The following is a 57,066-nucleotide window of genomic DNA, read 5'->3' on the forward strand; positions in this document are numbered from 1 at the left end:
CTGCGCCGCATCGGTTCAAGAGGTCGGCTAATACATCGGAGCGCGATTATCGGCTTGATCAAGGGGTAGATGTCGAGCCGTTGCAGACAAGCACCCTTCCCGGAGGTCCATTGAGGTCGAGGAGCCGGCGTTGCCAGTGAGTCAACCCAATGGCTCCTCTCGGACCCATAGCAATCATCATGAGCACCCGAAAGCTGGTCGGAAAGCTGAAGTTCCGCAGACACGGGGCGGGTACGTCTAGCAGAGCGAACGTAGTTGCTTCGGCTGGCTTTTCTGGCGACGCAAAGAGCGTTGGAGCCACGCTGCTCAGCATCATAGCGTCAGCAGTGCAGTGGGCACGTATCGTCCATCGACCCAGTCATAGAGTTGAACTGTGCAGACGGCGTTAAGTCGATGCCCAAGTACAAAGGCGAAGACAGATGGCGCCTTGATGAAAAGATGCAACTTGGCAAGTCCCAACTCTGACCGGAAGCGCACTAGAGCAGCTTTGGCCTCGCTCACAGCCAGATTCAGGGTTCCTACTCCATCGACTACGCGCGTGCTGTCGAGCATCAAGGCCGGAAGCTCTGCAAAGCAACCAGACGAGACTGAAGACAGATCCGCTCCTACTAGCGTTGGGAAACCGATGCAGGCAACACCCTCTTTGACAGCAAGGTCACCCGGCGTTCTTGCTTCAGCGAAGAACGCGCCCTCGGCTCGGTCATGCACATCCGTGCGGTACTCCAACCCGTTGTGGTCGACCTGCAGGGTAAACCCACGCGTTGCGCTGAACGCGTAGCCAAGCAGGCAGGCAAGGGACATGCGATGCTTGCCGTCGATGGCGACGCATCGGCGGGCAGTGCACGACTTTACAAATTCGCCGATGCCCCCTGCAGCAGCAGAAAGCTCTGCCCAGTCCGCCTCAGTACGTTCGGCCCGGTCAGGCCCGTTGAATCTACCGACAGCCAACCCAAGTGACTGGTATGGAACTGCGCCGGTGAGGAGATGCAGTCGGGTGGGCGCACTTGTCCAACGGCTGGCATCCCCGGCAAGAATCTCGCAAATGTCCGCCTCGACGTCCTTGCGATACATCGGTCCAAACGAAGACCGAGCAATGTGGGCCTTGCATCGGTCCCGTAGACGTGTGACTTGTTTCCCACTGAAGTCAAGGAATGGCAGTTGATTCTCCAACTCCCCGGAAAAGGCAGAATCCGCGTGCTCCGATGCATAGATCATGAAGTCGACATGGTCCAACGCGAACTCAGCCAGGTCAGCGCGGTACTGGTTCTTGACCGCCCAATCGATAACCTCCCGGCGACCATCGTCCAAGAAGACAGAGTCGACCTGAAACGACGTCCCAACCCCACGCAACCGCTCCAGCTTTGCCAGCAACGGTGCAATAGTTGAGTTGTAGTTCCGGCATACCAAGGCGAACCGAACGTACTCCGAAGCGGATTTTTGGTAGGCGGCCTTGAACCGGTCGATTTCTTTCCAGAACTCGGTGGACGTAAGTGTGTGGTTCTTGGCCTCGTACATGACTCGGCACACACCCCCGCCTGGGGCAAAGCAGCAGACCTCGACATCCCCAATGGCTTCGCTGACCACATGGCTGAACGCACTCTGAGACATCCACAAAGGCAGGTGCTGCAGCACGAAGGCATCCTGGTACTCAAAGCCCTCTCGGGCAGTCGCACCGCCAGTCGACTCTTTCTCCAGCAGTCCTGTACTCATAGCAACGCCTCCAGGTCCAGCTCGGACACATGCATGCTGCCGTCTGGCAGGTAGGTGTGAGCGCTGCCCTCGAGCGCGCCGCCGGTGAGGCGAAAAATGAGCAGCACGGCGAAGTTCGCGCCAACTCGCTGGTCCATTGCAAGGTCCCGCATGGTGGCGTGATCACGGGCGCTAGGCTGAACGCTGAAGAGCGGGTGGGTGTGCCATTCGCCCAGGTAGTTAAACCTGCTGTAGTTGTTCCCCGTCGAGCTGCAGTAGGCCTTGATGGCCTTCAGTGCACCCGTCAGTCCGCGCACGAATGATGCGATTGCACCGGGGCGCTGCACGGTCAAGGCACGAACAGCAAAATGGTTCACGCCCAAGTGCTCGCCCATTAGCACGCCACCGCACTCACGACTGCCCGCTTTGGACAGTGCGTAGCGCAAGGTCTCTTGCACCTCAGCGGGAACCGTTATCCTCAGCACTGCTCCGCCTCCAAAGCCTTACCTAGCTCCGCCAAGTCTGCGACCTCATCAGCGGTCAGCTCTCCGGGCGACATTTCAGGCCGCATGGCGCCTGCGCAGTCAATCGGAATCGTGTCGAACGGGCCCCTGAATTCCCAGCACTTGCGGAAGCCCATCAGGTAGGCAGCGACAGGGTATGCAGACTCTTCGGCCGGGCACAAGATGTCCAGGGCAAACTGGGTCAATGATGCTGCCAGCGCGGTGACGTCTGCATCGCTGGCAACGTACACCTGCCCTTCGGCCTCTAGCTCGTAGCTCTTGGCCCTGCCATTTGGCACAGGCGCCATCGTGCCCATCACTCCCAGAATGTGGGCCCGAACGCTCAGGGGGGCAGCGTCCAAGCCAGGCCTGCTCCGCGCCATCATGGCGCCAGCACCACCGCCAAAGACCTCACCCCAAACCATCGGAATCTTGCCACGCTTGGCCAAAGCAGCCAACGCAACGAAGGCCTGCGCACTGGCCGTGGCGTCAATCAGCAAATCGCACCTGAGCAAGTCCGTGCTCAGGGTTGCAGCCAACTGGGGGTTCTCCTGACCGGCAATACGAAAGTTTTGCGTCCCCACCTCCAGCCCGGGTGCAATCCGCTTCAGTGTGCGCCCTACGGCGTCGACCTTCGAAAAGCCAACATCGAGCCAGTTCAGTTCGTTACGCACCAGGTTGTGCGGCGCGAGAACGTCGTCGTCCACCAGCACGAAGCGGCGAACACCAGCGCGGGCCAGCGACACTGCAATCTTGCTGCCCAGTGACCCTAGGCCAACGATGGCAACGGTGATATCGGAGAGCTTGCCGAACTCCGCCGGCAACCTCTGCTCGGTGTCGGTGCCGAAGTCCACGAGGCGATACTCGAAGAAGAGCGGGGCAGTTCCTCCTGCCAACGCCAGCATGCGCATGCCGCCATCGACATCGTGCAAGAGCAGAACGTGAAAGTGGTCGTCCAGTTCTTGTGCCCACGGCCATGAGGCCCCCAAAGCAGCCTTCAACGATACGGCATCCCCGGCCGAGCTCAGAGCCTGGACAGAGGGTACGGACACGGCCCACCCTGACAATTCAAAGCGCTCCTCGGCGAACGCCCGCGGCAAATCTGTCACGGGCACCGGCGGTGTACCTAATGCAGTGGGCACGGCGACTGCACTGCTCGCTGTGTAAGACACCACGGCCTTGAGTTCGACCGCCGCTGGCGCGGCACGGGCCAGCGCGCTGCGCAGTCCTGCCGTTGCGAGAAATCGTCGGCTTTCCCCGCGCAGGTCCTGGCCTATCGTCGAACGATGGCGGGACGGAACGGGGCCTAGCCCCGGTTCTACCGCGCTCAGGATTTCGCCCCAAAGAAGCAGGTTGGCACTGCGAACAAGATCAACGCCGGTGATGCCAGGATCCCAGTTGTCTGGGCCATATTGAAGGCACAGGACACCACTGCCACGGTACTGATGGTTGCTCCAGCTCTCGCCTGACTTCTGCGGGCGAATGTAGGCCGGCACGTCCGGGAAGAGGTTCGGATACACCAGTACGCCGTGGAAGCTGTCGACTGGCAGCTTCAATTGGAACTTCAGGCACAACTCACCTGCGCCCGTCTTCCCCCAACCGTGGGGGGTAAAGCCCGGCGTAGAGCGCGCGTGCTCCCGCATCAGGCGCCGCTCGAGCGCCATGCGCTTGGGCTGCTCCTGGAGCAGTCGCATCAAGCAAAGCCCCCGGGCTTGTTCGGGTAGACTGGGGCAGCGGGGAACATCAAGCCCACACCTGCGACCGGCCGCAGGAGGGAGTTGGTCGAGCTGTTCTCGGACTTCTTGGTGGCAGTTGACGCCGGGAAGCGCTGCCCCAGCACCTGACGCCACAACTTCAGCGCCTCCACGTCGTCAGTCTCGTTCTTGGCCTTACGGGCCAACTCGGCCTGGACCTTGATCTTGTTGTAGAAGGTCTTGAACTCCTCGGCCGTGACGTTCGAGAAGACGTTGCTGCCCGGGACGCCCGGGTCTTCGATATGCGGCACGGCGCCCAGCAGCACGTCCAGGCCGTAGGCGTCCCGGATGGCCTCCAGCAACTCGACGAACAGTATCTCGTAGTTCGCCTGGAAGTAGTTCATGTGCTTGGCAACTAAGCACTCCAGGATGAACCCCTTGGGCCGCTTCAGGTCGGACAGGTGCACGCGGCGCCACCACTTCGTCAGCTTGACCAGGGGCTTGAACCGTCCGCCGGCGGCCTTGTTGACGTCGATGGTCCACTGCGTGTGGGCAGGAGGGTTGGTGTTGAGCCACTTCTCCAGTTGGTTATCCGGGATGAGATAGGCATCACCATCCTCGATGACGGGCACCACATCCATGTCCACACCGGCGAGCGTCACGGCAATGGACCGGCGGTTGACCTTCAAATTCTTGTATCCCGAGTCAGCAAGCGCCTTGTTCAGTGCGTCCAGCACTGACTGAGGCTCGTCCTCCTCGGTATGATTCGTCACGGCGATGACGTCGACGTCCGGCCGCTGAAGCACCCCATCGATGAGTTGGGGGCGGATAGCCGTGTCTCGCCTGTAGGAGCCAGACAGGAAGGTCTCCACGTGCACTTCTGAGAACCCCTCGTGCTCGGCGAGCGCCGTGCGCAAGGTGTTGTGCGCGCTTGAACAGGTGTTCACTGTCGTGGTCGACGGCTCAATGTCCTTGAGCAAGTCCTCGAACTGCCGCTGCGTGGTCATTCGCTGTGCACCTTCGTGGTGTTGGTTGTGGCCTGCCCAGCGCAGTGGCACAATCTGTTGCCCCTTGGGGCAACGGTGTCAGCACGGAGCCTAGCTAGGGATGGAGTTCAAAACTACGTCAGCAGGCCTGAGTTGACCGTGTGAGCGTAGCCAGTTCGCCCAATTACGGCGCCAGGTTGGGCATCGGAGCACAGGCGTTGTTGCCCACATCCCGCCTCATCGACCAGGGTCGCTCGCAAGCAATCAGCGCCAGAAGCTCATCCCACGGTACCGCCCGCCCGATCTCATCGAGAAGCACACGCTTGCACGTGCGGTGGTTGCTCAGGTCCAGACTGAGGTCAGTCTGTTTCATGTGCCTATTGTCGCCGGACATCCTGCCCATGAGCGACCACCGGCACATGAGTTTTGAGCACCGCCCCTAGGTCAATGCCTCCCCCAATCAATCCCAGGACAATGCCCCACCGGTCTGATACTCGATCACACGGGTCTCGAAGAAGTTGCGTTCCTTCTTCAGGTCAATCATCTCGCTCATCCACGGGAACGGGTTTTCCTCGTTCGGGAACAGCTGCTCCAGGCCGATCTGCTGGCAGCGGCGGTTGCAGATGAAGCGCAGGTAGCCCTTGAACATCGGTGCGTTCAGGCCCAGCACGCCGCGCGGCATGGTGTCCTCGGCGTAGCGGTATTCGAGGTCCACGGCCTTCCTGAACAGCGCGGTGATCTCATCCTTGAACTCGGTGGTCCACAGGTGCGGGTTCTCGAGCTTGATCTGGTTGATCAGGTCGATACCGAAATTGCAGTGCAGGGATTCGTCGCGCAGGATGTACTGATACTGCTCGGCGGCGCCGGTCATCTTGTTCTGGCGGCCCATCGCCAGGATCTGCGTGAAGCCGACGTAGAAGAACAGGCCTTCCATGATGCAGGCGAACACGATCAGCGACTTCAGCAGCTTCTGGTCGTTCTCCGGCGTGCCGGTCTTGAAGGCCGGGTCGGTCAGCGTGTCGATGAACGGGATCAGGAACTCGTCCTTGTCGCGGATCGACTGCACTTCATGGTACGCGTTGAAGATCTCGGCTTCATTGAGGCCGAGCGACTCCACGATGTACTGGTAGGCGTGGGTGTGGATCGCCTCTTCGAATGCCTGGCGCAGCAGGTACTGGCGGCATTCCGGCGCGGTGATCTGGCGGTAGGTGCCCAGCACGATGTTGTTGGCGGCCAGCGAATCGGCGGTGACGAAGAAGCCGAGGTTGCGCTTGATGATGCGGCGCTCGTCTTCGGTCAGGCCGTTCGGGTCCTTCCACAGCGCGATGTCGCGCGACATGTTGATTTCCTGCGGCATCCAGTGGTTGGCGCAGCCGGCCAGGTATTTTTCCCAGGCCCACTTGTACTTGAACGGCACCAGCTGGTTGACGTCGGTCGAGCCGTTGATCACGCGCTTGTCGGCGGCGTTGACCCGGCGGTCGCTTTGCACGGCGGCGGCGTTCGGGTGATTGCCGAGGATGCCCGTGCCCGCCGGCTGCGTGGCCGCCGGGGGCAGCACGCCGTGCTGGTCGACGGCAAGTGCGGCGGTGGGATTCGGTGCGGGCTGCGGGGCAGCCTGCGGGGTGGCTTGAACGTCGTCGTCCCAGCTCAGCATGATGTGGTTCTCCGTGGAATGCTTTGGTTTGCCATGCCTCCCGCCGCGCGAACGGCGCGGCGGGAGGCATGGCAGGTAATGACTGACTGGGGGCGGCTTACTGGCAGGCCTCGCACTCTTCGAAGCCGGGGTCGCCCGGGCGCATCGTGCAGACCGCGCCTTCGGCTTCCGGCATGGCCGGTGCGGAGGCGGCAGCCTGGTCGATGCCGGCGGCGCCGATGCCACCTTCGCTACCCGACGACACGGCGTTGAGCGAGCCGCGCGACACGGTGGATTTCTCCACGTGGGTGGCTGCCATGGTGCGCAGGTAGTACGTGGTCTTCAGGCCGCGCAGCCAGGCCAGCTTGTAGGTATCGTCCAGCTTCTTGCCCGAGGCGCCGGCCATGTAGATGTTCAGCGACTGGGCCTGGTCGATCCATTTCTGGCGGCGGCTGGCGGCTTCCACCAGCCAGCTCGGCTCGACTTCGAACGCGGTGGCGTAGATGTCGCGCAGGTCTTGCGGAATGCGGTCGATGCGCGACAGCTTGCCGTCGAAATACTTCAGGTCGGCAACCATCACTTCGTCCCACAGGCCGCGTGCCTTCAGGTCGCGCACCAGGTAGTCGTTGACCACCGTGAATTCGCCCGACAGGTTGGACTTCACGTACAGGTTCTGGAAGGTCGGTTCGATGCAGGCCGACACGCCGATGATGTTCGAGATCGTGGCCGTCGGCGCGATCGCGATGCAGTTGGAGTTGCGCATGCCGTGCTGCTTGATGCGCGCACGCAGGCTGTCCCAGTCCATGGTCGAGGAGTGATCCACTTCCAGGTAGCCGCCGCGTTCTTCGGCCAGCAGCTTGAGCGAGTCCTGGGGCAGGATGCCGCGATCCCACAGCGAGCCTTCATAGGTGCTGTAGCGGCCGCGTTCCTCGGCCAGCTCGCTCGAGGCACGGTAGGCGTAGTAGCACACCGCTTCCATCGAGGTGTCGGCGAACTGCACCGCGGCGTCGCTGGCGTACGGCAGGCGCAGCACGTGCAGGCAGTCCTGGAAGCCCATGATGCCCATGCCGACCGGACGGTGGCGCAGGTTGGAGTTGCGCGCTTTCTCGACCGCGTAGTAGTTGATGTCGATCACGTTGTCGAGCATGCGCATCGCGGTGCGGATGGTCTTCTCGAGCTTGGCGTGGTCGAGCACCTGGGTGCCGTCGGCCTGTTGCTTCAGGTGGGCCACCAGGTTCACCGAACCCAGGTTGCACACGGCGATTTCGCTGTCGTTGGTGTTGAGCGTGATTTCCGTGCACAGGTTGGAGCTGTGCACCACGCCCACGTGCTGCTGCGGGCTGCGGATGTTGCACGGATCCTTGAAGGTGATCCACGGGTGGCCGGTCTCGAACAGCATGCCCAGCATCTTGCGCCACAGCTGCAGCGCGGGGACCTTCTTGAACAGCTTCAGCTCGCCGCTGGCGGCCTTGGCTTCATAGCCCAGGTAGGCGGCCTCGAACGCCTTGCCGACCTTGTCGTGCAGGTCCGGGCAGGTGGCCGGCGAGAACAGCGTCCATTCGCCGGCTTCCATCACGCGCTTCATGAACAGGTCGGGAATCCAGTTCGCCGTGTTCATGTCGTGGGTGCGGCGGCGGTCGTCGCCGGTGTTCTTGCGCAGTTCGAGGAATTCCTCGATGTCCAGGTGCCAGGTTTCCAGGTAGGCGCAGACCGCGCCCTTGCGCTTGCCGCCCTGGTTGACCGCCACGGCGGTGTCGTTCACCACCTTCAGGAACGGCACCACGCCTTGCGACTTGCCATTGGTGCCCTTGATGTGCGAGCCGAGCGCGCGCACATTGGTCCAGTCGTTGCCCAGGCCGCCGGCGAACTTGGACAGCAGCGCGTTTTCCTTGAGCGCTTCATAGATGCCCTCGAGGTCGTCCGAAACGGTGGTCAGGTAGCACGACGACAGCTGCGAGCGGCGGGTGCCCGAGTTGAACAGGGTCGGCGTGGACGACATGAAGTCGAACGACGACAGCAGCTGGTAGAACTCGATGGCACGTGCCTCGCGGTCCTTCTCGCCCAGCGCCAGGCCCATCGCCACCCGCATGAAGAAGGCCTGCGGCATTTCGATGCGGACTTCGTCGATGTGCAGGAAGTAGCGGTCGTACAGGGTCTGCAGGCCCAGGTAGTTGAACTGGAAGTCGCGCTGGGCGTCGAGTGCCGCGCCCAGGCGGGCCAGGTCATAGGTGGCCAGCTTTTCGTCCAGCAGCTCGGCCTCGATGCCGCGCGCGATGAACTTGGGGAAGTACTCGGCATAGCGCGAGACCATCTCGGTCTGGGTCACTTCGGCACCCAGGATTTCCTTGCGGATGGTGTGCAGCAGGATACGCGCGGTAACCTGGCTGTAGGCCGGGTCCTTCTCGATCAGGGTACGCGCGGCCAGGATGGCCGAGTCGTAGACCTGCGTCATGGGCACGCCGTCGTACAGGTTCTTCAGCGTTTCCTTGAGGATGGGCTCGGCGCTGACCGCGTCGCCCAGGCCGGAGCAAGCGTTGTCGATCAGGCCGTGCAGCGCGTTCAGGTCCAGCACGCGGGCCACGCCGCCATCGGTCACATTGAAGGTGACGCCGCCTTCCTGCACGCGGGCCACCGCCTGGGCGTTGGCCTGGGCGCGTTCCTGGGTGCGCTTCTCGCGGTACAGCACGTAGGAACGGGCCACTTCATGCTCGCCCGAACGCATCAGCGCCAGTTCCACGTGATCCTGCACGTCCTCGATATGGAAAGTGCCGCCGTTGGGACGGCTGCGCAGCAGGGCGCGGACCACATTCTGGGTCACTTGCTCGACCACTTCGCGCACACGCGCCGAAGCGGCGCCCTGCCCGCCGTTGACGGCCAGGAAGGCCTTGGTCACCGCCACCGAGATCTTGCTCGGCTCGAACGCCACCACGGCGCCGTTGCGGCGGATGATCTTGTAGTCCTGGTAGCCGCCAGCGGCGGCAGTAGCGGGGCTCGACTGCGGGTTCGCTGCCGCACCGGCGGCGGTGGCGCTGGCGGAAAATTCGTTCTGGGCTGTCTGCATGAGGAACTCCTGTTCTGACCCGTGTTTTATGAGTGACAAAGAGTCCCTGGCAAAACGCGCAAGAAATGACCAGGCACGCCGGCCGGCCCTGACCGGGGAGCGCGCTACCTTGCTGGATTCTGCTGGGACTCTTGTGATGCGCCGATCCTTGGGCGGACCACGGCGTAACGCCGCGGCGGAAACTGCACACCTAGGCCGGCTCCCCGAAAGCACCACTAGATATAGTGGTCGATGCGAAAAACTGGACTAAGTATAGTGAAACGAGGCGGTTTAACCAGTCTTGACAAGCATATTTTTGATGCGATTCCAGTGCCGGCCGAGGCATGCGGCGCTGCGCCATACCCGCCAGCCCAAGAGACGCAAGGGATCCCGCCCGACGGTGCGTTACCGCGCCATGACACGAAATTTTTTTGATTGACCGGGCCGCTTCGATAGGCGCGCACTTTATCAGGGTTTCCCCCAATTCGCGCTTTCCCCCTAGGCCGCGCAGTTGCCGCTTGCTTCAGGGCAGGTCTTTGCGGTAGGGCAACAGCGCCGGAGCCAGGCCGGCGGCGGCGGCAAAGCCCGTCCAGTCGAAATGCGGGCCGGGATCGGTCTTGCGTCCGGGCGCGATATCGCTGTGCCCCGCCACCGCCCGCACCGGGTAGGCGGCAAACAGCGCACGCACCAGCGCCGCGGTGGTGTGGTATTGCGCCAACGCGAACGGCAGGTCGTCGCAGCCTTCGATCTCGATGCCGATGGAAAAGTCGTTGCAACGAGGCCGCCCCAGGAACTCGGACTGGCCTGCGTGCCAGGCCCGGTCCAGGCAGGAAACGAACTGGACCAGTTCGCCTTCTCGCGTCACCAGGAAATGCGCCGAAACCCGCACCTGACAGATCGTAGCGAAGAAGGGATGGCGGGCCGGGTCGAGGCGGTTCTGGAAGAAAGCCTCGATATCGCCGCTGCCGAACTGGCCCGGCGGCAGGCTGATGTTGTGCAGCACCACGAGGTCGACCGGCATATGTGCCGGGCGCGCATCGAAATTGGGCGATGGCACGCGGCGCGCCGCAGGCACCCAGCCCGCCGGGTCCGGACTGAACCCGGGGCCGGGATCGGGAGCGAGGCGAAGCTCAGGCATCGCGGCCTCCCTCGGCGGCGGCAAATTGCCCGCCATCGGCGCTGTCGGCCGTGCCCTCGGCCGGGTCGTCCCGGCCCTCGCGAATCCCCAGTTGCTGGATGCGGTAGCGCAGCTGGCGAAAACTCAGGCCCAGCAGCGGCGCGGCAGCGGTACGGTTGAAGCCGGTCTGCTGGAGCGCCTGCAGGATCAGGTCGCGCTCCAGCGCTTCGAGGCGGCCGGGCAGGTCGATCGGGAAGCTCGCACGGCAAGGCTCTCCCGCCAACTCCCCCGGACGCGGCGCCACGGGCTGCGGGACGGGTTCCGGCGGCATGCCCGATCGGGCCGGCGTGGCCTCGGCTCGCGCGTCGCGCTGCGGATCGGGCCAGCCATGCTGCCCGGGATCGGACCAGGCAGCCGGTGCGGCAGGCGCAGGCGCCGACCAGCCGGCCGCCAGGGAGGACGGGCTGGGCGCTGCCGCTACCGGCGCCGCCCCGGCGGCCCGTTGCAACGCCTCGGCCGGCGGCAGGTACGGCGGCTGCCCGGCCGGGCGCGGCGTGGCGGAAAGCGCCATGCCCGCCTCCAGCGGGCCAAGGTCGGCCACCTCGATGATCAGGCCTTCCGCGAAGGCATAGGCGCGCTCGAGCAGGTTTTCCAGCTCCCGCACATTGCCGGGGAAGGGGTAGTCCGACAGCACCTGCAACGCGGCCGCGGACAGCCGCTTGGGATAGCGGTCGCCGTAGCGCACCGCCAGGTGCTCCAGGATGGCGCCCGCCAGCACCGGGATATCCTCGCGCCGTTCGCGCAGCGTCGGCATGCGCAGCGCCAGCACGTTGAGGCGGTAGAACAGGTCCTGGCGGAACTGGCCGGATGCGACCATGCCGGAGAGGTCCTTGTGGCTGGCGCACAGCACCCGCACATCCACGCTCTCCTCGCGGCTGGCGCCGATCTTGCGCACGCGCCGCTCCTGCAGCACGCGCAGCAGCTTGACCTGCATCGCCAGCGGCAGGTCGGCCACCTCGTCGAGCAGCAGCGTGCCGCCGTTGGCGGCCTGGAAGAAGCCGCCGCGCTCGGCGTCGGCACCCGTGAAGGCGCCCTTCGCATAGCCGAAGAACTCGGACTCCATCAGGGTTTCGGGAATGGCGCCGCAATTGACCGCGATAAAGGGATGCGCGGCGCGGGTGCTGACCGCGTGGATGGCGCGCGCCGCGCGCTCCTTGCCGCTGCCGGACTCGCCGCTGATGACGATCGGCGCCATGCTGCGCGCCAGCCGGGACAGCGCGCGCCGGACTTCGTGCATGGCGGGCGAATGGCCCGGCAGCAAGCTGGCCGCGCGGTCCGCGGTCTCAGGCGCCGCGCCGCCACCCTCCTCGGCGCTGTCGCGCCGCTGGCGCCCCAGCGCGTTCAGGATCAGGCTGCGCAGGTGGTCCAGCGAGACCGGCTTGGCGATGTAGTCGAAAGCGCCTGCCTTGAGCGCCTCCACGGCGTTGTCTGCGCTGCCGTAGGCGGTGATGACCGCCACCGGCACCCGCTCCGGCGCGCTCGATAGCTGGCGCACGATATCGATGCCGAGCCCGTCGCCGAGCCGCATATCGGTCAGCACCAGGCTGTAGCGGCGCGCCGCCAGGTGCTGGCGCGCCTCGGCCAGCGAGCCAGCCAGCACCACGTCGTGACCCATGCGGCGGATGGAGATCTCGAGCAGTTCTCGCAGGTCGGCCTCATCGTCGATGACAAGAATCGGATCGGGGCCTGGCGTCTTCAGGAGCATGGGTCTGCGTCTGGCGGGTTGGCGAAGTGGCGTCGGGCAGCCGGCGCGGGTCAGCCGCCGGCATTGTCCGGCGCGTCGATGCGCAAGGTCAGTACAAAAGCCTTGGCCGGCAGTGTATCGCGTGCGGCCGGCGCCAGCATGCCGGTCTGCGCCAGCAGCGCGTCGAGGGAAATCGTGCCGTAGCGCACCTGGGCGTCGTTGGCGCCGCATAGCTCGCGCGCCATGAACAGGCCCAATCCGGTGCCCTGGGCATTGCTGGTAAAGAAAGGCTCGAACAGGGTGCGCTGGTGCTCGCGCGACACTTCGGCGCCGTCGTTCCAGACGATCAGCTCGGCGTGATGCTGATCCAGCGCATGCGCCAGCAGGCGGATCGCCCCCGGCAGGCGGCTGCAATACCGCCACGCGTTGTCCAGCAGGTTGCCGAGCACCTGCTGCAGTTGCGAGGGGTCGAAGATGACCGGCCGCGCCACGTCGACCGTCAGCCGGATCGCATTGGCATTGATCTCGGCCGAGCGCGGCATGCGCCGCGCGCCGATCGGATCGTCGCTGGCCGAGCGCGAGCGCATTTCCAGCCGCCAGCGGCCAACGATCTCGGGCAGGGCCTGGTTCAGGTCGACGGCGGCCCGCTCGGTACGCGGCCGGCGCGACATCTGCAGCACATCCGACACCACCTGGTCGAGCCGCAGCACATTGTCGTGGATGATGCGCAACAGGCGCGCATCGACATCGCCCTCGGGCCGCCCCGCCTCGCCGGGACGGGTGCCGCGGCGGCTGGTTTCGGCCAGCAGCTCGCTGGCCTGGCTGATGGCCGCCAGCGGGTTGCGGATCTGGTGCGCCACGCTCGCTACCAGGCGCCCCATGGCGGCCAGCTTCTCCTGTTGCACCTGCTCGGCGATGCGCTCCCAGCTTTCGATATGGACCAGCACCGTATCGCGCATCTCGCTGCGCAGCAGCGCCTCGTCTTCCGGGCGCCAGGCCATGGCTTCGCTCTGGGCGATGGCCAGGCGCAGGCGTGCTGCCGCTTCGGGGGTGAGCTCGCTCCAGGCGGCGGTGTTCATGGCGTTCTGCGCGCCCAGCGAAACCGACAGCGAGGAGGCGAAGGTCGAGCGCAGGCTGGCCAGCCCCGGCAGCAGGAAGCGCAGCCGCAGCCGGGTATGCAGGATGGGACCCCGGCCCGAGGAGGGCCGCGACGGCAGCGGCAGCAATTGCAGAATGCGGGGCGCGTCGTCCTTGCTGCGCACCCAGTCGCGCAGCATCTCCATCAGCGGCTGCAGGCGGGGAATCTGGCGCAGGTCGAACAAGGCGTCGCGCCCGGTGGCGGGCGTGCCGGCCGGCTTGCCCCGCTCCGCCGGCTGCACGCCGAGCAGCACCACCGCCGCCGGGTTGGCCGCCACCACCGCGCCATTGGCGCGCAACAGCATGACGCCATCCTGCATATCGTTGACCATCAGCCGGTTGACCAGCTGCTGCAGGCGCAGCTCCTGCTCGCGCGCCATCGCCAGTTGCTCCTGCGCCAGCTGGCGGTTGGCCAGCAGGTACATCAGCGAAGCCGCGATCATGAAAACCAGGCCGTACAGCCCCGAGCCCAGCAGGCCCGCATCGGCCTGCGCCAGCAGCAGGGTCTGCGCAAAGGGCGTGCTCATCACCACCAGCGCCGAAGCTGCCGCGGCGAACAGCGCGAACAGCAGGCTGGTGAGCGCGCCGGCCTGCAGCGCCGGCAGCAGGAAGATCATGGCCAGGCCCTCGCCACGATGGCCCTGCGCGTGAAAGATCAGGCCCAGCAAGACAAGATCGGCCAGCACCTGGCATCGCACCCTCAGGTGAAATCCGCGCCGCCACCACAGGGTGGCCGCTACCATGGCCAACGCCATCGCGGCATAGGGCACGGCCAGCGGCCACGCAGCCGGGCCGCTACCCAGCGCCAGCAGGGTCTCGGCGCGCTGGGCGGGCAGCCACGCATAGCCCAGCAGCAGGACCGCCACCGCCATCCGGGTCCAGGCGAAATAGCGCAGCAGGCGCCAGTGGAATTCAGGGGGTTCTGGCCGCCGCCACATGGCGGCGACGACGTGCCAGGCGTTCAGGCGGGACCAGAACGAGACGCGCCGGCTCATGCGGCGGGGCTGTCCGCGTCGCTGTCGGCCGGCAGATGGGCGCGCCGGCAGTAATACAGGCCGCGATAGGCGATGGCTTCGCCCTGCGGCAGGTGCACGCCGCAATGCGCGCATTGCACCATGGCCTCCTGCGGCGGTGCGGCTTGCGGCTGCCGCGCGGCAGGACCTTGCGCCGCGCCCGGACGGGCAGCGCGCTCCTCGCGCCGGCGTGCCTCGGCGCGCTGCCGCAGCCACCAGAAAAAGCCCAGCACCACGGCCAGGACCAGGAAAATGCGTGCCATGGCGGGATCAGATCCGGTGCAGGATGACTTCGATGACGAAACGGCTGCCGACATAGGCCAGCAGCAGGATGCCGAAGGACGCGATCACCCAGCGCAGGGCGGTGCGGCCACGCCAGCCATAGAAAGTGCGCCCGGCCAGGATGCCGGCGAACATCACCCAGGACACCAGCGCGAACACGGTCTTGTGATCGAGCCGGAAGGCCCTCCCGAACAACTGCTCGGAGAACAGCAGGCCCGACAGGATCGTCAGCGTGAGCAGCACGAAGCCTGCGCCGATCAGGCGGAACAGCAGTTTCTCCAGCGTCAGCAGGGGCGGCAGCAGGTCGAGCCAGCGGCCGACCCATTGCGCCGGCTCGCTGGCCTTGCCAAGCTGGGGCGAGCGGTTGAAACCGTGCAGGCGGCGCTCGGCCAGCAGCATCAGGAAGGCATGGAAGGCCGCCAGCGTAAAGAGCCCATAAGCCACATTGGCAATAATGAAGTGCAGCTTGAACAGCGGCGCCGCCGCGTAGCCGAGGATCTGCGCCCCGGGAAAGGCCAGCGGCATCAGGCTGGCTAGCATCGCCACCGGGATCACGATCAGGCCCAGGCCAGCCAGCGAAAAGAAGAAGCTCTCGATCCAGTAGATGCCCACGCCCAGCCACAGCATGGCCGACAGCGCGAAGGCAAAGCCGAACATCATGCGGTCCGCCGGGAAGATGGTTTCGTGGAGCAGCAGGCCGTGGCTGGCCAGCGCGGCCAGCATCAGGGCGTGCCACCAGGCCGGGCGGCCCTCGCCGCGCCCGCCCCCGCCGCCCGGCAGCACCACGGTGGTCGCCGCGCCCCCCATGGCACCGGTGCCGGCGCCGGCAGCCGATAGCTGCGGGTTGCGCGTCGCCCAGCCGTGATAGGCCAGGCCGCAATAGAGAAGTGCCGTCAAGGCATACAGTACAATGGCCATTTGCACAGTTTACCTTAGCGCCCCGTCCCGGTGGCGCCCCGCTTGAGCCGGGCCCCGAGCCGGCCTCAAGCCTCGATAAAGCCCTATCCCCCGGACTTCTGCCATGCTGGACAATCTCACTCAACGCCTGGCGCGGGTCGTCAAGACCATGCGCGGCGAGGCTCGCCTGACCGAAGCCAATACCGCCGAAATGCTGCGCGAAGTGCGCCTGGCCATGCTCGAAGCCGACGTGGCCTTGCCGGTCGTGCGCGAATTCATCGCCCGCGTCAAGGAAAAGGCGCTGGGCGAGGATGTGGTGTCCAGCCTCACGCCCGGCCAGGCGCTGGTGGGCGTGGTGCAGCGCGAGCTGACCGCTGTCATCGGCGGCGAGGAAAGCCTCTCGGCCGACAACAAGGCGGGCGAGCTCAACCTGGCGGTGCAGCCGCCGGCCATCATCCTGATGGCCGGCCTGCAGGGCGCAGGCAAGACCACCACCGTCGGCAAGCTGGCCAAGTGGCTCAAGGAAAACAAGAAGAAGAAAGTGCTGACGGTATCGTGCGACGTCTACCGTCCCGCCGCCATCGCCCAGCTCAAGACCGTGTCCGAGCAGGTCGGCGCCGACTTCTTCCCCTCCCAGCCCGACCAGAACCCGGTCGACATCGCCCGCGCGGCGGTGGACTGGGCCAGGAAGCACTACCACGACGTGCTGATCGTCGATACCGCGGGCCGCCTGGGTATCGACGAGGCGATGATGAAGGAAATCGCCGCCCTGCACGCCGAGCTCAAGCCGGCCGAAACCCTGTTCGTGGTCGACGCCATGCTGGGCCAGGACGCGGTCAACACCGCGCGCGCCTTCAATGACGCGCTGCCGCTGACCGGCGTGGTGCTGACCAAGCTGGACGGCGATGCGCGCGGCGGCGCCGCGCTGTCGGTGCGCCACATCACCGGCCGCCCGATCAAGTTCGTCGGCGTTGGCGAAAAACTGGACGGCCTCGAGCCCTTCTACCCCGACCGCATGGCCCAGCGCATCCTGGGCATGGGCGACATCCTCGCACTGGTCGAGGAAGCCCAGCGCGGCGTGGACATGGAAGCCGCCGAGAAGCTGGCCAAGAAGATCAAGAAGACCGGCGGCTTCGACCTCGAGGACTTCAAGAGCCAGATCGGCCAGATGAAGAAGATGGGCGGCCTGGGCAGCCTGGTCGACAAGCTGCCGGCGCAGTTCGCCCAGCAAGCCCAGGGTGCCAATATGGACGTGGCGGAAAAGCAGGTGCGCCGCATGGAAGGCATCATCAACAGCATGACCGCCGAGGAGCGCGCCAAACCCGAGCTGATCAAGGCCAGCCGCAAGCGCCGCATCGCCACCGGCGCCGGCGTGCCGGTGCAGGAAGTCAACCGCCTGCTCAACCAGTTCGACCAGATGCAGAGCATGATGAAAAAGCTCAAGGGCGGCGGCATGATGAAGATGATGCGCTCGATGGGCGCGATGAAGGGCGGCATGAAGGGACTCTTCAACCGCTAAGCCATCCGGCGCGGCGATGCCCGCTTGCGGGCGCCGCGCCACTTGCAAAAGACAAAGACAGCGATAGAGACAGGATCCACATCATGATGACCGCCGAACAGGCCCGCGAACTCTGGGCCAACTCCGAGGAAATCGTCAGCGCCGAGGCCGTCCAGGCATCCCTGGACCGCATGGCGGGCGAAATCACGGAAAAAATGGGCGACACATTCCCGCTGGTGCTGTCGGTGATGGGCGGCGCGGTCGTCTTCACCGGCATGCTGCTGCCCAAGCTGGCGTTTCCGCTCGAATTCGACTACATCCACCTCTCGCGCTACAACAACAAGACGGTGGGTGGCGAGATGCAGTGGCGCGTGGCGCCGCGCGAGTCGGTCAAGGGCCGCACGGTGCTGGTGCTGGACGACATCCTCGACGAAGGCGAAACCATGGCCGCGATCCGCCAGCGCATCATGGACATGGGCGCCACCAACGTCTACGCCGCCGTGCTGTGCGAGAAAGTGCTGCAGAAGGCCAAGCCCATGCACCCGGACTTCTGCGGCTTCACCGTGCCCGAGCGCTATGTCTTCGGTTGCGGCATGGACGCGCACGGTTACTGGCGCAACCTGCCCGCCATCAGGGCCTTGCGCTGAGGATCGGCCACAGCGAGGCCAGCAGCAACAGCGCCATCGCCACGTTGAACAGGCGCAGCACGCGCGGCTGCGCCAGCCAGCGCCGCATGGCCGAGCCGAACACGGCCCACATCGCCACGCTGGGCAGGTTGATCACGGCGAACAGGCCGGACAGCAGCAACACATTGAGCCAGACATTGCCGTGCAGCACGTAGGTGCTGCATGCGCCCACCGCCATCACCCACGCCTTCGGGTTGACCCACTGGAACGCCGCGGCCGCCACGAATCCCATCGGCTTGCCGACCTCCTGCTCCTGCAGGCCGCCTGACGTCGCCAGCTTCCAGGCCAGCCAGGCGAGATAGACTGCCGCCACCACGCGCAGCACCTGCCAGGTCCACGGGAAAGCGTGGAACAGCGATCCCAGGCCCAGCCCCACCACCGCCACCATCAGGCCGAAGCCGATGCTGATGCCCAGCACATGCGGCACGGTGCGGGCAAAGCCGAAGTTCACGCCCGAGGCCAGCACCATGGTGTTGTTGGGTCCCGGGGTGATCGACGACACCAGGGCAAACGCGCAAAAGGCGGCGAACACGCCGGATCCGGCGACAAGCTGGGGCACTACCATGACTGACTCCATCGGAAGCGGACTTGAATGGAACTAGTCTAGCCAGATCGAACAGTACGGTACCGGTACAGTTCACCTGAAAACTAGCGGTACGCCTGCCAAGCGCGAGGCCAGCGGTATTATGGCTTTGCCCCCTGCAGTGCATTGACCGCCACCACCAGGGCGATCCCCCACAGCACCAGCCCCGTCACCCGCTCCACGCCGCGCACCGAGCGGGCGAAGCGCGCCCTCACCGGCGGCAGGCGCACGCCCCACGCCACCAGCATGTCCCAGCCAAAGACCATGGCGAACATCCAGAGGCCGTAGCCGGCCTGGGCCACGAATGGCGTGCGGCTGCCGGCCAGCACGGAGAACAGGCTGGCGTAGAACAGCAAATTCTTCGGATTGAGCACGGCCGACAGGAAACCGGTGGCGAGCTGCGCCGCGTAGCTGGCGCCTTTACCGCGCCCGCCGCGCGCCGGCTGGCTGCCCGCCTCCGGCAGCACGGTCTCGCCACTGGCCGACAGCAGGCGCCAGCCCAGCCAGGCCAGGTAGAGGCAGCCGCCCCACTGCAGCAGCGTGAATACGCCCTGGCTGGTGCGCGTGGCGGCCAGTCCCGCCATGGCCAGGCAGATAAACACGCCATTGCCCAGGGCAATGCCCAGGCAGACCGCGCTGGCGCGGCCCACACCGTGCACCAGCGCGCTGCGCACCACCAGGAAGAAATCGGGCCCCGGGCTGAGCAGCGCGAGAAAGTGCGCGCCCGCCACCATGGCGAATTGGCCGAAGCCGGAGTCGACGGGTAAATCCATGCCTGTCCCTTTTTCCTTTCGTGAAGAGCACGAAGTGTGGGCTGCCAGGCAGGGGCGCGTATTGGAGAAAATTGCGCGGCACGGGCACCGCGGCGCGCGCGGGGCCGGCTCAGCGGGGCCGGCGCTGGTAGTGGCGCGGCGTGAGCGCGACGCGCTGCTTGAATGCGCGCTGGAAATGGCTCTGGTCGGAGAAACCCAGCTCCTGGGCGATTTCCGCCGGCGCCGCGCCCGCGCGCAGCAGCCGGCGCGCCTGGTTGATGCGCAGGTCGAGCTGGTAGGCATGTGGTGTCATGCCCGTCTCGGCCCGGAAAGCCCGGATCAGCTGGTAGCGGCTCAAGCCGACGCTGCGCGCCATGTCGGCCAGCGGCAGCGCTTCGGCGTGGCGCTCGCGCAACAGCGCCACCAGGCGGGCCAGGCTGGCCTGGCCGCAGGCGGGCGGGCGCGGCAGGCGGACGGTCTGGCGCGGGTCGATGCCGCCCAACAGCACCCCGACGAAGCCGGCCAGCGCGGCCTCCTTGCGCGCCGCCGGTGCCGCGGAGAACAACATCTGGTTGAGCCGGCACAGGGCCGCGTAACTGTCCGCCGCGCTGGTGATGCGCACCCGTGCCAGTGCCTGCGGCAGCGCCGGCGCCGCGCCATTCGCCGCCAGCACCGCCTCGACCCATGCCGGGTCGAGATGCAGCATCTGGTAGCTCCAGCGCCCGTCCGGCACCGGGTTGCAGGCATGCACCTGGCCGGCCGGGATCACCACCACGTCGCCGCGCGACAGCCGCACCGGCCCGGCTTCCGTGCTGAACAGGCTGTGGCCGCTATCGATGGCGCCGATCGACAGCGTGGGATGGGTGTGAGGCAGGTAGGCGGCGCCGCTGTCGCAGGCGCAACGGCTTTCGACATAGGGCATGGCCGGGTCGAACCAGTAGCGGGCCGGCTGCGCCGCATCTGCGGCGCTTCGGCCACGACGATCGTCTGGCGCGCCCATCACTCGCTCCGGTAGGGACGCTCGCGCAGCCACTTGGTAGCGATCCACTTCTCGCCGGCCTCGACCGGCAGGCCGGCGTGCAGCGTGCGCTCGTCCAGCGTTCCGTCGGACTTGCGATAGCTGAAATAGACCGCATTGCCCTTGACCGGCGCCACCTCGAGGCCGAGCTTGGGGAAAGCGGTGGCGCCGCCGGCCGGCGGACTGTTCAGGTAGATCACCAGGGTGGCGATGCGCTGCCCCCCCACCTTGAGCTGGCGCGCTTCGCCAGGCCGCTGGGGATTGAAGTAGTCGTAATGCGCCTGGTACTCGCCGCCGGGCTTGTAGTTGAGGATCTGCAGGCCTTCGCCGCGTTCCGCGGGGATCCCCGTGACCGAGGCGATGCACGCCTCGAGACGCTCGATCAGCGGGTGTTCGCCGACCTGGAACATCGCACCCAGGCTGGTGCGCGCCTCGATCAGGTTTTCATCGCCGGTATCGGGATTGATCACCGGCGAACGCACCAGCCGGCCACGCGCCAGCGCGACAAGGGCATCGCACTCGGCATCGGTGAACAATTGCTGGAACAGCACGATGCGCGGCGCGGCGAGCCGGAACAGGATGGGAATATCGCGCCCCGCGTGACGCACCGCGTTGCGGCCGGCGGGGGCGATGGCATGGCCGTGGCCGCCCGGGCGATCGCCGGGGTTGCTGGACGAGGAGGACGAGGGGGACGAGGGCTTGCCGATGCCCCGGTCCGCAGCCAATTCGGCCTCCCGCTCCGCCGCCCCTTTCATCTCTTTCGCCGCCCCTTTTGTGCCATGACCCGCCGCGGCGGCCACCGCGGCGGCGACGGTGGCCTGCGCGAAGGCCCGATCGTAGCCCGACTGGCACATCGACTGCACCAGCGCCTCGCCGTCGAAGCCCTGCGCGAGGTGGCGCCGCAGCCAGTGCTCCAGGTCCGCCGAGGAACTGGTATAGCCAGCCTTGCCGGGGGTGCCGGGGATGCCGCTCATGACGGATTGGCCAGGCGCTGCGGCGAGAACGGGTTGCGCTCCGGCGCCTCGGGCGGCAGCGCGCGGCCGCGGGTGGTGGTGCCGGCTTCGGGGTCGCCGGCCACGGTGACGGCGGCTTCGGAGAATTGCCAGCGCTTCCAGGCCGCCAGCACCGCATTGGGATAATCGGGACGGCCCCGGCTGCCGTTGTAGCGGCCCAGCGCCAGGAACAGGTCGCCCTGCTCGCGGTCCAGGTAGTGGCGAAGGATGGTGCAGCCGTAACGCAGGTTGCTCTGCAGGTGAAACAGCTTGCGGGCGTCGCCGTCGCCGATGCTGCGCGCCCAGAACGGCATCACCTGCATCAGCCCGCGGGCGCCGGCCGAGCTGATGGCGTACTTGCGGAAATTGCTCTCGACCTGCACCAGCCCTAGCACCAGCGCCGGTTCCAGCCCGGCGCGCTTGGCTTCGTAGTAGGCGGTCTCGATCAGTTCGATGCGCACCTGCGGCTCGGGGATGCGCCCGGCAAGCCGGTGCGACATTTCCCCGAGCCACTTGATATAGGCCAGCTGGTCTCCCGTGGAAGCGAAGACCGGGCGCACCGGCCGGCTATCGGCAATTGCAGCGGCAAGCGCGCCGCGCACCGAGTCGGCCAGGTCTTCTTCCTTCTGGGCCCCGGCGTAGGCGGCAGAGCTCAGCACCAGCAGCAAGCCGGCGCCGGCCCGGGCCGCACGCAGACGGCGGCCCGGGCCAGGCTTCGGCAGGCGCGGGAGGCCCGGCAGGCGCATGGCGCTCAGGCCGACAGCAGCCCGCGCACGTGGCCGACCACGTCCGCGACCGCCAACTGGGTGGCCTCGGCGTCACGGCGGCCCTGGTACTCGACGCGGCCTTCCTTCAGGCCGCGATCGCCCACCACCACGCGGTGCGGCACGCCGATCAGTTCCCAGTCGGCGAACATGGCGCCGGGGCGCTCGCCGCGATCGTCCAGGATCACGTCGACGCCGGCCGCCAGGAGTTCGGCATGGATGCGGTCGGCCTCGGCCTTGACGGCCTCGGAACGGTCGTAGCCGACCGGGCAGACCACCACCGCGAACGGGGCGATCGATGCCGGCCAGATAATGCCGCGTTCGTCGAAGTTCTGCTCGATGGCAGCGCCCAGGATACGGGTCACGCCAATGCCGTAGCAGCCCATCTGCATGGGCTGGGTCTTGCCGTTCTCGTCCAGGAAGGTGGCGCCCATCGATTCCGAATAACGCGTGCCGAGCATGAACACGTGCCCGACCTCGATGCCGCGGCAGATCGCCAGCGCGCCCTTGCCATCCGGCGAAACATCGCCCTCCACCACATTGCGCAGGTCCGCCACTGCGGGCTCGGGCAGGTCGCGGCCCCAGTTGACGCCGGTCAGGTGGTAATCCCGCCGGTTGGCGCCGCAGACGAAGTCGCTCATATTGGCCACGGTGCGGTCGGCCACCACGTTGACGGGCTTCTTCGCGTTGATCGGGCCGAGGTAGCCGGGAGGCGTGCCGAAGGTCTCGACGATCTCGGTCTCGGTGGCAAAACGGAAGTCGGCCAGGCCGGCCACCTTGGACGCCTTGACCTCATTGAGTTCATGGTCGCCGCGCAGCAGCAGCAGCCAGATCTGCGTGCCGGACTCGCCATCGGTGGCCAGCACGATCGACTTGACCGTGCGCGCCAGCGGGATACCCAGCATTTCGGCCACTTGCTCGCACTTGGCCTTGCCCGGGGTGGGGGTATTGACCAGCTCCTCCGCAGGCGCGGCGCGCTGCGCCAGCAGCGGCAGGGCCTCGGCCGCCTCCATGTTGGCGGCGTAGTCCGAGTCCGGGCAATAGACGATGGCGTCCTCGCCGGTATCGGCGATCACGTGGAATTCGTGCGAACCGGAGCCGCCGATGGCGCCGTTGTCGGCCGCCACGGCACGGAACTCCAGGCCGAAGCGCTGGAAGATACGCGTGTAGGCGTTGAACATCTTGTCGTACGAAACCTTCAGCCCCGCCGCGTCGCGGTCGAAGGAGTAGGCATCCTTCATGGTGAATTCGCGCCCGCGCATGATGCCGAAACGCGGCCGGCGCTCGTCGCGGAACTTGATCTGGATCTGGTAGAAATTGACCGGCAGCTGCTTGTAGCTGCGGATTTCGCTGCGGGCGATGTCCGTCACCACTTCCTCGGAGGTGGGCTGCACGGCAAAGTCGCGCTCGTGGCGGTCCTTCAGGCGCAGCAGTTCGGGGCCCATCTTGTCCCAGCGGCCGGTTTCCTGCCACAGCTCGGCGGGCTGGATCACCGGCATCGACAGTTCGACCGCGCCGGCGCGGTTCATTTCCTCGCGCACGATGGCTTCCACCTTGCGGATCACCCGCAGGCCGATCGGCATGTAGTTATAGATGCCGGCGCCGAGCTTCTTGATCATGCCGGCACGCATCATCAGTTTGTGCGACACGATTTCCGCGTCGGAAGGGGCTTCCTTGAGGGTGGAAATGAAGAATTGCGAGGCTTTCATCCGTTGCTTTCTCGTGAGGCCATGCCGGCCCAGGGGGTTCCGGGGACGGAGTGGCGCGAATCCGTTGCGCGCGTGCGCCTGATGCGGCGCTTTTTGCTCGGGGAAAACCAGCAGCCCGTTGCATAAGCCGTGCTACGCGCTTCCTTTATAATCGACGTAATTCTAAAGGATTCGAGGTGCAGTCATGCTCGATCGTGAAGGCTTTCGCCCGAACGTCGGCATCATCCTCATCAACGCACGGAACGAGGTGTTCTGGGGCAAGCGCATCGGCGAACATTCGTGGCAGTTTCCTCAAGGCGGCATCAAATACGGCGAAACGCCGGAACAGGCGATGTACCGCGAGCTACATGAAGAAGTCGGTCTGCTGCCCGAGCACGTCAGGATCGTCGGTCGCACGCGCGACTGGCTGCGTTATGAGGTGCCGGACAAGTTCATCCGCCGCGAGATCCGCGGCCATTACAGGGGACAGAAGCAGATTTGGTTCCTGTTGCGCATGGCGGGCCGCGATTGCGACATCCGCCTGCGTGCTACCGACCATCCGGAGTTCGATGCCTGGCGCTGGAGCCACTATTGGGTGCCGCTGGAAGCGGTCATCGAGTTCAAGCGCGACGTCTATCAACTGGCGCTGACCGAGCTGTCCCGCTTCCTGCAGCGCAACACGCGCGCGCCGTTGAGTCCCTACGGCACGCACGGCAGCCATGGCCGGCACGGTTCGGCGCGCGCGGGCCATGCCCAGGCGCCGGACGAACTACATACCACGCACGATAATGCGCCCGACCTGGTCCACCACCAGGACCAGGCAGGTTATCCGGGCACAACCTTGCCGGCCGAGCCGGCGTCCACAGAACGGAGTACCGATGATTGATTTCGCCGGCCGCGGCTTGCGCCAGAGCCTGCCTGCCGCCTGCCTGCTGGCGGCCACCCTTTGCCTCGGGCTGGCCGGCTGCGGCACCACCGCCAAACCCGCCGCGGACGACGAGGAATACAAGCCGAAGAAGCCATTCAGCCTGGAAAGCCTCGACCCGTTCGCCCCGAAGGACTTCACTGAAGGCAAGACGACACTGCCGGCGCTGCCGCGCGACGCCGATCTGATCCCCTTCGATGCGGGCACCACCGGCAATTTCGATTTCGCGGTCGACGGCAAGTCCGTGCTGGTGGGCGAAGACGGCGCCGTGCGCTATACCGTGGTCATTACCAGCCCCAGCGGCATACGCACCGCCAGCTTCGAGGCCGTGCGCTGCGACTCCTTCGAGCGCAAGCTGTTCGCGACGCTGCCCAAGGGCGCGACCGAATGGGTGCCCAACGGCAGCGAAAACCGCGACAACTGGGCCCGCCTGTCCAGCGGCGGGCGCAATAACTACGCTGCCACGCTGGCCAAGGATTTCCTCTGCGAAGGGCGTTCCGCCTCCGGCAGGGCGGAAGACATCGTCAAGCAGTTGCGTGGCTTCGCGCCGACCAGGCCCGCCTATCGCTAAGGCAGCCGACATGGCCAAAGCGCCAGGGAGCACTCCGCCGGCAGTGCCGGCGGGCAAGTAAAAAGGGCTGCCTCGCGCAGCCCTTCTTGTTACTGGCGGCAGCCGGCCCGCGGCCCGGCAAGGCCGCTCAAACCAGCACCAGGTTGTCCCGGTGGATCAGCTCGTGCTCGTTCTGGTGGCCCAGCACCCGCTCGATCTCGGACGATGGCTTGCGCGCGATCATGCGGGCCTCCGAGCTGGCATAGTTGGTGATGCCGCGCGCCACTTCGCTGCCGGCGGCATCGACGCAGGCAATCACCTCGCCGCGCGCGAACTCGCCCTGCACATCCACCACGCCGATCGGCAGCAGCGACTTGCCGCCGCTGGTGAGCTTGTCGACCGCGCCGGCGTCGATCACCACCCGCCCACGCAGCTGCAGGTGATCGGCCATCCATTGCTTGCGCGCGGTCAGGCGCCCGGTGGGCGCCAGCAGCTGGGTGCCGATGCCTTCGCCGCCCGCCAGCCGCTCGAGCACATTGGCTTCGCGGCCGGAGGCGATCACGGTATGCGCGCCCGACTTGGCCGCGCGCTTGGCGGCCAGGATCTTGGTCAGCATGCCGCCGCGGCCGATCGACGTACCGGCGCCGCCGGCCATGGCCTCGAGCTCCGGCGCGCCTGCCAGCGCCTCGTCAACGAACTCGGCCTGCGGGTTGCTGCGCGGATCGGCGGTATAGAGGCCGCGCTGGTCGGTCAGGATCACCAGCGCATCGCCTTCGATCAGGTTGGTAACCAGCGCGCCCAGGGTGTCATTGTCGCCGAACTTGATCTCGTCGGTGACCACCGTGTCGTTCTCGTTGATGATGGGCACCACGCCCAGCGAGAGCAGTGTCAGCAGGGTCGAGCGTGCATTGAGGTAGCGCTCGCGGTCGGCCAGGTCGGCATGGGTCAGCAGCACCTGGGCGGTGCGGATGCCGTAGCGGCCGAACTGGCTCTCGTAGACCTGGGCCAGGCCCATCTGCCCCACTGCGGCCGCGGCCTGCAGCTCGTGGATTTCCTTGGGACGGCGCACCCAGCCCAGCCGCTGCATGCCTTCGGCGATGGCGCCGGAACTGACCAGCACGACTTCCTTGCCGGCCATGCGCAGTTTGGCGATCTGCGCCGCCCAGCGGGCGATGGCCTCGTGATCGAGACCCTTGCCGTCGTTGGTCACCAGGCTGGACCCAACCTTCACGACGATACGTTTTGCCTGGGCGATGACCGATTGCATGGCGGGAATCCTGTCTCCTGGGTACTGCCGTTATGTTGCTTGGCGGGAAAGTAGCGAGAGCGTATCAGTATGCCGCGCGTCGCGCGCGCGGCTCAGCTTTGCTCGCCGCCGGACTGGTCGATATTATGCAGCCGCTCGTCCAGGCGGATATCCGGTTCCGCCAGCGCGGCCACTTCCTCGGCCTTGATCGCGGCGAGGTGATCCTTGATCGCGTAGATCAGCTCGCGGCAACCCTCGCCGGTGAGTGCCGAGATGCGGAACACCGGGCCCTTCCACTTGTAGCGCTTGACGAAATCCTTGACCCGGGCCTCGCGCTCATCCTCGGGCACCACGTCCAGCTTGTTGAGCACCAGCCAGCGCGGCTTGTCGTGCAGCGATTCGTCGTACTTCTTCAGTTCGTTGACGATGGCGCGGGCCTCTGCAACCGGATCCACGGTTTCATCGAACGGCGCCAGGTCGACGATATGCAGCAGCAAGCCCGTGCGCTGCAGATGCCGCAGGAACTGGTGGCCCAGCCCGGCGCCCTCGGCCGCGCCCTCGATCAGGCCGGGAATATCGGCCACCACGAAGGACTGCTCGTGATCGACCCGTACCACGCCAAGGTTCGGATGCAGCGTGGTGAAGGGATAGTCGGCGATCTTCGGCCGCGCGTTGGAGATATGCGAGATAAAGGTCGACTTGCCGGCATTGGGCATGCCCAGCAGCCCGACGTCGGCCAGCACCTTCAGCTCCAGCTTGATCATGCGGCGCTCGCCGGGCTTGCCGTCCACCTGCTGGCGGGGCGCGCGGTTGGTACTGGACTTGAAGTGCAGGTTGCCCCAGCCGCCCAGGCCGCCCTGGGCCAGGCAGACGGTCTGGCCGTGCTCGGTCAGGTCGGCGATCAGTTCGCCGGAATCCATGTCCAGGATCTGCGTGCCGACCGGCATGCGCAGCGTCACGTCCTCGCCGCCCGCGCCGTAGCAATCGGCACCCCGGCCGTTTTCGCCGTTGCGCGCCACGTGCTTCTTGGCATAGCGGAAGTCGATCAGCGTATTGATATTGCGGTCGGCCTGCGCATACACGCTGCCGCCGTCGCCGCCGTCGCCGCCGTCCGGGCCACCGAAGGGCACAAATTTCTCGCGCCGCATCGATGCGCTGCCGTTGCCGCCATTGCCGGCAATGACTTCAATTCTGGCTTCGTCGATGAACTTCATGATGACCTTCCGTGGTGGAGCGGCCGCGATGCGCGCGCACAAGCCAGGATGGCAGGGACGCGGGCGCGGCGGATGGCGACATGGATATTGTCGCCAGAAAAGAAAAAGCCCCGCAAGTACTGCGGGGCCTTCATGCTGCAAAGGCTATGATCAGGCTGCCGGAACGACGCTGACCTGCTGCTTCTTGGCAGCGCCCTTGACGGCGAACTGCACGTGGCCGTCGACCAGGGCAAAGAGGGTGTGATCCTTGCCAATGCCAACGTTCTCGCCCGGGTGCACGCGGGTGCCGCGCTGACGCACGATGATGCCGCCGGCGTTGATGGCCTGACCACCAAACACCTTGACGCCCAGACGCTTCGATTCGGAATCGCGGCCGTTCCGTGTGGAACCGCCGCCCTTTTTCTGTGCCATGACTAACTCCTGTCGCTTTACTTTACCTAGTTACGCTTGATTTCGATTTCGATGATGACTGAGCTCGGGCTCAGGCAACGATCGCTTCGATGCGCAGCTCGGTGTAATTTTGACGATGGCCTTGACGCTTCTGATAGTGCTTGCGACGGCGCATCTTGAAGATCTTCACCTTATCGTGACGACCTTGGGAGATAACGGTAGCCTTGACGGAAGCCCCGCTAACCAGCGGCGTACCAAACTTGATTTGGTCGCCTGCGCCCACTGCGAGCACCTGGTCGAGCGTGATTTCTGCGCCAATGTCTGCCGGTATCTGTTCTACTTTAAGTTTTTCGCCAGCAGCAACCTTATATTGCTTGCCGCCGGTTTTTACGACCGCGTACATTGTCGAACCTCTCGATGTGAAATAAAACGCCGAAAGCCAACGCCGGCGCGCCCTTGCGACCGCCTCATCCCGCTCGGAAAGAGCTGGCAGGCGGACAAGCCGGACGGCCAAATTGGCCCGGTTATCCCCCACCGGCGCATCTGCAGACAACACAAAGCGGCCGGAGGAAACCCACGATTCTATACCAGAGTCGGGAAAAGCGCAAAGAAAACAGACACATAGCCGGCCCGGCGGCGCCCGATGCACTTCCCGCCACTCCGGGTCAGATCAGATCCGCCAGCAGGAAGCCGGCCAGTGCGGCGAAGGCTGCCCACAGCGCGGTGCGGCGCAGCTGCCGGCGAGAGGGGGAGCGTTGCTGTGTCATGGCCGCATTATAGATCGCCGGGGTGCGCACCCCACCTTTGCGCCAGACCTCTGCGCGGCATCGCGACACCCTCCCTTCAGGGGACATACATACACCCGCATCGCTTATAATCGGCGGGTTTTGCGTAACGGTGAACATCTTGTCCCAGTCTTCCGCCACTGCCTTGCTTGCCCCGGTCGCTGCCGACATGCGCGCCGTTGATACGGTTATCCGCCAGCGCCTCGCATCCGAGGTGCCGCTGATCGAGCAGATCGGCGAGTACATCATCAGCGCGGGCGGCAAGCGCCTGCGCCCGGTGATCCTGCTGTTGTCCGCACGGGCCTTCGGTTATGACGGCCACCGGCACCACGAACTCGCCTCGGTGGTGGAGTTCATCCACACCGCCACCCTGCTCCACGACGACGTGGTCGACGAGTCGGAACTGCGGCGCGGCCGCCAGACCGCCAACGCGGTCTTCGGCAACGCCGCCAGCGTGCTGGTGGGCGACTTCCTCTATTCGCGCGCCTTCCAGATGATGGTCGACGCCGGCAGCATGCGCATCATGGAGATTCTCTCCAACGCCACCAATGTGATCGCCGAAGGCGAAGTGCTGCAACTGCTGAACATGCACGACCCCGACGTCACGGTGGAGCGCTACCTGCAGGTGATCCGCTACAAGACCGCCAAGCTGTTCGAGGCGTCGGCCCAGCTTGGCGCGGTGCTGGCCGGCGCGGACGCCGCCACCGAGGAGGCCGCCGCCGAATACGGCCGGCGCATCGGCACCGCCTTCCAGCTGATCGACGACATGCTCGACTACACCGCCAGCGCGGAGCAGATGGGCAAGAACGCCGGCGACGACCTGCGCGAAGGCAAGCCCACCCTGCCGCTGCTGCACCTGCTGGAACACGGCACCGCCGAACAGCGCACGCTGGCCCGCGAAGCCATCGTGCAGGGCGGCACCGAGCACTTCGAGGCGGTGTTCGCGGCGATCCACGCCAGCGGCGCGCTGGAAGTCACCTTCCAGGCCGCCCAGCGCGAAGCCGAAGCGGCGGAAAAAGCCGCCCAGCAGTTCCCCGAGTCCCCGCTGAAGCAGACACTGATCGACCTGTGCGCGTTCTCGCTGCAGCGGCAATCCTGAGGCGAGCGCGCCCCGATGGGTGCGAGCCGGAAAAGAACGCAGCACACGGCGCACCCTCTTCCAATCTGCAAAAAAGCCTGCTACACTTTTGTTCTTTCTCGCAGCGACAATGTTTCAGGTGCCGCGAAAAATAAACGGGGTGTAGCTTAGCCTGGTAGAGCGCTACGTTCGGGACGTAGAGGCCGGAGGTTCGAATCCTCTCACCCCGACCAGTTTCACGGTCGACAAAACCGTACAAGAAAGGCCGCACAGCAATGTGCGGCCTTTTTTCATTGGCGCCGTTGGCGCGCCCCGTCCTCGCCCCCTCCCCCGCGCAAGTTGGGTTGCACCCTGTCGCGCAAACGCCAATGCCCCCTGCGGCTCGCCTTTACAAAAAGTGACCCCAGCTGCAAACTGCCCCGATTCGGGGTCTTTCGGCCGCTTGCCGGCCAACTAGCGTTTTGCCATGACACTTGGTCTAGCTCTTGCACAGAGCCGGCGCATTGCGCCGGCCCTGCTCGCCCAGCTTGAACAGTCGGCACGAGAAAAAAAGTCGCAGCTGATCGACGAGATCATCGCCAGCGGCACCATGACTGCGCACGATGTGGCGATCTTCGCGGCTGATAAATATCAGCTGCCCCTGGTCGACCTGACTCAATACAACCTGAACAAGGTGCCGCCGGCACTGGCCGGCAACCGCGATTTCCACGCGCACCGGCTGCTGCCGCTGGGCCGACGCGAGAACCGGCTGATATTGGCCATGTCGGACCCGGGCAACCAGGCCGGACTCGACGCCATCAAGCAGAAGTACAACCTGCCGGTGGACGCCGTCGTGGTCGAGCACGACAAGCTGATGACCCACGTGCGCTCGGCCAGCGACGACAGCGGCGGCACGTTCAAGTCGATCGCGCCGGTGCAGGCCGAGCGCAAGATGATCGACTACGATCCCGTCGCTTCGGCCGGCGCGCTGCGCAACAAGACCGCCGCCGACATCGACGATGCGCCCGTGGTGCGCTTCCTGCACAAGCTGCTGACCGAGGCCTTCCACCGCGGCGCTTCCGACCTTCACTTCGAACCCTTCGAGACCTTCTACCGCGTCCGTTTCCGGGTCGACGGCGTGCTGCAGGAGGTCGCGCGGCCGCCGCTGGATATCCGCGACAAGATCTCCACCCGCATCAAGGTGCTGTCGCGCCTGGACATCTCTGAAAAGCGGGTACCCCAGGATGGCCGCATGAAGCTGCTGATCGCGCTGCCCAAGGAGAAAGGCAGCGACGGCAAGGACAGCAAGGAGCCCAAGGAAACCGTGGAGAAGGCGATCGACTTCCGCGTCTCCACGCTGCCGACCCTGTTCGGCGAGAAGATCGTGATCCGGATCCTGGAGTCGTCCTCCGACAAGCTCGACATCGACCAGCTCGGCTACGAGCCGGCGCAAAAGGCGATGCTGCTGGAGGTCATCAAGCGCCCCTATGGCATGGTGCTGGTGACCGGCCCCACCGGCAGCGGCAAGACGGTGTCGCTCTACACCTTCCTGAACCGGCTGAACCAGGGCGACATCAATATCTCCACGGCGGAAGACCCGGCGGAAATCCAGCTGCCCGGCATCAACCAGGTCAACGTCAACGAAAAGGCGGGCCTGACCTTCGCCGCCGCGCTGCGCTCCTTCCTGCGGCAGGATCCCGACATCATCATGGTCGGGGAAATCCGCGACCTGGAAACCGCCGACATCTCGATCAAGGCCGCCCAGACCGGCCACCTGGTGTTCTCGACGCTGCATACCAACGATGCGCCGACCACGCTCACGCGCCTGATGAACATGGGCGTGGCGCCCTTCAATATCGCCTCGAGCGTGCTGATGATCACCGCGCAGCGGCTGGCGCGGCGGCTGTGCACCTGCAAGCGGCCCGGCGAACTGGCGCGCGAGGTGCTGATCGACGCCGGCTTCCAGGAGCGGGAACTGGACGGGAGCTGGCAGCCCTATCACCCGGTCGGGTGCGAGCGCTGCAACGGCAGCGGCTACAAGGGCCGCTGCGGCATCTACCAGGTGATGCCGATCACCGAAGCCATGCAGCAGATCATCCTGGCGCACGGCACGGCATTGCAGATCGCCGAACAGGCGCGTAAAGACGGCGTGCTATCGTTGCGCGAAGCCGGCCTGGCCAAGGTGAAGAGCGGTCTCACCTCGCTCGAGGAAGTGCTGGCGACAACAAATATGTAAAACAACAAAACGATGTCATTAGGGGTCAATCATGGCGACACGCGCACCAACCGCCGCCGCTCGCAAGCCGGCTGCGCCCAAGGCGAAATCCGGGCATAAGGCGCCCACGCAGTACATCTTCGAGTGGCAGGGCAAGGACCGCAAGGGCAAAGCCTTCTCGGGAGAACTGCGCGCCGAGAGCCAGGCCGAGGTCAACGCCACGCTGCGCAAGCAGGGGCTCACGGTCGTCAAGCTGAAAAAGCGGCGTGCCGCGCGCGGGCGCAAGATCACCGAAAAGGACATCGCGTATTTCACGCGCCAGTTGTCGACCATGCTGAAGGCGGGCATCCCGCTGCTGCAGTCGATCGACATCATCGCGCGCGGCCATGCCAACCCCAACTTCACCCAACTGCTGTCCGAGATCCGCTTCGACATCGAATCCGGCAGCAGCATGGCGCAGGCCTTCCGCCGCCATCCGCGCTACTTCGACACGCTGTACTGCAACCTGATCGATGCCGGCGAACAGGGCGGCATCCTGGATGCGCTGCTGGAGCGCCTGTCGCTCTATATGGAAAAAACCATCGCCCTGAAGAGCCAGATCAAGTCGGCGATGATCTATCCGATCGCGGTGCTGACGGTGGCCTTCGCCGTGACGGTGATCCTGATGATCTTCGTGATCCCGGCCTTCAAGGGCGTGTTCTCGAGCTTCGGCGCCAACCTGCCGGCGCCGACCCTCGCCGTGATCGCGATGTCGGATTTCTTCGTCGACAACTGGTACCTGGTCATCGGCGCGCCGGTCCTCGCCATCACGCTGTATCTGCGCGGCCTGAAGCGCTCGGAGAAGGTCCAGCGCGCCAGCGACCGCGCCCTGCTCAAGCTGCCGATCTTCGGCTCGCTGTTCCGCAAGGCGGTGATCGCCCGCTGGACGCGCACGCTAGCCACCATGTTCGCCGCCGGCACGCCGCTGGTGGAGTCCATGGAGTCGGTGGCCGGCGCCGCCGGCAACTGGGTCTACTACGACGCCACCCGGGAAATCGAACAGTCGGTGCGCATCGGCACCAGCCTGACCAACGCCATGCAGGCCACCCATGTGTTCGACAACATGGTGCTGCAGATGACGCAGATCGGCGAGGAGTCGGGCGCGCTGGACAATATGCTGCTGAAGGTGGCGGAGTTCTACGAACGCGAGGTCGACGACGCCGTGGCCGCCATCTCCAGCCTGATCGAGCCGCTCATCATCGTGGTGCTGGGCATCCTGATCGGCGGCATGGTGGTGGCGATGTATCTTCCGATCTTCAAACTGGGACAGGTGGTGTAAGGCATGCAGTGGCTGTTTTCCGTGGACGGCGCCAGCGGCGCGATTTCCTCCCTGGCGGCTCCCGCTCGGACCATCGCGGAGCTGGCCATGCTGCCGCCCTGGTTCCTGCTCGCCGCCGCCGCGCTGCTGGGCCTGGTGGTGGGCAGCTTTCTCAATGTGGTGGTGCACCGCCTGCCGCGCATGATGGAGCATGAGGAGGCCAACTACATCGCCGAACTGCGCGACGACCCCCTGCCCCATCCCGAGCGCTATAATCTGATGGTGCCGCGCTCGGCGTGCCCGCACTGCGGCCACGCCATCGGCGCGCTGGAGAATATCCCGGTGCTCAGCTACCTGGTGCTGCGCGGACGCTGCTCGGCCTGCGCGGCACCCATCGGCGCGCGCTATCCGCTGGTGGAAGCCGGCACCGCCCTGCTGACCGCGCTGGCCGCCGCCCACTTCGGCCCGACCTGGCAGGCGCTGGCGGCGATCGCACTGATCTGGGCCCTGATCGCCCTCACCCTGATCGACGCCGACACGCAACTGCTGCCGGACCAGATCACCCTGCCGCTGCTGTGGCTGGGCCTGCTGCTCAACCTGGGCGGGCTGTTCGCCCCGCTGGCCGATGCCGTGGCCGGCGCGGCCGCGGGCTACCTTCTGCTGTGGTCGGTGTACTGGGTCTTCAAGCTGGTGCGCGGCAAGGAAGGCATGGGCTATGGCGACTTCAAGCTGATGGCAGCCCTGGGTGCCTGGTTCGGCTGGCAGGCGCTGCCGGCGCTGGTATTGCTGTCGTCGGTGGTGGGACTGGTCGTTGCCCTTGCCAATATCGCGCTGCGCCGTCAGGATCGCGATACGCACTTCGCCTTCGGCCCGTATATCGCCGGCGCCGGCCTGCTCGTGCTGTTCTTTGGCGCCAATGTGCTGCCGCTGGGCATCGCGGGCTGAAGCGACAAGTGCCGGACACTCCGGTACATGAACCCACGATTGCCAAACCCATCGCAAGCCACGAGATCGACATGCTGCAAATCGGACTGACCGGGGGCATTGGCTCCGGCAAGACCCGCGTGGCGGACCTGTTCGCCGAACGCGGCGCCGCCCTGATCGACACCGACCTGCTGGCGCACGAGATCACCGCGCCGGGCGGGCTGGCCATTCCCGCCCTGCTCGAGGCGTTCGGCCCCGGGTGCCTGCGTGCCGACGGCGCCATGGATCGCAACGCCATGCGCGAGCTGGTATTTGCCGACCCTGCCGCCAAGGCCCGGCTGGAAGGCATTACCCATCCCCTGATCCGGCAGCTGACGGAAGCGCGCGCGGCCACGATCGCCGCCGCGGGCAATCATCCCTACCTGATCTACGTCGTGCCGCTGCTGGTCGAATCGGGATCCTGGCGTGAGCGGGTGGACCGGGTGCTGGTGGTCGACTGCAGCGAGGCCACCCAGATCGCCCGGGTGATGGCGCGCAATGGCTTCACCCGGGGCCAGGTCGAAGCCATCATGGCCAGGCAGGCACGGCGCAGCGAGCGCCTGGCCTGCGCGGATGATGTGATCGACAACGAGGGCGCGCCGGAAGCGCTGCCGGCGCAGGTGGAGCGTCTTGATCAGCGCTACCGCAGCCTGGCCACTGCGTGAGCACCAGTCTTGCACAGTGCTGCATGCGGCACCCCACTCCGCCCCCTGAGTCGGCCGTTGCATTGTTCCGATTCGCGGACTCGCATAGAATGCGCTGGAACCATGCGGGAAATGGCCGCATACTGCCGATATCGAGGGCCACGCCGATACCCATCGCGCGAACCCGGACGCACCGGATGCATGGCCGGTCCGTTATGCCTTCCGGGTCAGACCGCCCATCCGCCAACCCGCCCTGCCGCACGGACATAGCTCTTGATTCTGTACGAATATCCTTTTAACGAACGCATCAGGACTCTTCTGCGCCTGGAAGACCTGTTCGATCGGCTGGATTATTTTCTCGGCCAGGATCACGCCCTGCAGCATCATGTGGCGCTGACGACACTGTTCGAGATCATCGATGTCGCCGGCCGTGCGGACCTGAAGACCGACCTGCTCAAGGAACTGGAGCGCCAGCGCCAGGCGCTTGCCGCTCTTCGCGCCAATCCGCAGATCGACCAGGGCGCGCTGGGCGCCGTCATCAGCGAGATCGAGCAGGCGATGTCCCAGCTCAACCAGACCGTCGGCAAGGCCGGTCAGCTGCTGACCGACAACGAGTGGCTGACCAGCATCCGCAGCCGCGCCATCATTCCGGGCGGCACCTGCGAATTCGACCTGCCGGCCTATTACGCCTGGCAGCACCGCCCCGCCGAAGACCGCCGCTCCGACATCCTCAAGTGGGCACGCCCGCTGGTGCCGCTGCGCGTCGGCACCAACACAGTGTTGCGCCTGTTGCGCGAATCCGGCCAGAGCGGCAAGGTCATCGCCACCGGCGGCAGCTATCAGCAGATGCTGTCCGGCCGCAGCTACCAGTTGATGCAGGTGCTGCTGGACGAATCGCTGCTGGCGTTCATCCCCGAGATGAGTGCCAACAAGTACATGCTGTGGGTCCGTTTCACGCAGCAGGATGGCGACCTTCGCCCGCGCTCGGTCGATGCCGACATCCCCTTCCAGCTCAAGCTCTGCAATTTTTGATCTTTGATTTCCGATTTCCGACGCGATGACAACCGTAGTCAAATGCCCCACCTGCGGCACGGACGTGGCCTGGGTGCCGGAGAATAAATTCCGTCCCTTCTGCTCCAATCGCTGCAAACAGATCGACCTGGGTGCCTGGGCCGCCGAGAAGTACGTGATCGGCGGCAAACCCGGCGAAAATCCTTCGCCGGATCAGGACGACGAGGACTGAGCGCCAGCGGCTAGCCAACGCGGCGTGGCCGCGCGGCCACGCAAGCTCAGGCGGCGCCGTTCCCGGTGGCGAGCCACGCCACCACGGGAATGGTCGCGGGCAGCAAGGGCCCCACGTCCACCGGCGCCGACTGCCACGAAAAGGCCTGGCCCTCGCGCCCGACCAGTTCGCCCGCCCACGCCGTGACCTTGCAGAAGTGCAGGCGCACATAGGCATGCGGGTAGTCATGCTCCAGCACATGCCAGCGCACGCAGGCACCCATCTCGATGCCGAGCTCCTCGTGCAGCTCGCGCGCCAGCGCCTCTTCCACCGATTCGCCGGGCTCCAGCTTGCCGCCCGGGAACTCCCAGTAGCCTTCATAGGGCTTGCCCGCCGGACGTTGCGCCAGCAGGAAGCGTCCGTCAGGCTGCACCAGCACGCCCACGGCAACCTCGGTCACCTTGCGCGCCGGCGTGGCGGCGTCGGCGGTCTGCGGTGCTTCGCTCATGCCTGGCCGTCCTGCGCGGAGGCACTGAAGGGCTTGCCGTGCTTGCCGCCCCAGTCGCGGGCGAACTGCCAGGCAACCCGGCCCGAGCGCGAGCCGCGCTCCAGCGCCCACACCAGCGCGTCGCCGCGCGCTGCGGCGACGTCTTCGGCGCTGCAGCCAAAGTGCCCCAGCCAGTGGCCGACGATGGCCAGGTACTCGTCCTGCTTGGGCGGATAGAACGACAGCCACAGCCCGAAACGCTCGGACAGCGAGATTTTCTCCTCCACCACCTCGCCGGGATGGATCTCGCCATCGTCGGTATGCCGGTAGGTCTCGTTGTCCTTCATGTACTCGGGCAGCAGGTGGCGGCGATTGGAGGTGGCGTAGATCAGCACATTGTCCGACTGCGCCGCCACCGAGCCGTCCAGCGCGGATTTCAGCGACTTGTAGCCCGACTCGCCCTCTTCGAACGACAGATCGTCGCAGAAGATGGCGAAGCGCTCGGGACGCCCCGACAGCTGCTCGACGATATCGCCGAGGTCGCCCAGGTCGTCCTTGTCGACTTCCACCAGCCGCAGGCCGTCCTTGACGAAGGCATTGAGGCAGGCCTTGATCAGCGACGACTTGCCGGTGCCGCGCGCGCCCGTCAGCAGCACGTTGTTGGCCGGCAGGCGCTGCACGAACTGGCGCGTGTTGGCGACGATGGCGTCCTTCTGGCGCTCGATGTTCTTCAGATCGTCCAGATGGATCGGCGGCAGCTGGCGGATTGCCTGCAGGTAGCCGATGTTGCCAAACAGGCTCTGGCGCTTGCGCCAGCGGAACGCGACCGCCTGCTCCCAGTCGGACTCGGTCAGCTGGGGCGGCAGCCATTGTTCAAGGCGGGCGAGGAAATTATCGAGGCGGGAGGCGAGATCAGACATGGCGGCTTGGTGGAATGGCGGAGCGTTGGCGGGGCGAGGCCAGCCGCCGGAGCCTGGCGGCTGGCGCGCCGCGCCCGCACAGGCGGGCACGGCGCGCGGCATGCTTACGAACGATAGTCTGCGTTGATCGAAACGTAGTCGTGCGACAGGTCGCAGGTCCAGACCGTGGCGGCGGCCTGGCCGCGGCCGAGCGCGATGCGCACGGTGATCTCCGCCTGCTTCATCACGCGCTGGCCGTCTTCCTCACGATAATCGGGATTGCGGCCGCCGTCGCGCGCGACCAGGACATCGTCCAGCCACAAATTGACACGCTCGACCTCGAGATCGTCCACGCCGGCATAGCCCACCGCGGCCAGGATGCGGCCAAGGTTGGGGTCCGAGGCATAGAAGGCGGTCTTGACCAGCGGCGAGTGCGCCACCGCGTAAGCGATCAGGCGGCATTCCGCCACGTCCTTGCCGCCTTCGACCTGGATGGTCATCAGCTTGGTGGCGCCCTCGCCATCGCGCACGATCATCTGCGCCAGTTCCTGCGACAGGTCGGTCAGCGCGGCGCGCAGCGCCTCGAAATCGGCGCCCTCGGCACGCTCGATGACCGGTGCCCCGGCCTGGCCGCTGGCGATCAGCACGAAGGAGTCGTTGGTGGACGTATCGCCGTCGATGGTGATGCTGTTGAACGAGTGATCCGCCGCGTACGACACCAGCGCCTGCAACACGTCCTGCGACACGGTGGCATCGGTGGCGACGAAGCCCAGCATGGTCGCCATATTGGGACGGATCATGCCCGCGCCCTTGCTGATGCCGGACAGCGTCACGGTCTTGCCGCCGATCTGCACGGTGCGCGAGGCAGCCTTGGGCTGCGTATCGGTGGTCATGATCGACTCCGCCGCGGCCAGCCAGTTGTCGGGCCTGGCATTGGCGATGGCGGCCGGCAGCGCGGCGGTGATGCGGTCCACCGGCAGCGGCTCGAGAATCACGCCGGTCGAGAACGGCAGCACCTGCTCGGCGGCGATGCCGAGTTGCGCAGCCAGCGCATCGCAGGTGGCGCGGGCGTTGGCCAGGCCTGGCTCGCCGGTGCCGGCGTTGGCGTTGCCGGTGTTGACCACGATCGCGCGGATGCCCTTGCCCGCGGCCAGGTGCTCGCGGCAGACCTGTACCGGCGCTGCGCAGAAACGGTTGCGGGTGAACACGCCGGCCACGGTGCTGCCTGCGGCAATGCGCACCACCAGCACGTCCTTGCGGTTGGCCTTGCGGACTCCCGCTTCGGCCCAGCCGAGCTCGACGCCGGCGACAGGTTTCAGGTTCTCTGCCAGCGGCAGGGGCAGGTTGACGGCCATGTGCGTTCCTCTATGCGTTCGTCGTTGCTGATTTGCTGGCGCCAGGAGACCAAAGGCCCGCGCATGCCGCGCGGAAAACGCCGCCCCTGACGAACATGCCCGCTTGCGCGGGCATGTTTGCTGACTTCACCGTGCGCGGCTTAGCTGAGCTTGCCGTGGCACTGCTTGAACTTCTTGCCGGAGCCGCACGGACAGGGATCGTTGCGCCCCACCTTGGCCATGCTCGCGGCTTCGGCCGCGGCGGCGTAGGCGATGCCGGCGCGTTCCGGCGCGGTGCTGCCAGCGCCCTCCGCCGCCTGGCCGGCCTCATCGAACTCGTCATGCTTGTACTGCACGTTGCCGAGATGCGACAGGCCTTCCTCGATCTGCTCCGAGGCTTGCTCCAGTTCCTCCGGCGACTGGATCTGCACGTTGAAGATCACGCGCGTGACTTCGACCTTGATCACGTCGAGCAGGCGGGCGAACAGTTCGAACGACTCGCGCTTGTACTCCTGCTTGGGATCCTTCTGCGCATAGCCGCGCAGGTGGATGCCCTGGCGCAGGTGATCCAGCGCCGCCAGGTGCTCGCGCCAGTGGGTGTCGATGCTTTGCAGCATCACCGAGCGCTCGAAGCCGGCAAAGGATTCGCGGCCAACCTGGCCGACCTTGGCATCGTAACGCTCGTCGGCGGTACGCATGATCAGGTTCAGCAGTTCTTCGTCCTCGATGCTCTGGGCAGCCTCGATGGTCCTGGCGAGCGGGACCTCCAGCGACCAATCGTCGCGCAGCTTGGCTTCCAGGCCGGCGATGTCCCACTGCTCTTCCATGGTGTCGGCCGGCACGTGGTCGCGGAACATGTCCACCAGCACGCTCTCGCGCAGGTTCTTCACCATCTCGCCGACGTCATGCGACTCGAGCACTTCGTTGCGCAGCTTGTAGATCTCCTTGCGCTGGTCGTTGGCCACGTCGTCGTACTGCAGCAGCTGCTTGCGGATGTCGAAGTTGCGGCCTTCCACCTTGCGCTGCGCGGATTCGATCGAGCGCGTGACGATGCCCGCCTCGATCGGCTCGCCTTCCGGCATCTTCAGGCGTTCCATGATGGCGCGCACGCGGTCGCCGGCAAAGATACGCAGCAGCTGGTCGTCCAGCGACAGGTAGAAGCGGGACGAGCCCGGGTCGCCCTGGCGCCCTGCGCGGCCACGCAGCTGGTTGTCGATACGGCGCGACTCATGGCGCTCGGTGCCCACGATATGCAGGCCGCCAGAGGCCTTGACCTGCTCGTGCAGCGATTGCCATTCCCCTTCCAGGTGGGCGATGCGCGCGGTCTTGTCGGCGGCGGAGAGGCTTTCGTCGGCCTCGATGAAGCCAGCCTGCTTTTCCACGTTGCCGCCCAGCACGATATCGGTACCGCGGCCCGCCATATTGGTGGCGATGGTGATCATCTTGGGCCGGCCGGCCTGCGCCACGATCTCGGCTTCGCGAGCGTGCTGCTTGGCGTTGAGCACCTGGTGCGGCAGATCGGCCTTATTCAGCAGGCCGGACAGGTATTCCGAGGTCTCGATCGAGGTGGTGCCCACCAGCACGGGCTGGCCTCGGTCGTAGCAGTCGCGGATATCGCGCACCACGGCGTCGTAGCGCTCGGTCGAGGTCTTGTAGATCTGGTCCTGGAAGTCCTTGCGCTGGGCGCCGCGGTTGGTGGGGATGACCACCACTTCCAGGCCGTAGATCTCCTGGAATTCGTAGGCTTCCGTATCGGCCGTACCGGTCATGCCGGACAGCTTCTCGTACATGCGGAAGTAGTTCTGGAAGGTGATCGTGGCCAGCGTCTGGTTTTCCTGCTGGATGGTCACGCTTTCCTTGGCCTCCACCGCCTGGTGCAGGCCGTCGGACCAGCGGCGGCCGGTCATCAGGCGGCCGGTGAACTCGTCGACGATCACGACTTCGTCGTTCTGCACCACATAGTGCTGGTCGCGATGGAACAGGCTGTGCGCGCGCAGGGCGGCGTACAGGTGGTGCATCAGGGTGATGTTCTGCGGCGCGTAAAGCGATTCGCCCTCGCCGATCAGGCCTTGCTGCACCAGGATCTCTTCCGCCTTCTCGTGGCCGGCCTCGGTCAGGTAGACCTGGTGGCCCTTTTCGTCGACGTAGTAGTCGCCGGGCTTCTCGACGCCGGTGCCATCGGCCTTTTCCTCGCCGATCTGGCGCTCGAGCAGCTTGGGCACGCCGTTCATGCGCTGGTACAGGTCGGTGTGATTCTCCGCCTGGCCCGAGATGATCAGCGGCGTGCGCGCCTCGTCGATCAGGATCGAGTCCACTTCGTCGACGATGGCGTAGTTCAGCGGCCGCTGCACGCGCTGACCCGGGTCGTAGACCATGTTGTCGCGCAGGTAATCGAAGCCGAACTCGTTGTTGGTGCCGTAGGTGATGTCGGCACCGTAGGCCGCCGCCTTCTGGTCATGCGGCATCTGCGACAGGTTCACGCCGACCGACAGGCCGAGGAAGTTGTACAGGCGCCCCATCCACTCGGCATCGCGCTGTGCCAGGTAGTCGTTGACCGTGACAACGTGCACGCCCTTGCCGGTGATGGCGTTCAGGTACACCGGCAGCGTCGCGGTCAGGGTCTTGCCCTCGCCGGTGCGCATTTCGGCAATCTTGTTGTCGTTCAGCACCATGCCGCCGATCAGCTGGACGTCGAAGTGCCGCATCTTCATGACCCGCTTGCTGGCCTCGCGGCATACCGCGAACGCCTCGGGCAGCAAGGCCTCGAGCGTTTCGCCAGCGGCGTGGCGCTGGCGGAAGGTCTCGGTCATGGCACGCAGGTCGTCATCCGAGAGTGTCTCGAACTTCGGTTCCAGCGCATTGATCTGCGCGACGGTCCTGCCATATTGTTTGATCAGCCGTTCGTTACGGCTGCCGAAGACTTTCTTGAGAAGGCCCGTGATCATCGATTGCTTTCACCTACGCGAGTGGTACGCCGCCGTGGTACGCACTAGGCGGCCTGGCCGCCGGCTTGGCCGGCTGCCCAGGGCGGACCGCGCGAGGATAGGAAGATTGGCGCAAAACGCCGAGTTTATCACGCGCGCGGGTCGCGACCGGTTCCAGGTGGCAGGCGAAACAGTGTGCAAACCACACCGGGTGCCTGCTGCCACTTGACGACACAGGCTGGTAATAATGCCGCATTCTTCACATCGCCGGTCCGGATGCAACCCACGCATCCATTTCCTCCGACATCGGGGCGCGCCCCCGGTTCTTCAACGGATGGCGTTGCGATCGGTGGGAACCGGCGCCTGGGCAAGCTGGGCGGGTGCCGCTTTAGCCACAGCCAGGAAGCGATTCGGGTTCTGCGGCACGCCGTCCACATGCACCTCGAAGTGCAGGTGCGAGCCGGTGGAACGCCCGGTGGAGCCCACCAGCGCTATCTGCTGCCCGGGCTTGACCAGGTCGCCGGCCTTCACCAGCATCCTCGAGGCATGCGCATAGCGGGTCTTGAGGCCGTTGCCATGATCGATGTCGATCAGGTTGCCATACTCGGGGTGCCACTCCGCCGCCACCACCACCCCGCCCGCCGCCGCGACGATGGGGGTACCGGCCGGCGCGGCGAAATCGACGCCGTCGTGCGGGGTGCGGCGTCCGGTGAAGGGATCGAAACGCCAGCCAAAGCCGGAAGCATCGTAGCCCGTCGCCACCGGCAGCACGCGGGGGATTCGGCGATCCTGGATCTGCCGGTCCAGCAGCGTGCTTGCCACCACATCGAAATAATCCGCGTGCCGTTCCGCCTGGTCCGACAACTGCGCCAGCGCAAGCTGCAACTCCGGCAGGGTCGAGGCGCGCGACTGCGCCGACGGCGCGGGGCCGCCGCGCCCGGGCGGCTGCTGGAAGTTGAATTCCTTGGGCGCAATGCCGGCGAGGCCGGAAACCCGCTCGCCGAGCGCGTCCAGCCGCACCATGCGCGCCTGGATCTCGCCCACGCGGGCAGCCAGCACATTGAGATTGGCCCGCAGGTAGGGATCTTCGCCAGCGGCGCGGGCCGGCGCACCCATGCCGGCCAGGCCGGTGCGCGCGACGACCCAGGTCAGCGCCGACGATGCCAGCGCAACCGCCAGGCACAGCAGCAGGATGCAGGCAAGGAGCTTCCCTCGCGACAGGGTGAAATGACGCACGCGCGGCAGGCGCGGATGAAGCACGATGATCTGCATGATGCGACTCCTTCCATGCGGCGCCCGGTGCCGGATGCGCGGCCTCGGCGGATAAGCCGCCTCGCTCGCGCCGGCGGCACGCTAGAATGCGCGCATGCGCATGTTTACCCACTACGCCCTCCAGACACCCGCCGCCAAGCCGCTCAACGACTGGCTGGACAAGGCCGGCCCGGTCTCCGCCCTGATGCAGACGGCGCGGGAACTGGCCGTGCTGGAAGCCGAGGTGCTGTCGCTCCTGCCGCGCGGACTGCAGGACGGCATCGCCGTGGCTGGCGTCAAACAGGACAGCCGCGGCATTGGCCAAGGTCAGGGGGAGCGGACATTGCTGTTGCTCGCGGCCCATGGGGCAGCGGCCGCACGGGTCCGGCAAGTGGTTCCCACGCTACTTGGAAGACTGCAACAGCGGGGCTCGCAGATTACCGCAATCCGGGTACGGGTTCAACCGGACGTCGGGCGCAAGAGCGATTGGGATACCGGACCGGTGGAGCGGCCCAAGGTGGCGAGAATGTCGGCGACGGGCTTGTCCAGCATCGATCAGCTGGCGCGCGAGCTCCCGGATTCGCCATTGCGGGATGCGTTGAATACGCTGTTGTCGCACCACCGCTAGGCCATTTCGATCCCGGTTCTGGCGGCAGGTCCGCCAGGACGGAAGCGCAGGCGTAAAAAAGCCGGCTCAGAGGCCGGCCTTCAGCAGGACCAGCGGCTCGCGCCGGCCCGGCAAACCCGCCGGCCCTTACGCAAAGGCCGGCTGCAACTGGGGCAGGAACGCCGGCGGCGCGTCCTCGACCCGCTCGAACGTCACCACCTCGTACGCTTCCTGGTCGGCCAGCAAGGCGCGCAGCAACTGATTGTTGAGCCCATGCCCCGACTTGTTGGCGATATAAGCGCCGATCAGGGGATGGCCGACCACATAGAGATCGCCGATCGCATCCAGGATCTTGTGCCGCACGAACTCGTCGCCGTAGCGTAGTTCCTCGTTGTTCAGCATGCGATGCTCATCGAGCACGATCGCATTGTCCAGGCTGCCGCCGCGCGCCAGGCCCATTTCGCGCAGCGCTTCCACCTCGTGGGCGAAGCCGAAGGTGCGGGCGCGCGCGATCTCGCGCACATAGCTGGTGTCGGCGAAATCGATGGAAAAGGTCTGGCCCGTCTTGTCCACGGCCGGATGGCGGAAGTCGATGGTGAAGGCAAGCTTGAAGCCGAAGAACGGCTCCAGCCGCGCCAGCTTGTCGCCCTCGCGGACTTCCACGGCCTTCTTCACGCGGATAAAACGCTTGGGCGCCGATTGCTGTTCGATTTCCGCGGACTGCAGCAGGAAGACGAAGGACGCAGCGCTGCCATCCATGATGGGAATTTCTTCAGCGTCGACGTCCACATACAGGTTGTCGATGCCAAGGCCCGCGCAGGCGGACATCAGGTGTTCCACGGTGGACACGCGCGCGCCGTCCTTCTGCAGGACCGATGCGAGGCGCGTATCGCCGATGGCCGATGCGTTCGCGCGAATCTCGACAGCCTCGGGCAAATCGACGCGGGTGAACACGATTCCGGCATCCACGGGAGCCGGGCGCAGCGTCAGCGTCACTTTACGGCCCGAGTGCAAGCCTATGCCAACGGTCTTGACCAGGGATTTGATGGTGCGCTGTTTGAGCATGACGATCTCAGCTATTATTAAAATCTATCAATTACACTTTCTGATATAGTGATTTTACCACTGCTTCGTTTGCTGCGCTGCATCACTTTGTTTCGGTGTGTTATCACCAAAGAAATATCTTACAACAAGTGCACAATAGACCACTATAAAGTCGTCTATTGACACATTCCCGTATTACGCGCGCAACGCCGCAAGGACGGCTTCCGCACTGCTGACCTTGAACTCGCCAGGGGCTTCGAGCCACAAGTGGGTCACCACGCCATCGTCCAGCACCATGGCGTAGCGCTTGGAGCGCACCCCCATGCCGCGTGCGCCGAGATCCTGCTCCAGCCCCAGGCGGCGCGTCCATTCGGCGCTGCCATCGGCCATCATGCGCACCTTGCCGGCGGTATTCTGCTCGCGGCCCCAGGCGCCCATGACAAAAGCGTCGTTGACCGACACGCACCAGATTTCATCCACGCCAGCCGCCCGCAGGGCATCGGCCTGCGCCACATAGCCCGGCACATGCTTGGCCGAACAGGTGGGCGTGAAGGCGCCGGGCAGGCCGAACACCACGATCTTGCGGCCGCGCGCCAGTTCGGCGGCCGAGAACGCGTTGGGACCCAGGGCGCAGCCACCGGCTTCGACCTCAAAGAACTCGTTCAGCGTGGCGTCCGGCACACGCGCTCCAATAGCGATCATGGTGTGTCTTCCTGTCTGGGTAAAAACCCTGTTTAGCATCATAGTGCGCCCGCTGCGGGCGCCCAAGGCTGTTCGCCGCCCATTGTGGCATCGGACGCATCCGACACAGGCGTGACCAGGTTCTGGCGCAAGGGAGCATACGACAACCCGCGCGAGCTTGCGCGGATGTGCCGGATCGCCTTCAAAAGCGGCGCATAAGGCAGCCCATGCAGGACCAGCGCCTTGCGCCAGCCATGAAGTCACACCGGGCTTCGAAATTCGAAAAAAGATTGTGGCGCGGCGATCTTGCGATCGCCGCGCGGACGGCGGCACATCCCGGCCGGGAGGGGCGGGAGACCAGTCCGGGGAGGCGGCCGGAGGCACGCCTGTCCCGGCGACGGGATGCGAGCTGAGGGCGTCAGCGCGGGTGCGGCATGGCTGGCTGCCGGTCAGTCCACCACCACCGGGCGCAACACGAGCGGATAGGGAGCGCTAGCGTGTTTCGCTGGTTCGGGGTCGCGGGCTGGCCGGCAGCCGGCGCAGTGCCGGCACCTTGCCGGGCCAACTCAGTCCGCCTGCTTGCGCAGGAAGGCCGGGATGTCGTACGTATCCACGCCCTTTTCCTGCAGTGCCGCCACATGGGCGGATGCAGACTCGCGCGAACTGCGCCATACCGCCGGCGTGTCCAGGTTGCTGTAGTCGGGCGCGTTGCTGTGGCTGACGCCGACGTTGTTGGTCATATTGCCCATCATCTGCACCGGCATATTGTCGGTACCGGTCTTGAGCAGGGTCATCGGCTGCTGCTTCTTCGCCGAACGGCCCAGGCCGGTCGCCACCACCGTCACGCGCAGCGCATCGCCCATGGAGTCGTCGTAGACCGTACCGAAGATCACGGTGGCATCTTCCGCGGCATAGCTGCGGATGGTGTTCATGACTTCCTTGGTTTCCGACAGCTTGAGCGAGCGGCTGGCCGTGATGTTGACCAGCACGCCGCGCGCGCCGGACAGGTCCACGCCTTCCAGCAGCGGACTGGCAACGGCCTGCTCGGCAGCCAGGCGGGCGCGGTCCACGCCCGACACGGTCGCCGTGCCCATCATGGCCTTGCCCTGCTCGCCCATGACCGTCTTCACGTCTTCGAAGTCGACGTTCACCAGGCCATCGACATTGATGATCTCGGCGATGCCGGCCACCGCGTTGTGCAGCACGTCGTCGGCGCACTGGAAGCACTTGTCCATCTCGGCGTCGTCGCCCATCACTTCGAACAGCTTCTCGTTGAGGACAACGATCAGCGAATCGACGCAGGCTTCCAGTTCGCCGGAACCGGCTTCCGCCACCTTGGCACGGCGCGCGCCTTCGAACTCGAACGGCTTGCTGACCACGCCCACCGTCAGGATGCCCATCTCCTTGGCAACCTGGGCCACGACCGGAGCAGCGCCGGTGCCGGTGCCGCCGCCCATGCCGGCAGTGATGAAGACCATGTGCGCGCCACGCAGCGAGTCGGCGATCTGCTCGCGCGCCTGATCCGCGCAGTTGCGGCCGACCTCCGGCTTGGCGCCAGCGCCCAGGCCGGTGTTGCCCAGTTGCAGCACGCGCGAAGCGCTGGAGCGCTTGAGCGCCTGGGCGTCGGTGTTCATGCAGATAAATTCGACGCCTTGCACGCCACGGCTGATCATGTGCTGCACGGCGTTGCCGCCCGCGCCGCCCACGCCCACCACCTTGATGATGGTGCCGTCCTGCATTTCCGTTTCAATCATGTCAAAGTCCATCACTGCCTCCAAGAAGTATCAGCCGCCAAACGCTGCAGCCTCCCCGCCGCAACCCTTGGTTACTGAACAAGAAACCATCCAATGAAACTGCCTGTTCAACGGCCTGCACACGATCTGGTGGACAGGCCGGCCCTTCACTCAACACCAACCAGGCCGCCGGCAAGCTCAGAAGTTGCCGACGAACCATTCCTTCATGCGGGTCCACACCTGCTTGACCGAGCCGCTCTGTACTGCCACCTTGCGGCCGCGCATGCGTTGCACGCGGCCTTCGAGCAGTAGTCCCATTACGGTCGAATAGCGCGGACTCTTAACAACTTCGTGCAAATTTCCACGATATTCCGGCACACCGACACGAACCGGTTTGAGGAAGATATCCTCGCCCAGTTCCACCATGCCCGGCATCATCGCCGTGCCGCCGGTGATCACCACGCCCGACGACAGCAATTCTTCATAGCCCGATTCGCGCACCACCTGGTGCACCAGCGAGTACAGTTCCTCGATGCGCGGCTCGATCACGGCCGCCAGCGCCTGGCGCGACAGCGTGCGCGTGCCGCGGTCGCCGACGCCAGGGACCTCGATCATGTCTTCCGGATCGGCGATGGCCTGTTTGGCGATGCCGTACTGGATCTTGATGTCCTCGGCATCGGGCGTCGGCGTGCGCAGCGCCATGGCGATGTCGTTGGTGATCTGGTCGCCGGCGATGGGGATCACGGCCGTATGCCGGATCGCGCCTTCGCTGAAGATGGCGATATCGGTGGTGCCGCCGCCGATGTCGACCAGCACCACGCCGAGTTCCTTCTCATCCTCGGTCAGCACCGCCAGGCTGGACGCCAGCGGCTGCAGGATCAGGTCGTGCACTTCCAGGCCGCAGCGGCGCACGCACTTGACGATGTTCTGCGCCGCACTGACCGCGCCGGTGACGATATGCACCTTCACTTCCAGCCGGATGCCGCTCATGCCGATCGGCTCGCGCACGTCTTCCTGGCCGTCGATGATGAATTCCTGCGTCAGGATATGCAGGATCTGCTGATCGGTCGGGATATTGACTGCCTTGGCGGTCTCGATCACGCGGGCCACGTCGGTCTGGGTGACCTCCTTGTCCTTGATCGCCACCATGCCGCTGGAGTTGAAGCTGCGGATATGGCTGCCGGCAATGCCGGTGAAGACCTCGGATATCTTGCAGTCGGCCATCAGTTCGGCCTCCTCCAGCGCACGCTGGATGGACTGCACCGTGGCCTCGATATTGACCACGACCCCCTTCTTCAGACCCTTGGACTCTGACTGGCCCATCCCGATCACTTCGTAGCTGCCGTCGGGGCGCAACTCCGCCACTACCGCGGCCACCTTGGAAGTGCCGATATCGAGGCCGACCAGTAGGTCCTTGTATTCCTTGCTCATCGGTTTTTCTCCGCGTTCTTGCTCTTGAGTCGCGTCGGATTGTTGTTCGGATTAGTGCTGGTATTTGTGCCGGCGGCCTTCGCCTTGGCCGCCGCCGCTGCCTGGGCATCGGTCAGGAACCGCACGTTGGCCGCACGAATGGCGAACCCGTTCGGATAGCGCAGGTCCGCGTACTCGATCTGCTTGCCCCATTGCTCGGTGACCTGGGGCCAGGCCACCACGAAGCGCTTGACGCGCTGGGCCATGGCGTCGCGCTCTTCGTCGTTCTGCTCGCGTCCCAGCTCGATCACCATGCCGTTGGACAGGCGGGCACGCCAGGCATAGCGCGCCGACAGCGTGAGCGCCAGCGGCTCCACCTTGAGGGGCTTGAACCAGTCGCGCATGGTTTCGAGCTTGTCCACCACATCGCCCTCGCTGTCCGGCGGGCCATCGAGGGCGAGCAACTGGGCATCTTCCTCGGCTTCGGCAGGGTTAGCGACGAAAACTTCGCCATAAGTGTTGATCAGGCGGCCACTGTCGGCATTTCCCCACGTACCGAGCGCTTCGTGCTCCTCGACCTCGACCGCCAGGCCGTTGGGCCATTCGCGCCGTACGCTGGCGCGCCGTACCCAGGGCACCGACTCGAAGATCTGCCGCGCCTCGTTGAGGTCGAGCGTGAAGAAGTTGCCCGACAGCTTGCCCAGCGCATTGGCACGCACGCTCGGCCCGTTGACGTGGCGCAGAGAGCCGCCGCTCTCCATCGGCGCCACCTCGACATGGGTGATGGCGAACACCGGCCGCTGTGCCAGCCATAGCAAGCCGGCCCCGAACGCCATCAGCGCCACCAGCGCATAGAGCGTGGAAGCGATCAGGTTGAGCAGGCGAGTGTTGTGCCACATGGCGTTGCTTTATTCCGGTTCCGGTCAGTCAGGGTTCAGTGTCTTGCTCGATCTTTGCGCCGTCAGCGCTCAGTCTGGTTTCCAGGCCGCGCTGGGATGCAGGTCCAGCGTGGCCGCCGCAACCACCTGCATGACGAAATCCTCGTAGCTGATGCCCACCGCGCGCGCCGCCATCGGCACCAGCGAATGGCCGGTCATGCCGGGCGAGGTATTCATCTCGAGCAGGAAAGGCTTGCCGTCGGCGCGCAGCATCACGTCGGCGCGCGCCCAGCCGCGGCAACCCAGCACGCGGAAGGACTGCACGGCCAGGCGCCGGACTTCGGCTTCCACGTCGTCCGGCAGGCCCGACGGGCACAGGTATTGGGTATCGTCCGTGAAGTACTTGTTCTGATAGTCGTAGTTGGCGCCGGGCGCGACGATGCGGATCACCGGCAGTGCCTCGGCGGTGGCGCCCTCCCCCACGATGGGGCAGGTCAGCTCGGCGCCGTCGACGAAGGTTTCGGCGATCACGTCGTTATCCAGCGCCGCGGCTTTCTCGAAGGCCGCGCGCATCTGGCCGGCCTCGGTCACTTTGGTCAGTCCGATCGACGAACCCTCGCGCGCCGGCTTGACGATCAGCGGCAGGCCCAGGTCGGCGGCCACGGCATCGAAATCGGTATCGGCGTACAGCATGGCAAAGCGCGGCGTGGGCAGCCCATGGGTCATCCACAGGCGCTTGGTGGCCTGCTTGTCCATGGCCAGCGCCGAGGCCAGCACCCCGCTCCCGGTATAGGGCACGCCCAATTGCTCCAGCAGGCCCTGGATGGTGCCGTCCTCGCCATAACGGCCGTGCAAGGCGATAAACACGCGGTCGAAGCCTGCCGCGGCCAGATCGGCCACCGGCTGCAGGCCGGGATCGAAGGCATGGGCATCGACGCCGCGCGAGCGCAGCGCGGCCAGCACGCCATTGCCCGACAACAGCGAGATCTCGCGTTCGGCCGAGCGGCCGCCGAGCAGCACGCCAACCTTGCCCAGCGACTTCGGATCGATATTGGGATGGGCGACGAAGCTCATGCCTGCCCCCCAGCCTGCTGCGAAACCAGTTGCCCGGGCACGGTGCCGATGGTGCCTGCGCCCATCGTCACCACCACGTCGCCGGGCCGGACGGCGTTCAGGATAGCCTGCGGCATTTCGTCGATCTGCTCCACAAAAACGGGTTCAACCTTGCCGGCCACGCGCAGCGCGCGCGTCAGCGCGCGGCCGTCGGCGGCCACGATCGGGGCTTCGCCGGCAGCATAGACCTCGGCCAGCAGCAGCGCATCCACGGTGCCCAGCACCTTGATGAAATCCTCGAAACAATCGCGCGTGCGGGTGAAGCGATGCGGCTGGAACGCCAGCACCAGCCGGCGCCCCGGGAATGCACCGCGTGCCGCGGCCAGCGTCGCGGCCATCTCGACCGGGTGATGGCCGTAGTCGTCGACCAGCGTGAAGGTGCCTTCGCCGCGGGTTTCGCCCTGCGCGCCGGTACTGGCGCAAGCCACCTCGCCGTAGCGCTGGAAGCGGCGCCCCACCCCGTGGAACTCGCGCAGCGCCTTGACGATGGCGGCATCGGACACTTCCAGCTCGGTGGCAATGGCAATGGCCGCCAGCGCATTCTGGATGTTGTGCATGCCGGGCAGGTTCAGCACCACGTCCAGCGGCGCCTCGGCATGGCCGTTGAGCTGGCGCAGCACGGTGAAGTGCATCTGGCCGTCGACGGCACGCGCATTGACCGCGCGAATCTGGGCATCCTCGGCAAAGCCGTAGCGCACGATCGGCTTGGAGACGAAGGGCATGATCTCGCGCACGTTGGGATCGTCCACGCACAGCACCGCAATGCCGTAGAACGGCAGGCGCTGGGTGAATTCCACGAACGCCTGCTTGAGCCGGGCGAAATCGTGCCCGTAGGTGTCCATATGGTCGGCATCGATGTTGGTAATGACCTCGATCACCGGGAACAGGTTCAGGAACGAGGCATCCGACTCGTCGGCCTCGGCCACGATGAAGTCGCCCGTGCCCAGGCGCGCGTTGGCGCCCGCCGAATTCAGGCGGCCGCCGATCACGAAGGTGGGATCGAGCCCGCCTTCGGCCAGCACCGATGCCACCAGGCTGGTGGTGGTGGTCTTGCCGTGGGTGCCGGCGATAGCCACGCCCTGCTTCAGGCGCATCAGTTCGGCCAGCATCACCGCGCGCGGCACCACCGGGATGCGCTTGGCGCGCGCGGCCAGCACTTCTGGGTTGTCGCCGGCAACCGCGGTGGATACCACCACGGCATTGGCGCCGTTGATGTTGGCGGCGTCGTGGCCGTGCATCACGGTCGCGCCCAGCGACGCCAGGCGCCGCGTGGCGGCATTGCTGCCCACGTCGGACCCCGAGACCTTGTAGCCCAGGTTCAGCAGCACCTCGGCGATGCCGCTCATGCCGGCGCCGCCGATGCCTACGAAGTGGATGTTTTTGACGATGTGCTTCATGAATCCGTTGTATCAGTCCCTGGCCATCTGGCTGCAGATCTCCGCCACGCGCCGGGTGGCTTCCGGCTTGGCGAGACCGCGCGCCTGATGCGCCATCGCTTTGAGTCGGGGCCGCGACAGCGAGGCCAGCGTCTGCGCCAGCCCGCTCGCGGTCAGTTCGTTCTGCTGGACCAGCAAGGCGGCATCCTGGTTCGACAGGAATTCCGCGTTGGTGGTCTGGTGGTCGTCGACCGCATGCGGGAAGGGCACGAACAGTGCCGCCACGCCTGCCGCCGCCACTTCCGACACGGTCATCGCGCCCGCGCGGCAGATCACCAGATCCGCCTCGGCGTAGGCCGTGGCCATGTCGTCGATAAAGGGCAATGCTTCCGCCGCCACGCCGGCGGCCTGGTAATTGGCCCGCAGCGTGTCGATCTGCTTGGCGCCGGCCTGGTGCTTCACCAGCGGACGCTGCGCTTCCGGCAGCAGCGCCAGCGCCTTGGGCACCACCTCGTTGAGCGCCGCGGCGCCCAGGCTGCCGCCGACAACGAGCAGCCGCAACGGGCCGCTGCGGCTGTCGTAGCGCAGCTCGGGCGCTTGCATGTGCGCCACTTCGTCCCGCACCGGGTTGCCGGTCCACTCGCTGTCGGGCAGGGCATTGGGAAAGGCGCACAGCACCCGGTCCGCCACCCTGGCCAGCACCTTGTTGGCCAGCCCTGCGATCGAGTTCTGCTCATGCAGCACCAGCGGCCGGCCCAGCAGCGAGGCCATCATGCCGGCGGGAAAGGTGATATAGCCACCCATGCCCAGCACCACATTGGGCCGCACCCGGCGCAGCGCCTGCAGGCTTTGCCAGAAGGCGCGCAGCAGGTTCAGCGGCAGCAGCAGCTTGGTCAGCGGCCCCTTGCCGCGCAGCCCGCCGAACTGGATGAACTCCATCGGGATGTCATACTTGGGCACCAGGGTGGCTTCCATACCGCTGCGGTTGCCCAGCCACACCACCCGCCAGCCCTGCTCGCGCAAGACGCGCGCGACCGCCAGCCCGGGGAAGACGTGCCCCCCGGTGCCGCCGGCCATGACGAGCAGCGTGCGCTGTGCGGTCATACCTTCCCTCCGCGCATCAGCACCCGGTTTTCGTAATCGATCCGCAGCAGGATCGCCAGCGCCACGCAATTCATCAGGATGCCCGAACCGCCGTAGCTCACCAGCGGCAGGGTCAGCCCCTTGGTGGGGAGCAGGCCCAGGTTCACGCCCATGTTGATAAAGGTCTGCCAGCCGATCCACACGCCGATGCCCTTGGCCACCAGGCCGGCAAAGGTACGGTCGAGCTGCAGCGCGGTGCGGCCGATGCCGAAGGAGCGCCGCACGATCCAGTAGAACAGTACGATCACCGCCAGCACGCCGACAAAACCGAATTCCTCGCCGATCACGGCGAGGATGAAGTCGGTATGGGCCTCGGGCAGGTAGTGCAGCTTTTCAATGCTGCCGCCTAGCCCCACGCCAGCCCATTCGCCGCGGCCGAAGGCGATCAGCGAATGGGTAAGCTGGTAGGCCTTGCCAAGCGCATTGGCTTCTTCCCAGGGATTGAGATAAGCAAAGATCCGCTCGCGCCGCCATGGCGACGCCGTGATCAGCAGCGCGAACGCGCCTACCGCCACGCCGACCAGGCCGGCGAACAGCTTGCCGTTGATACCGCCCAGGAACAGGATGCCCATCGCCACCGTGGCCACCACCAGGAAGGCGCCCATATCGGGCTCCAGCAGCAGCAGCATGCCCACCACCACCACCGCCACGCCCATCGGCAGGAAGCCCTTGCCCACGTTCTGCATCCACTCCTGCTTGCGCACGGTGTAGTTGGCGGCGTACAGCACCACCGCCAGCTTCATCAGCTCCGACGGCTGGAAGTTCATGACGCCGAGCGGGATCCAGCGCCGCGCGCCGTTGACGCCCTTGCCGACATGGGGCACCAGCACCACGATCAGCAACAGCAGCGCGATCACGAACAGCTTGGGCGCGTATTTGTCCCAGAACTTGACCGGGATCTGGAAGGCCAGCAGTCCCATGGACAGCCCGACGAACAGCGCAAACGCATGGCGCGCGAGAAAGTGGCTCTCGCGGTAGTTGGCGTAGCGCGGCGAGTCCGGCAGCGCGATCGAGGCCGAGTAGACCATCACCAGGCCGAGCGCGAGCAATACGATCGACACCCACAGCAGTGGCTGGTCGTATTCCATCATGCGCGAGCGGGTCGGCTTGACGCCCGACACCGCATCGCGCAATCCGCCCCACGCGTTGCCGATGGTGGCCCCGATGAAGCCGCTGCGCTTGACCTGTGCGTCGCTCATGGCAGGATCCCCCTGGACATCGCCAGCTCTTCCACCGCAGCGCGGAACACTTCGGCGCGGTGCACATAGTTGCGGAACATGTCGAGGCTGGCGCAGGCGGGCGACAGCAGCACCGCATCGCCGCCCTGGGCGGCGCTGGCGGCGAGCGTGACGGCCTGCTCCAGCGTGGCGGCGTCGGCCAGCGTGACGCCGGTGCCTTCCAGCGCGCGGCGCAGCTCGCCGGCATCCTTGCCGATCAGCACCACGGCGCGCGCGTACTGCGTCACCGGAGCGGCCAGGGGGGAGAAATCCTGCCCCTTGCCTTCGCCGCCGGCGATCAGCACCACGCGCTTGTCCAGGCCCGACAGCGCAGCCACCGTGGCGCCCACATTGGTGCCCTTGCTGTCGTCGAAGAATTCGACATCGTCCACCGTGGCGACCCACTCCACCCGGTGCGGCTCGCCGCGGTACTCGCGCAGGCCATGCAGCAGGGCGTTCAGCGGCAGGTCGATGGCACGGCACAACGCCAGCGCGGCCATGGCGTTGGTGGCATTGTGCATGCCACGGATCTGCAGGGCATCGGCCGGCATCAGGCGCTTGTGGCGCACCGGCACGGCTTGCGCGCTCTCGGCGGCCGCGGCCTTGCGGCGGCGCGGCTTGTTCTCGCTTTCGGCTTCGCTGTCGGGCTCCGCCACCACCAGCCAGGGCATGCCGCCCTCGCGCAGCACGCCAAAGCTGCCCGGCACCTCGGGCAGGTCGGTGCCGAACGTCACCGGCGCGGCATCCGCGCGGGCCATCTCGAGGCTCAGCCGGTCGTTGCGATTCAGGATCTGCACGCAGGCAGGCTCGCCCGGTGCCGGCGCCGGGCCGAAGATGCGGGCCTTGGCGGCGGCATAGGCTTCCATGCTGCCATGCCAGTCCAGGTGATCCTGGGTGATATTGAGCACCGTGGCGGCATGCGGCGCCAGCGTGTACGTGGTCTCGAGCTGGAAGCTGGACAACTCCAGCACCCAGACCTCGGGCAAGGTGGCCGAGGCGATGCAGGCGGCCAGCTTGTCCAGCGCCGACGGGCTGATATTGCCCGCCACCGCCACGCTCTTGCCGGCACGCTCCACCAGGCGCCCGGTCAGCGCGGTGGTGGTGGTCTTGCCATTGGTGCCGGTAATGGCCAGCAGCCGGGGGGCATAGCCCGATTCGGCCTGCAAGTGTGCCAGCGCCCGCGCAAACAGCTCGATCTCGCCCCACACGGGAATCCCGCGCTCGCGCGCCGCCGCCAGCAGCGCGGCGGTAGCGCTTTGCGCCGGCGACAGGCCGGGGCTGATGGTCACCAGCCCGACGCCGTCCAGCAGCGCTTCGGAGAAGGCGCCACCCACAAACTCGGCCGAGGGCAGCTCGGCCTGCAGGAAGACCAGGTTGGCAGGTGCCTCGCGCGTGTCGGCAACGCGCACGGGCGCGCCATACTGGCCGCACCAGCGCGCCATCGCCAGCCCCGATTCGCCGAGGCCCAGCACCAGCACATGAGGTTTTTGCAACTCGCCAAACACTTCGATTCCCGCCTTATCTATTCCTGGGTTAATGCGTACGCGCCGGTTCTACGCAACTTCCGCGCGGCTTCAGCGCAGCTTGAGCGACGACAGCCCGATCAGCACCAGCAGCATGGTGATGATCCAGAAGCGCACCGTCACCTGCGTTTCCTTCCAGCCCGACAATTCAAAGTGGTGATGCAGCGGCGCCATCTTGAACAATCGCCGCCCCTCGCCATAACGCCGCTTGGTGATCTTGAACCAGCCTACCTGCAGCATCACCGACAGGGTTTCCACCACAAAGATGCCGCCCATCACGAACAGCACGATTTCCTGGCGCACGATCACCGCCACCGTGCCCAGCGCGCCGCCCAGCGCCAGTGCGCCAACGTCGCCCATGAAAACCTGGGCCGGGTGGGCGTTGAACCAGAGGAAGGCCAGGCCCGCCCCCGCCAGCGCGGAACAGAAAATCAGCAACTCGCCCGCCCCGGGGATATGCGGGAACAGCAGGTACTTGCTGTAGACCGAACTCCCCATCACATAGGCGAATACGCCCAGCCCGCTACCGACCAGCACCACCGGCATGATCACCAGCCCGTCCAGGCCGTCGGTCAGGTTCACCGCATTGCTCGAGCCCACGATCACCAGGTAGGTCAGCACGATGAAGCCGGCTACGCCCAGCGGATAGCTCACTTCCTTGAAGAAAGGCACGATCAGGTTGGACTTGTAGGGCATGTCGAGCGACAGGCCGCCTTCGACCCAGCCCAGGAACAGGTCCCACACCCGCACATTGCTGCTTTCCGAGACCGAAAAAGCCAGGTAGACCGCGGCCACCAGGCCGATCAGGGTCTGCCAGAAAAACTTTTCGCGGCTCGACATGCCGCGCGGATCGCGATAGACCACCTTGCGGTAGTCGTCCACCCAGCCAATTGCGCCGTAGCCCAGGGTCACCAGCATGACAACCCAGATGAAACGGTTGCCCCAGTCGCACCACAGCAAGGTGGAGATGGCAATCGACACCAGCACCAGCACGCCACCCATGGTGGGCGTGCCGGCCTTGACCAGATGGGACTGCGGGCCGATGGTGCGCACCGCCTGGCCGATCTTCAGTTCGGTCAGCTTGCGGATCACCCAGGGCCCCAGGCCGAGGCCGATCAACAGCGCGGTGAGGTTGGCCATCACCGCGCGGAAGGTCAGGTAGTTGAAGACCCGCAGGAAGCTGTAGTCGTTTTGCAGCCACTGGGCCAGAGCCAATAACATC

At 65.9% G+C, this 57,066-nt stretch carries 49 protein-coding genes and 1 tRNA gene; 13 read left to right on the top strand and 37 right to left on the bottom strand.

The features are described 5' to 3' along the window. Positions 1 to 312 precede the first annotated feature (312 nt). The 11 genes from cap4 to AC3FOF_RS22915 form a co-directional block, all read right to left on the bottom strand. A complete protein-coding gene (gene cap4, locus AC3FOF_RS22865) occupies positions 313 to 1,710 on the bottom strand; it encodes a CD-NTase-associated endodeoxyribonuclease Cap4 (protein WP_488727868.1) in 1,398 nt (465 codons plus the stop codon). Then, positions 1,707 to 2,174: a Mov34/MPN/PAD-1 family protein gene (locus tag AC3FOF_RS22870; protein ID WP_488727869.1), complete on the bottom strand. Its 468-nt coding sequence runs from the start codon at positions 2,172 to 2,174 to the stop codon at positions 1,707 to 1,709. Before AC3FOF_RS22870 ends, cap4 begins: the two co-directional genes overlap by 4 nt. Beyond that, the gene (locus tag AC3FOF_RS22875; RefSeq protein ID WP_488727870.1) at positions 2,168 to 3,886 is read right to left on the bottom strand and encodes a ThiF family adenylyltransferase; all 1,719 of its coding nucleotides are present in this window, start codon (positions 3,884 to 3,886) and stop codon (positions 2,168 to 2,170) included. The genes AC3FOF_RS22870 and AC3FOF_RS22875 overlap by 7 nt, the downstream gene beginning before the upstream one ends. Then, a complete protein-coding gene (locus AC3FOF_RS22880; RefSeq protein WP_488727871.1) occupies positions 3,886 to 4,893 on the bottom strand; it encodes an SMODS domain-containing nucleotidyltransferase in 1,008 nt (335 codons plus the stop codon). The genes AC3FOF_RS22875 and AC3FOF_RS22880 overlap by 1 nt, the downstream gene beginning before the upstream one ends. 439 nt (positions 4,894 to 5,332) lie before the next feature. Then, entirely contained in the window at positions 5,333 to 6,526 is a 1,194-nt protein-coding gene (locus AC3FOF_RS22885; RefSeq protein WP_488727872.1) for a ribonucleotide-diphosphate reductase subunit beta, read from the bottom strand. A 97-nt stretch (positions 6,527 to 6,623) separates the two neighbouring features. Then, positions 6,624 to 9,566, bottom strand: coding sequence for a ribonucleoside-diphosphate reductase subunit alpha (locus AC3FOF_RS22890; RefSeq protein ID WP_017230383.1), 2,943 nt, complete (start codon positions 9,564 to 9,566; stop codon positions 6,624 to 6,626). Between the two features lie 502 nt (positions 9,567 to 10,068). Beyond that, positions 10,069 to 10,683, bottom strand: a complete 615-nt coding sequence (gene ampD / locus AC3FOF_RS22895; RefSeq protein ID WP_035816991.1) for a 1,6-anhydro-N-acetylmuramyl-L-alanine amidase AmpD — start codon at positions 10,681 to 10,683, stop codon at positions 10,069 to 10,071. Continuing rightward, the gene (locus AC3FOF_RS22900) at positions 10,676 to 12,427 is read right to left on the bottom strand and encodes a sigma-54-dependent transcriptional regulator (RefSeq protein WP_488727873.1); all 1,752 of its coding nucleotides are present in this window, start codon (positions 12,425 to 12,427) and stop codon (positions 10,676 to 10,678) included. Before AC3FOF_RS22900 ends, ampD begins: the two co-directional genes overlap by 8 nt. Before the next feature lie 50 nt (positions 12,428 to 12,477). After that, entirely contained in the window at positions 12,478 to 14,538 is a 2,061-nt protein-coding gene (locus AC3FOF_RS22905; RefSeq protein WP_488727874.1) for a sensor histidine kinase, read from the bottom strand. Then, complete coding sequence (locus tag AC3FOF_RS22910; RefSeq protein ID WP_488727875.1) at positions 14,535 to 14,819, bottom strand: PP0621 family protein; 285 nt, start codon at positions 14,817 to 14,819, stop codon at positions 14,535 to 14,537. Before AC3FOF_RS22910 ends, AC3FOF_RS22905 begins: the two co-directional genes overlap by 4 nt. Before the next feature lie 7 nt (positions 14,820 to 14,826). Further along, positions 14,827 to 15,756: a cytochrome C assembly family protein gene (locus tag AC3FOF_RS22915; RefSeq protein ID WP_488727876.1), complete on the bottom strand. Its 930-nt coding sequence runs from the start codon at positions 15,754 to 15,756 to the stop codon at positions 14,827 to 14,829. A gap of 103 nt (positions 15,757 to 15,859) precedes the next feature. On the opposite strand from AC3FOF_RS22915, the gene ffh reads away from it, so the two are divergent. Both ffh and AC3FOF_RS22925 read left to right on the top strand, forming a co-directional pair. Beyond that, a complete protein-coding gene (gene ffh, locus AC3FOF_RS22920) occupies positions 15,860 to 17,254 on the top strand; it encodes a signal recognition particle protein (protein WP_276268636.1) in 1,395 nt (464 codons plus the stop codon). 83 nt (positions 17,255 to 17,337) lie between these two features. Then, the gene (locus AC3FOF_RS22925) at positions 17,338 to 17,880 is read left to right on the top strand and encodes a hypoxanthine-guanine phosphoribosyltransferase (RefSeq protein ID WP_017224402.1); all 543 of its coding nucleotides are present in this window, start codon (positions 17,338 to 17,340) and stop codon (positions 17,878 to 17,880) included. Here AC3FOF_RS22925 and AC3FOF_RS22930 read toward each other — a convergent pair. From AC3FOF_RS22930 to AC3FOF_RS22955, 6 genes are all read right to left on the bottom strand, one after another. Beyond that, positions 17,864 to 18,484: a LysE family translocator gene (locus AC3FOF_RS22930; RefSeq protein ID WP_017224401.1), complete on the bottom strand. Its 621-nt coding sequence runs from the start codon at positions 18,482 to 18,484 to the stop codon at positions 17,864 to 17,866. The genes AC3FOF_RS22925 and AC3FOF_RS22930 overlap by 17 nt on opposite strands. Before the next feature lie 119 nt (positions 18,485 to 18,603). Then, positions 18,604 to 19,275, bottom strand: coding sequence for a LysE family translocator (locus AC3FOF_RS22935; protein ID WP_488727877.1), 672 nt, complete (start codon positions 19,273 to 19,275; stop codon positions 18,604 to 18,606). Positions 19,276 to 19,384: 109 nt separating this feature from the next. After that, a complete protein-coding gene (locus AC3FOF_RS22940; protein WP_276268638.1) occupies positions 19,385 to 20,254 on the bottom strand; it encodes an AraC family transcriptional regulator in 870 nt (289 codons plus the stop codon). After that, positions 20,254 to 21,246 carry a 2OG-Fe(II) oxygenase gene (locus AC3FOF_RS22945; protein ID WP_488727878.1) on the bottom strand — a complete coding sequence of 331 codons (993 nt, stop codon included), beginning with the start codon at positions 21,244 to 21,246 and terminating at the stop codon, positions 20,254 to 20,256. Before AC3FOF_RS22945 ends, AC3FOF_RS22940 begins: the two co-directional genes overlap by 1 nt. Next, positions 21,243 to 22,010 carry a lytic transglycosylase domain-containing protein gene (locus AC3FOF_RS22950; RefSeq protein ID WP_488727879.1) on the bottom strand — a complete coding sequence of 256 codons (768 nt, stop codon included), beginning with the start codon at positions 22,008 to 22,010 and terminating at the stop codon, positions 21,243 to 21,245. The genes AC3FOF_RS22945 and AC3FOF_RS22950 overlap by 4 nt, the downstream gene beginning before the upstream one ends. Positions 22,011 to 22,015: 5 nt before the next feature. Then, positions 22,016 to 23,737, bottom strand: coding sequence for a proline--tRNA ligase (locus AC3FOF_RS22955; protein WP_488727880.1), 1,722 nt, complete (start codon positions 23,735 to 23,737; stop codon positions 22,016 to 22,018). Positions 23,738 to 23,921: 184 nt separating this feature from the next. Here AC3FOF_RS22955 and AC3FOF_RS22960 point away from each other — a divergent pair, with 184 nt between their 5' ends. Together AC3FOF_RS22960 and AC3FOF_RS22965 are read left to right on the top strand one after the other, a co-directional pair. Beyond that, positions 23,922 to 24,602, top strand: coding sequence for an RNA pyrophosphohydrolase (locus AC3FOF_RS22960; protein WP_017227566.1), 681 nt, complete (start codon positions 23,922 to 23,924; stop codon positions 24,600 to 24,602). Continuing rightward, the gene (locus AC3FOF_RS22965) at positions 24,595 to 25,212 is read left to right on the top strand and encodes a CNP1-like family protein (protein ID WP_017227565.1); all 618 of its coding nucleotides are present in this window, start codon (positions 24,595 to 24,597) and stop codon (positions 25,210 to 25,212) included. The genes AC3FOF_RS22960 and AC3FOF_RS22965 overlap by 8 nt, the downstream gene beginning before the upstream one ends. Positions 25,213 to 25,339: 127 nt before the next feature. On the opposite strand, the gene proB is transcribed toward AC3FOF_RS22965, so the two are convergent. The 4 genes from proB to rplU all read right to left on the bottom strand — a co-directional run bounded on the left by proB (position 25,340) and on the right by rplU (position 28,444). Next, complete coding sequence (gene proB / locus AC3FOF_RS22970; protein WP_276268038.1) at positions 25,340 to 26,458, bottom strand: glutamate 5-kinase; 1,119 nt, start codon at positions 26,456 to 26,458, stop codon at positions 25,340 to 25,342. A gap of 92 nt (positions 26,459 to 26,550) precedes the next feature. Beyond that, complete coding sequence (cgtA, locus tag AC3FOF_RS22975; protein ID WP_017227563.1) at positions 26,551 to 27,651, bottom strand: Obg family GTPase CgtA; 1,101 nt, start codon at positions 27,649 to 27,651, stop codon at positions 26,551 to 26,553. Between the two features lie 150 nt (positions 27,652 to 27,801). Beyond that, on the bottom strand, positions 27,802 to 28,062 hold the full coding sequence (gene rpmA / locus AC3FOF_RS22980; RefSeq protein ID WP_017227562.1) for a 50S ribosomal protein L27: 261 nt from the start codon (positions 28,060 to 28,062) through the stop codon (positions 27,802 to 27,804). 70 nt (positions 28,063 to 28,132) lie between these two features. Continuing rightward, positions 28,133 to 28,444, bottom strand: a complete 312-nt coding sequence (rplU, locus tag AC3FOF_RS22985) for a 50S ribosomal protein L21 (protein ID WP_006576525.1) — start codon at positions 28,442 to 28,444, stop codon at positions 28,133 to 28,135. A gap of 551 nt (positions 28,445 to 28,995) precedes the next feature. Between rplU and ispB the strand changes: the two genes are divergently transcribed. From ispB to AC3FOF_RS23025, 8 genes are all read left to right on the top strand, one after another. Next, on the top strand, positions 28,996 to 29,925 hold the full coding sequence (gene ispB / locus AC3FOF_RS22990; protein WP_488727894.1) for an octaprenyl diphosphate synthase: 930 nt from the start codon (positions 28,996 to 28,998) through the stop codon (positions 29,923 to 29,925). A 135-nt stretch (positions 29,926 to 30,060) separates the two neighbouring features. Further along, a tRNA-Pro gene (locus AC3FOF_RS22995) sits at positions 30,061 to 30,137 on the top strand. 233 nt (positions 30,138 to 30,370) lie between these two features. Continuing rightward, complete coding sequence (pilB, locus tag AC3FOF_RS23000; RefSeq protein WP_017227559.1) at positions 30,371 to 32,119, top strand: type IV-A pilus assembly ATPase PilB; 1,749 nt, start codon at positions 30,371 to 30,373, stop codon at positions 32,117 to 32,119. 31 nt (positions 32,120 to 32,150) lie between these two features. After that, complete coding sequence (locus AC3FOF_RS23005; RefSeq protein WP_017227558.1) at positions 32,151 to 33,416, top strand: type II secretion system F family protein; 1,266 nt, start codon at positions 32,151 to 32,153, stop codon at positions 33,414 to 33,416. An 87-nt stretch (positions 33,417 to 33,503) separates the two neighbouring features. After that, on the top strand, positions 33,504 to 34,340 hold the full coding sequence (locus AC3FOF_RS23010) for a prepilin peptidase (RefSeq protein ID WP_035812560.1): 837 nt from the start codon (positions 33,504 to 33,506) through the stop codon (positions 34,338 to 34,340). Positions 34,341 to 34,411: 71 nt separating this feature from the next. Further along, positions 34,412 to 35,023: a dephospho-CoA kinase gene (gene coaE, locus AC3FOF_RS23015; protein ID WP_017227556.1), complete on the top strand. Its 612-nt coding sequence runs from the start codon at positions 34,412 to 34,414 to the stop codon at positions 35,021 to 35,023. A 252-nt stretch (positions 35,024 to 35,275) separates the two neighbouring features. Further along, complete coding sequence (gene zapD, locus AC3FOF_RS23020; protein WP_017227555.1) at positions 35,276 to 36,034, top strand: cell division protein ZapD; 759 nt, start codon at positions 35,276 to 35,278, stop codon at positions 36,032 to 36,034. Positions 36,035 to 36,059: 25 nt separating this feature from the next. Beyond that, entirely contained in the window at positions 36,060 to 36,245 is a 186-nt protein-coding gene (locus AC3FOF_RS23025) for a DNA gyrase inhibitor YacG (RefSeq protein WP_017227554.1), read from the top strand. 46 nt (positions 36,246 to 36,291) lie between these two features. Here AC3FOF_RS23025 and AC3FOF_RS23030 read toward each other — a convergent pair whose 3' ends face one another. The 5 genes from AC3FOF_RS23030 to AC3FOF_RS23050 form a co-directional block, all read right to left on the bottom strand. Next, on the bottom strand, positions 36,292 to 36,732 hold the full coding sequence (locus AC3FOF_RS23030) for an NUDIX domain-containing protein (RefSeq protein WP_488727881.1): 441 nt from the start codon (positions 36,730 to 36,732) through the stop codon (positions 36,292 to 36,294). Further along, positions 36,729 to 37,631 carry an ATP-binding protein gene (locus tag AC3FOF_RS23035; protein ID WP_488727882.1) on the bottom strand — a complete coding sequence of 301 codons (903 nt, stop codon included), beginning with the start codon at positions 37,629 to 37,631 and terminating at the stop codon, positions 36,729 to 36,731. Before AC3FOF_RS23035 ends, AC3FOF_RS23030 begins: the two co-directional genes overlap by 4 nt. A gap of 104 nt (positions 37,632 to 37,735) precedes the next feature. Then, entirely contained in the window at positions 37,736 to 38,965 is a 1,230-nt protein-coding gene (gene argJ, locus AC3FOF_RS23040) for a bifunctional glutamate N-acetyltransferase/amino-acid acetyltransferase ArgJ (RefSeq protein ID WP_488727883.1), read from the bottom strand. A 140-nt stretch (positions 38,966 to 39,105) separates the two neighbouring features. Beyond that, a complete protein-coding gene (gene secA / locus AC3FOF_RS23045) occupies positions 39,106 to 41,889 on the bottom strand; it encodes a preprotein translocase subunit SecA (protein WP_276268161.1) in 2,784 nt (927 codons plus the stop codon). A gap of 306 nt (positions 41,890 to 42,195) precedes the next feature. Beyond that, complete coding sequence (locus AC3FOF_RS23050; protein WP_488727884.1) at positions 42,196 to 43,140, bottom strand: M23 family metallopeptidase; 945 nt, start codon at positions 43,138 to 43,140, stop codon at positions 42,196 to 42,198. Positions 43,141 to 43,234: 94 nt separating this feature from the next. Between AC3FOF_RS23050 and AC3FOF_RS23055 the strand changes: the two genes are divergently transcribed. Further along, entirely contained in the window at positions 43,235 to 43,747 is a 513-nt protein-coding gene (locus tag AC3FOF_RS23055) for a hypothetical protein (RefSeq protein WP_017227550.1), read from the top strand. Between the two features lie 126 nt (positions 43,748 to 43,873). Here AC3FOF_RS23055 and lpxC read toward each other — a convergent pair whose 3' ends face one another. The 11 genes from lpxC to mraY form a co-directional block, all read right to left on the bottom strand. Then, the gene (gene lpxC, locus AC3FOF_RS23060) at positions 43,874 to 44,791 is read right to left on the bottom strand and encodes a UDP-3-O-acyl-N-acetylglucosamine deacetylase (RefSeq protein ID WP_017227549.1); all 918 of its coding nucleotides are present in this window, start codon (positions 44,789 to 44,791) and stop codon (positions 43,874 to 43,876) included. A 174-nt stretch (positions 44,792 to 44,965) separates the two neighbouring features. Next, positions 44,966 to 45,472: a peroxiredoxin gene (locus AC3FOF_RS23065; RefSeq protein WP_017227548.1), complete on the bottom strand. Its 507-nt coding sequence runs from the start codon at positions 45,470 to 45,472 to the stop codon at positions 44,966 to 44,968. A gap of 545 nt (positions 45,473 to 46,017) precedes the next feature. Further along, positions 46,018 to 47,217: a cell division protein FtsZ gene (gene ftsZ, locus AC3FOF_RS23070; protein ID WP_017227547.1), complete on the bottom strand. Its 1,200-nt coding sequence runs from the start codon at positions 47,215 to 47,217 to the stop codon at positions 46,018 to 46,020. A 165-nt stretch (positions 47,218 to 47,382) separates the two neighbouring features. Beyond that, on the bottom strand, positions 47,383 to 48,615 hold the full coding sequence (gene ftsA, locus AC3FOF_RS23075) for a cell division protein FtsA (protein ID WP_017227546.1): 1,233 nt from the start codon (positions 48,613 to 48,615) through the stop codon (positions 47,383 to 47,385). Then, positions 48,612 to 49,493 (bottom strand): cell division protein FtsQ/DivIB, encoded by an 882-nt coding sequence (locus AC3FOF_RS23080; protein WP_017227545.1) that lies wholly within the window; start codon positions 49,491 to 49,493, stop codon positions 48,612 to 48,614. Before AC3FOF_RS23080 ends, ftsA begins: the two co-directional genes overlap by 4 nt. 69 nt (positions 49,494 to 49,562) lie before the next feature. Then, positions 49,563 to 50,546, bottom strand: a complete 984-nt coding sequence (locus tag AC3FOF_RS23085) for a D-alanine--D-alanine ligase (protein WP_488727885.1) — start codon at positions 50,544 to 50,546, stop codon at positions 49,563 to 49,565. Next, positions 50,543 to 51,982, bottom strand: coding sequence for a UDP-N-acetylmuramate--L-alanine ligase (gene murC / locus AC3FOF_RS23090; protein WP_017227543.1), 1,440 nt, complete (start codon positions 51,980 to 51,982; stop codon positions 50,543 to 50,545). Before murC ends, AC3FOF_RS23085 begins: the two co-directional genes overlap by 4 nt. A 12-nt stretch (positions 51,983 to 51,994) precedes the next feature. Next, the gene (gene murG, locus AC3FOF_RS23095) at positions 51,995 to 53,065 is read right to left on the bottom strand and encodes an undecaprenyldiphospho-muramoylpentapeptide beta-N-acetylglucosaminyltransferase (protein ID WP_017227542.1); all 1,071 of its coding nucleotides are present in this window, start codon (positions 53,063 to 53,065) and stop codon (positions 51,995 to 51,997) included. Beyond that, complete coding sequence (ftsW, locus tag AC3FOF_RS23100) at positions 53,062 to 54,303, bottom strand: putative lipid II flippase FtsW (protein ID WP_017227541.1); 1,242 nt, start codon at positions 54,301 to 54,303, stop codon at positions 53,062 to 53,064. The genes murG and ftsW overlap by 4 nt, the downstream gene beginning before the upstream one ends. Beyond that, on the bottom strand, positions 54,300 to 55,826 hold the full coding sequence (gene murD, locus AC3FOF_RS23105; protein WP_488727886.1) for a UDP-N-acetylmuramoyl-L-alanine--D-glutamate ligase: 1,527 nt from the start codon (positions 55,824 to 55,826) through the stop codon (positions 54,300 to 54,302). Before murD ends, ftsW begins: the two co-directional genes overlap by 4 nt. Positions 55,827 to 55,895: 69 nt before the next feature. Then, positions 55,896 to 57,065 carry a phospho-N-acetylmuramoyl-pentapeptide-transferase gene (mraY, locus tag AC3FOF_RS23110; RefSeq protein ID WP_017227540.1) on the bottom strand — a complete coding sequence of 390 codons (1,170 nt, stop codon included), beginning with the start codon at positions 57,063 to 57,065 and terminating at the stop codon, positions 55,896 to 55,898. Position 57,066: the final 1 nt, after the last annotated feature.

The sequence above is a fragment of the Cupriavidus sp. 96C5-1 genome (assembly GCF_057798855.1).

Coding starts and splice junctions, on each gene's coding strand:
- cap4 (WP_488727868.1), bottom strand. CDS start 1,710: ATGAGTACAGGACTGCTGGAGAAAGAGTCGACTGGCGGTGCGACTGCC.
- AC3FOF_RS22875 (WP_488727870.1), bottom strand. CDS start 3,886: ATGCGACTGCTCCAGGAGCAGCCCAAGCGCATGGCGCTCGAGCGGCGC.
- AC3FOF_RS22880 (WP_488727871.1), bottom strand. CDS start 4,893: ATGACCACGCAGCGGCAGTTCGAGGACTTGCTCAAGGACATTGAGCCG.
- AC3FOF_RS22885 (WP_488727872.1), bottom strand. CDS start 6,526: ATGCTGAGCTGGGACGACGACGTTCAAGCCACCCCGCAGGCTGCCCCG.
- AC3FOF_RS22890 (WP_017230383.1), bottom strand. CDS start 9,566: ATGCAGACAGCCCAGAACGAATTTTCCGCCAGCGCCACCGCCGCCGGT.
- ampD (WP_035816991.1), bottom strand. CDS start 10,683: ATGCCTGAGCTTCGCCTCGCTCCCGATCCCGGCCCCGGGTTCAGTCCG.
- AC3FOF_RS22900 (WP_488727873.1), bottom strand. CDS start 12,427: ATGCTCCTGAAGACGCCAGGCCCCGATCCGATTCTTGTCATCGACGAT.
- AC3FOF_RS22905 (WP_488727874.1), bottom strand. CDS start 14,538: ATGAGCCGGCGCGTCTCGTTCTGGTCCCGCCTGAACGCCTGGCACGTC.
- AC3FOF_RS22910 (WP_488727875.1), bottom strand. CDS start 14,819: ATGGCACGCATTTTCCTGGTCCTGGCCGTGGTGCTGGGCTTTTTCTGG.
- AC3FOF_RS22915 (WP_488727876.1), bottom strand. CDS start 15,756: ATGGCCATTGTACTGTATGCCTTGACGGCACTTCTCTATTGCGGCCTG.
- ffh (WP_276268636.1), top strand. CDS start 15,860: ATGCTGGACAATCTCACTCAACGCCTGGCGCGGGTCGTCAAGACCATG.
- AC3FOF_RS22925 (WP_017224402.1), top strand. CDS start 17,338: ATGATGACCGCCGAACAGGCCCGCGAACTCTGGGCCAACTCCGAGGAA.
- AC3FOF_RS22930 (WP_017224401.1), bottom strand. CDS start 18,484: ATGGTAGTGCCCCAGCTTGTCGCCGGATCCGGCGTGTTCGCCGCCTTT.
- AC3FOF_RS22935 (WP_488727877.1), bottom strand. CDS start 19,275: ATGGATTTACCCGTCGACTCCGGCTTCGGCCAATTCGCCATGGTGGCG.
- AC3FOF_RS22940 (WP_276268638.1), bottom strand. CDS start 20,254: ATGGGCGCGCCAGACGATCGTCGTGGCCGAAGCGCCGCAGATGCGGCG.
- AC3FOF_RS22945 (WP_488727878.1), bottom strand. CDS start 21,246: ATGAGCGGCATCCCCGGCACCCCCGGCAAGGCTGGCTATACCAGTTCC.
- AC3FOF_RS22950 (WP_488727879.1), bottom strand. CDS start 22,010: ATGCGCCTGCCGGGCCTCCCGCGCCTGCCGAAGCCTGGCCCGGGCCGC.
- AC3FOF_RS22955 (WP_488727880.1), bottom strand. CDS start 23,737: ATGAAAGCCTCGCAATTCTTCATTTCCACCCTCAAGGAAGCCCCTTCC.
- AC3FOF_RS22960 (WP_017227566.1), top strand. CDS start 23,922: ATGCTCGATCGTGAAGGCTTTCGCCCGAACGTCGGCATCATCCTCATC.
- AC3FOF_RS22965 (WP_017227565.1), top strand. CDS start 24,595: ATGATTGATTTCGCCGGCCGCGGCTTGCGCCAGAGCCTGCCTGCCGCC.
- proB (WP_276268038.1), bottom strand. CDS start 26,458: ATGCAATCGGTCATCGCCCAGGCAAAACGTATCGTCGTGAAGGTTGGG.
- cgtA (WP_017227563.1), bottom strand. CDS start 27,651: ATGAAGTTCATCGACGAAGCCAGAATTGAAGTCATTGCCGGCAATGGC.
- rpmA (WP_017227562.1), bottom strand. CDS start 28,062: ATGGCACAGAAAAAGGGCGGCGGTTCCACACGGAACGGCCGCGATTCC.
- rplU (WP_006576525.1), bottom strand. CDS start 28,444: ATGTACGCGGTCGTAAAAACCGGCGGCAAGCAATATAAGGTTGCTGCT.
- ispB (WP_488727894.1), top strand. CDS start 28,996: ATGCGCGCCGTTGATACGGTTATCCGCCAGCGCCTCGCATCCGAGGTG.
- pilB (WP_017227559.1), top strand. CDS start 30,371: ATGACACTTGGTCTAGCTCTTGCACAGAGCCGGCGCATTGCGCCGGCC.
- AC3FOF_RS23005 (WP_017227558.1), top strand. CDS start 32,151: ATGGCGACACGCGCACCAACCGCCGCCGCTCGCAAGCCGGCTGCGCCC.
- AC3FOF_RS23010 (WP_035812560.1), top strand. CDS start 33,504: ATGCTGCCGCCCTGGTTCCTGCTCGCCGCCGCCGCGCTGCTGGGCCTG.
- coaE (WP_017227556.1), top strand. CDS start 34,412: ATGCTGCAAATCGGACTGACCGGGGGCATTGGCTCCGGCAAGACCCGC.
- AC3FOF_RS23025 (WP_017227554.1), top strand. CDS start 36,060: ATGACAACCGTAGTCAAATGCCCCACCTGCGGCACGGACGTGGCCTGG.
- AC3FOF_RS23030 (WP_488727881.1), bottom strand. CDS start 36,732: ATGAGCGAAGCACCGCAGACCGCCGACGCCGCCACGCCGGCGCGCAAG.
- AC3FOF_RS23035 (WP_488727882.1), bottom strand. CDS start 37,631: ATGTCTGATCTCGCCTCCCGCCTCGATAATTTCCTCGCCCGCCTTGAA.
- argJ (WP_488727883.1), bottom strand. CDS start 38,965: ATGGCCGTCAACCTGCCCCTGCCGCTGGCAGAGAACCTGAAACCTGTC.
- secA (WP_276268161.1), bottom strand. CDS start 41,889: ATGATCACGGGCCTTCTCAAGAAAGTCTTCGGCAGCCGTAACGAACGG.
- AC3FOF_RS23050 (WP_488727884.1), bottom strand. CDS start 43,140: ATGCAGATCATCGTGCTTCATCCGCGCCTGCCGCGCGTGCGTCATTTC.
- AC3FOF_RS23055 (WP_017227550.1), top strand. CDS start 43,235: ATGCGCATGTTTACCCACTACGCCCTCCAGACACCCGCCGCCAAGCCG.
- lpxC (WP_017227549.1), bottom strand. CDS start 44,791: ATGCTCAAACAGCGCACCATCAAATCCCTGGTCAAGACCGTTGGCATA.
- AC3FOF_RS23065 (WP_017227548.1), bottom strand. CDS start 45,472: ATGATCGCTATTGGAGCGCGTGTGCCGGACGCCACGCTGAACGAGTTC.
- ftsZ (WP_017227547.1), bottom strand. CDS start 47,217: ATGGACTTTGACATGATTGAAACGGAAATGCAGGACGGCACCATCATC.
- ftsA (WP_017227546.1), bottom strand. CDS start 48,615: ATGAGCAAGGAATACAAGGACCTACTGGTCGGCCTCGATATCGGCACT.
- AC3FOF_RS23080 (WP_017227545.1), bottom strand. CDS start 49,493: ATGTGGCACAACACTCGCCTGCTCAACCTGATCGCTTCCACGCTCTAT.
- AC3FOF_RS23085 (WP_488727885.1), bottom strand. CDS start 50,546: ATGAGCTTCGTCGCCCATCCCAATATCGATCCGAAGTCGCTGGGCAAG.
- murC (WP_017227543.1), bottom strand. CDS start 51,982: ATGAAGCACATCGTCAAAAACATCCACTTCGTAGGCATCGGCGGCGCC.
- murG (WP_017227542.1), bottom strand. CDS start 53,065: ATGACCGCACAGCGCACGCTGCTCGTCATGGCCGGCGGCACCGGGGGG.
- ftsW (WP_017227541.1), bottom strand. CDS start 54,303: ATGAGCGACGCACAGGTCAAGCGCAGCGGCTTCATCGGGGCCACCATC.
- mraY (WP_017227540.1), bottom strand. CDS start 57,065: ATGTTATTGGCTCTGGCCCAGTGGCTGCAAAACGACTACAGCTTCCTG.